We start from the raw sequence: 55514 nt of genomic DNA, 5'->3' as shown, positions 1-55514 counted from the left end.
CGCAGGTCGACGGCAGAAAATTCGTCATCACCAACGAAATAATTCCTGCATCCTGAAGATGTGATGTACTGAAATTTTTCTTACCAGGATGAAATATTTTTTCAGCCTGGTAAGAAGGGAGATGATATAGAAATTACCATTCAAAGGTCGGAACGTCTGCCAGCATTTCTCCCCATGAAGTAAAATGAACCATGCTGATGTCAGCCTTTATCATGGCAGTGTAAATCACTATTCTCGCCGCTTTTGAAATACCATGATGTTTCAGAATGAGAAGCGGATAACTGACGGCATCAACACGAATGATGTAACCCAGATCGGATTCATGGATCCATTCGCTTTCATACTCGGCGTGACATAGTTCGCTCAGAATCTCGCTATCCCTCCGCGTAATATGGCTCAGACTACATTCCAGAACAGAACGCAAAACTTTGTGATTAAGTTCAGTACGCTGTCCCCATCCGAGCGATGCAGTAACATCCTCCCATGTCCATTTAGGGTTATCAGGAACCTGAGCAGTAAGCTGTTTAAATGGCAAGCTAAGTGCCGTCGACAGGTTCAACCCTGATGCAATAATACGCGGATAAAGTTCACTGGCTGTACATGAGGAAATCAGTTCTCCATTCACAAAGAGAGCTTCATCACCGTTATCAAGACGGATACAGGTGACGCCATGAGGCGCACGGGATATGTAGTGTGGCATGTTCCATTCCTTCCAAAAATGTGCCGGATAATACTCCGGCACTGTGTTATTAAATTACCGCCCCGTTGCAGGGCGGTGGTTATCAGGCGTACGCGCGGGAAAGCTCAAGCGTACTCAGGACGTGATCCCATTCAGCCCCGTTAAGTGCTGGAATATGGATCGGTTTATGAATACGCCCGCAACGGACAAGTGATGTCCCCAGTTGTTTCAGATGTGGCGCGATAGCGTCTGGTTTCAACGTTTCGCGGATTTTCCGTGGATGACGGGTTTTAACCCGCTCCTTTACAAAGTATTCGCGACATGCGACGATGAACTGGTCTTTCATAGTGCCTCCTCAGAGTCATTGTGATAACGAGCTGTTACAGCAGCCCGTGTAAACAGGCAGGGCACCCGCCCTGCTTTTTTATTGCCAGTCTTCCGGCAATATCCTGCGCGTCTTACGACGCAAATCTTGCAGGCCATCCGGCCTTTTCTGCCGTCGTCCTTTTCCGTTTTCTTGCAATGAGGGAAATGCCTTCATTACGCTAATGCCCTGACAGGGTGACGATGGAAAGCAGGGGTGAAGGACAGATTATTTGGAGCCTGCGAGAAAAAATCTGGACGGAAAGCGTCAGCGTCCCTTGCTGAACAGAGGCGCTCTGTCAGAGTGCATAAGTAATGAAAGGCTTTCACGGCAGAAACGGACAGGAAGGCAGAAGGCGCCGGTTAATCCGGCGTTCCCTTGCGGCCGCCGTGGCGGTCAGTGGGAGCGGCGCTGCCGGAACGGCAGCTGCAAGCGGGATGGGTTCAGGTATCGCTTGCTATCCGTCAGGACGGAGACGCGTGCGGCTCCGCGTAGCGCGGTGGGCGTACGGCCACCACGCGAAGTGCAGGCGACGACCCGGCAGCGACGGGGAGCCGAAGGTACCCAGATGTCAGTCCTGACAACATGCTTTTCGTCGTCATTTAGCATCACATTAATCCACAAAAAAAAATCAATAAAAGTGCAGAATCTGCACTTTATTCATATATACTTTCCCACAAAAAAAACACTAAAATAAGTGCAGAATCTGCACTTATTTAGGTATCAGAAAATGACGGGTTACGAACTTCGTTTATGGCGAAAAGGTATGAACTGGAGCAGTGACAGGGCGGCCGAAGAGCTTGGAGTCAGCCTGCGAACATGGAAAGTTTACGAGAAGTCGGAAAAGGTATCGCGGGTAGTAGAGCTGGCAACCGTAACACTTTCTATCGCTGCTGCTGTTCCTTCCTTCGGACACCGGAAAAACACCAAAGAAAAGATAATTACCATGATCCAGACTCTAACCGGAGCAGCTGGACTCATCGGGAGGCGCTGAGCACCTCCCCTGCCCGTATCAGGCGGCTTTCGATAAATCGCACATAAAGTCCATCATGGCTTTAAGTCTGCGCTGAGTGTTCAGCTTCGCTTCAAAGTCGTTGAGATAGTAAACAGGCGTATACCGTACACGATTGAACTGCATCGTGAGCGTGTTCCCTGTCACCACCTCCGCCGCAATCCCCAAAAGAGACAACTGGATAAATGCCATATCGGCAGCAACCGGATCAATATCGATGCAACTGGCGAACAGGTGCGCGGACGGATTGATATCAGCCTCAAGTAGACATTCAGCATAGGCAATAATCATTCCTGCCGAACCGCAGGCCGGATCGCTTATCGTCGCGATACCCTCCCGCGTGACCGTCTCTTTGATGCCGGAAACCAGCATTCTGGCCATCATTGACTGGACAGAATAGGGGGTAAAATATTGCCCCATACCTCCCGACCCCAGCTCAAGCTCCATAAAAATTGAGCCGATGAAGTCATGGAATTTAGCCTCCAGCGCGCAAACCATCAGACGGAACAACTCATGAAAATTGCGGATATCGTCCGCATCGTATCGCGCGCAGATCTTCCGGCAGTTTTCCGCGCTCTCTGGCGTTCTCACCCGCGCAATATCCAGTTCGCTCGCGGCAAGTCTGACAAAATCGCTGAATACATCCCAGCGGTGAAGGTGGCGGGCAGTCTGGTTAAACAGACTGATAAACTGCTTACGCGCAGTGTCGATGCTGATAAGACGCGGGGGGACTTGCTCTGACTGGACAGCCGGAGCCGTCTGCACGACAGGGCGGGCGGCTCCGCGCCTTTTTGTCTCATTGAAGAAATCGGCAAAGCTAATCTGGGTCATGTTTTTTTCTCCTGTCGCCCCGTCAGGGGCGGCGTTGTTGTCAGTTACAGGCGCGGCTCAGTTCAAGCGTGCGCAGCACATGACCCCACTCGCTCCCGCGCATGGCGGGAATACGTACGGATCGCCCCTTTTTCCGGCAGTGCGCAATATGACGCCCCAGTGCCCGCATTTCCGGACTGAGGGCATTGCAGGCGATTTCACCGCGTTTGATACGCACCTGCTTTTTCACGGGCGCGTTTTGAGCCTCCTGCATCTGGACATAGAGGGCGGTTGGTGTAACAATCGAAACTTCACTGAATTGCATGGGTTTGTTCCTTTTAGTGAAAGCCGGATTTTTTCGTTGGAATCGCTCAAATCCGGCGTGGATGGAGCAGGTGTAAGCCTGCTTTTTTCATTTCTGGCTCTGGCTCTCAGGGCTGAATGCTGCTTTCACCTTCGCCACGATATCGGCGTGATTCAGGTTGCTGTAATCACGTACGCGGAAATAACGCTTTCCAATACGGACAAAAATGTCCGTCACGTTCATACAGATCATCTCTGCCAGCATGAAGGTTTCAGTGTCCTGCGCGGTGTCACAACGCCAGTTGATCATCGGTGGGTGCATTCCTGCCGCATCGTGGAATTTGTTCACATCGATTTCCACGGGGGCGATCAGTGCGGACTTTTCACGGCTCAGCCAGTAGGCCATTTCCGATTCGGCGCTGGCGCTGGAATCAAGAGAAGCGAAAGAATCAGTCGTGTGTAAATGCATGGTTTATCTCCTTTTATCAGTACATGCCGGATATCCGGCGTGGGGTTACAGCTGTACGTATTGCAGGTTGCGTTTCAGTTCAAAAAGAAAATCAGGTTGAAACGACCAGGCGCGCCAGTTAAGCGTTCCGTTGGTGCGGATCTCCACCTGCACATCGCCGTATCGGGACACATCGGACACGGTGACAGTGACGCCCTCTTTCAGCGCAGTGGCCTGAGCCACCCACTCCTTCGCGACAGAAACAGGGTTTTGTTCTTCCTCCATCTTCCTGGAAGATTCTTGAGCGGCGGTTTTGACGTTGACGTTTCGTGTGTGCATCCTGGTTTTCTCCTGTGGTGATGGTTGCCCATCTCCCTGGTGAGTTCTCTCGCGGCAAAGGGCAAAGGAGCGACGGCGGGGCGGCAGGAAAAGGGCGCAGACAAAAGTTTTTGCAGTCCCTTGCAAAAAGTTTTGGCGGCGTTCATTTAACCCTTTGGATGACGTCCTGACGGTGCTACGACCAGCCCTCCGCGTGAGGACACACGGGGGATGGACTCACGCGGGTGAACAGGAGTGCACACACCCGACACGTCGGAACGGCGTGTCGCCATTAGAGCGACGGCTTCGCCGGCGCGGTGAAGGCGTTCCGGACGGTACGGCCGGAGAAGCCGCAGTTGTTGACCTTTGCCATCAGACCCTAGCGATAGCCCGAAACCGCTTGCGGGTTCGGCGGAGACTGGCTGGTGCGTAAGCAGCTGCCTGGCGGAGTGGGGCTCGACGACTGGACCGCCACGCGGGCCAGGAGCCGAAGGTGGCCATTGCCCTGCCCGTCTTTCTGGCTCTGCCCATCACGGAACTGCAGCGAAGAGAACTAACCAGCAGGATATCGATCAAAACAGACAGGATGAGGCACTCGGAAAAGTCCTTTCTGAAGCACAGCTTCAGCAGACTAATCGCAACAGCGTGAATTAACAGCAGCCAGGAATTGATTGATTGAGCGAGGACAAACCAGAGGGAGCAGAGGGGCAGCGCCGGAGGCGCGCCCCGCTTCCCCCGAACCCCGCAGGGGTACGGTCCGTCCCGGAAGTTCAGGCGTGCGGTCGCGTCGGGATGGAAAAAGGGGCTACCGGCGAACCGGCAACCCCTTCATAAAGGCGCTTCAGGCATGTCAAACCAACTCAGCCCTGAAAAGGCGGGGTTTCCCCCGCCTCCAGGTTGCTACTTACCGTTGGATTCGTAAGCCAGAATTGCAGCGACCTCCCGTTGTCCGTCCCTCAGGCGAATTTCGCAAAGCGATTTTCGCGTCAGGTAAGTGAATATCAGCAGTGTGAGACACACTATGAGTACGCACCAGATAACGGTACTTCGCGGCAGTTTCATGGTTTACTCCTCCTTGCATTAAGCACGGTAAGAGGCCATACTGTTGTTGATCAGACATACAGGGGGCCTCGTGGGTTAATGAAAATTAACTACGGGGCTTTCTGCTTTCTGCCACACAACACGGCAACAAACCACCTTCACGTCATGAGGCAAAAAGCCTCAAGCGCCATCGCCATTATATCCCGACGAGCCGATTCTGCCCAGGAATAACAGTCTGATTACTGGATAAATCCTGACCTTTACCTGATTTACTCAGGATCACTTCTGCCTGTGGACCAGTTATGTATCTGTTCGTCGAGCGCTTCAAGATGCTGATCAATGCTTTCTGCGAGTCGCTCACTTTCAGTCTCCAGCCAGCCGCTTAATCCGTCCCACTCATAGCACATCTCTTTCAGCTTTTCCGACATAGTCCGAAGTTTATTGCGCTGGCTGCGGGCAACCTTCAGCTCCGTTTTCCACGGATTGTTTCTCACGGCCATATAGACCTCAGCGTGATTTTGTTCGGTACCATCCAGCGCTCCAGCTCTTTCTCCGCCGGTGTTGAGGATCCCGCCACATCATGTACATCGAGAACAATGTCTTGCGCACGGTCGTAGTAAGCCTTCACCAGATGAGACAACGAGGGGCTGCGTTCCGTCCACGCCCACAACATTCGCTGGATGTCATAGTCCCGTATATCCTGCTGGGACCAGAACTCATACCATGCACGCAGTGTCTCCGGTGTCTGAAATGCCAGGTCGATTTCAGCCTGCCCCACGCGGTTCTGGTACTTCTCTTCCTTTTCACGGTGTCGCCGTGATTCCTGACGGGAATAAAGATTATCCTCGCGCACTTCCCGCTGCGTGTGGCGCTCTCTGATGCTGAACGCCTGCTCCGGAAACAGGTTCTGCACCATGTTGGTACCGAGCGGAGGGTAACACAGGCGACCGCGGCTACTGATCAGTATGTCAAACGCCTCTTCATATCGGGCCAGAGAAATTTTATCGCCCTTCAGCCAGTACGCCCCGCGCACCTGGTTGATCGCCTTTCCACTAATTTTACTGCTACCAGTCAGGAACCGGAAAAATGCTCTGGAATAGGGATACGGCTGCGGGTGTCGGCTTCCGTACCGCCCGCCCCCCTCTTCTACGGCAATAATGGCTCGTAACGCTGCCTCACGCTCCGGCAGTTGCGTGACAAGAGAAAGGTGACGAGGGATCATCAGGCCACCTCCATGCGCAGCGTTGAGAGAATATCGAATATTGAGTATCCATCACTGTCCAGCCTGCTGGTCAGGCTCAGCACATGGTTTATCACAGCAGCGTCAGATTGTGGGCATGAGCGGATACAGGATACTTCCTGCCCTTTTCTCCAGACCAACAGCATGATCCAGTCCTGACTAAACTCACCAGGACTACACAGAACCACTTCAAATCGGCCATGAGTGGGCGAAAAACGGATCTGCACGGGAAATAAGCCCCCGAACTCGCTACGATACTCCCCGTTAACATCCCAGTTTTCAGGCGCACTCAGTGCCCCCATAACAGCGTGTGTCATCTCACGGCGGTAGGAGTAACCAGCGGCGCGGCAGGTTTCGAAATCTTCACCGATCATGGAGGAAAGCTTAAAGTTTGGCATATTCATCAGATATCTCCTTATTGCCGCCCCGTAGGGCGGCTATCCTTATCAGGCGGCAATTGCCGCGTTGTCAGTGTCGGTATCGGTGCTGTCTTTTGCATCAGGCTGCGGTGACTGTAACCATGCAGGAACCCAACGGTTCTGCTTCATAAAGAACTCCGCATGCACTGCCGCGTCGCCTTTCTTCATTTTTTCTGCGTCAGCAGCGGCACCAGTCAGACCTGCATCTTTAAGTGAAGTGACTATCTGTGAATGTTTCAGGCTACCGAAGTAGTTCTCTTTTGTAGGCTGCCACCAGTCGCGAAGGTGAAAACCTATCGCGGCCTCAACCGTATCGAGAGGGCTACGTGATGTGTGTCCATTATCACGCGTCTGTACACCATCTACGGAACAAGCCGCACAGAAGGCCAGCAATGACATCAGTACCTCTCCGTTCAGGGCGAAGAAGGTCGTGAAGTCCTTCTCCCATCCTGCTGGCAGCAGGGTTTTCAGGCGCTCTTTTTCGGTCATCAGGGCTTCAAACGCTGCGCCTTCTTTACCGGATGGGGCGTTCTCAGTGAGGCTGCTGTGAGAAACGGTCAGGTTGATACGGAACGGATGCGGCGTGGTCACACATCCAGCAAAAACGCAGGTACACATACGCCAGACCATAAGCGCCACAGCCTTTTCAGGTTGCTGCATTAGCGCGGCCTGTACCGCCAGAGTGCGCTCGGATGACATTTTGGTGAGCAGCGGGATGCTGATCCCTTCTGCTGCATCAGGTCGATGCATATGAGTCACGGCAGGAGACTGCGCGGAATCCTCTCCGTTACTGTCATGGTCAGGTAAATCAGACATGCGGCATATACCACGCTGAATACGAAGCGCACCGTGCATGTAGCTCACCACCACGCCTGATTTTGCTTTCAGATCTTCTGTCCACCCACGAAGCTCAGCGGCATGTTCAATGAGGGATATTTCGCTGCTAATGGCCTCGGCTTCATCACTGTCAGGATCCAGAGCGTTAAATTTGTCGGACAGTTCATCGATACGGCGGCTGTCATCTTCGCTGTAGATTGCATCTGGCTCCGGTAGAATGCGGTAGTCCTTTCCGTCAGGTCCGTAAAGGTTAATTGCAGCCAGACGTCCGGTACCCCACATCCAGCCCTCTTTTTGATGGATTTCCTGAGCGATCAATTCAAGTTTTTCCAGTACCAGACGTTCAACAAGCAGACTGTCTACTGTTCCGTCCCCTTCCTGCTCACTGAACAGATCTTCACGGACAATTCCGCCTGCGGCTTCATAAACTTCCCGCCCGATAAATGCGAAACGTGGATGCGAGACAGAAATTTCACTTTCCGTAATACGATTTTTAAGTGCGTTTACGGTAGTGCGTCCCCATTCCTCCTTTACGCTTTCGTAAACAGCAACCTGACGCTCAGGATCGCTTTCAAGACACAACACCTGACACTGTTCAACATCAAGCTGACCTTCTGCCAGAAGTGCAAGCAGTGACGGGGCAAGACTGGCAAGTTTGAGCATGCGCTGGACGTGGCGGGAACCGTACCCAAGCACCTCACCAATCTGCGCGGGAGTTTTTCCCTGCGCCGCCAGTGTACCAAACGCTGTGATCTGCTCGGCAGGGTGCATGGTTTCAAGCTCGTTGTTCTCGGCGTAAGAAGCCTCAACAGCAAGCTCGTCGCTGACACGTTTAACCGGAACCTGATAATCTGGTTTGATACGCCCCATTTCAGACATGAGCGTCAGCGCAGTCAGACGCCGACCACCTGCTGCCACACCGTATTTTCCCTCGGGCAGGGCATGGACAACCAGATTGTGAAGCAGTCCGAGGCTTTCAATGGAGTTAGCCAGTCGCTTAACGCTCTCGGTGGTGTAGGGCATCGTGCGTACGTTCAGCGGTGATTTAATGAGATCGGTCAGCGGAACATACTCAATGACTGCCGCATCGAGGGCTGTTTTCAGCGCCTCGTTTCCGGCAGTTTTATTCTTACTGGTTTTTTTTGGTGCTTTTGATTTAACATCTGCAACTGTCATGATTTAGTACCTCTCAGTATTAATGATTGTCTTGCCCTGCGGAGTGACAGCTCCGACAGGGCCCCTTCTTACTGCTGTTTTCTGGCTCTGTAACTGGCAAGAGCGCGGTTAAGCAATGCCCCCACGTCGTTCTCAAAGTTCCACGCGCACTTCGTCAAAAACCCTTCTTCACCCCGCACAACAAGCTGAAAATAAGTACCCTGATCGTTCTCAATACTGACGTTGGTGTACTGCGCCACCAGAGCGGTCGCCTCTTCACGGGTAAACGGCCCCTGAGGCAGCACCACGGGTGCAGTGACAGTACTGCCATTCAATAGAGCCGCCAGTTCGTTTTCTTCGGCGGTGGGTTCGCGCAGCAGCACTGGCTGATTCAGAAATTCCTGTAATGTTTTTCCCACTGAATACTTCCTTTAAAAAAGTGGCTGGTTTTAAAACCCATCACCCGTTGAGTTACGGGAGCCGCGGTTTTGACGTTTCGCGGGAACCTGCTGAACTTTCCCGGGGGATAAAACATCACCCGTTTGAGAACCTTCGCCGCAGGTGCGTAAACGACACCGGCCGAGGCAGATGTCCGGGGCGGACGCAAAAAGTTTTTGCCTGCAAAAAGTTTTGGTGGCCGTGCGTCAGCATTCACCCTGGACAGCCACGAGGACTGTGGCGGTCTCAGCACCCGGAGGAGGGACTCAAAGGGGTGTAAAAGGACCGGATGGAATGGGCAGGGACACGCCGCAATGACGGGAAGCCGCGCGCGGCGAAACGACATTGCCCCCTACATCACGACGGGGTATTTACGGCGTGATGCAGGGAGCGCAGGAAACGGCGCGACTGAGCGGCGCAGCCGGAACGGCTGCTGCAAGCGATGGGGGTTGCGTCATGGGATGGACACCCGCTGCCCCGCAGGGGCCGGGCAGAGACAGCTTTGCTGGCTCTGTGCGAAGCATGACAGCCCGCCCGGACGCCCACTGCAACAAAGGCAATGAGTTTGATTTACAGCATATCTTACTGAAAAAATTACTTTTTATTTGCCTCGGCCATTTCGGAATATTGTGGATCGCTGGCTTTCGGCAACTGCTGGCTAAGCTGGCGGTAATGGCGCAACCTTTCCAGAAAATATTCGCGAAGCTCTTCGGGCACCTCTCGTGCCACAATTTCCGGCACCACTGGCTGATTTAGCCGCTCTTTAAATGCCACACCTGACGCGGCCAGGTCTACGGCGATCCTGTCCTGATCCTCTTTTGAACGTACCGAAAGATTAAATTCGCTCATGTTTTTCCTCTCTTTCACGCGCCTGCAACGAGATCGTTGCTGACTTTTTCTGCCGGGGCGGTTTGTAACTGCGCCGCAGGCGCGGTAACAACCGCCGGCAGGCAAAGCCTGCCAGGGTTTTTCGCGCGGGCTAACAGGCGGATGATACCGCCTGCCAGGTTATCAGTTACCTTTTCCACCCTGCAAAATGAAATGACCGCCGATATACACCGCACGCTGGCAGGTCATGTAATAGCATATTTCGTCGATCACCTGCTCCGTTCTTAATTCCCGTTGACCATTTTCACGTCGACGGGCGTTAATAATATTTTTGTACTGACGCAGGATGTCACGGGTCTGTGGATCAAGTTTCATTTTTATTCTCCTTTGTGGCGGGGCCCTGCCCCGCCTCTGACATCAACCGTTGAACACGTAGCCATCCAGAAATACCAGACCATCCAGGAACAAATCCCGCGCCCAGGCTCCCATATCGAAATAGCAACGCAGCGATTCCGGAATGTCATTGAGAAGGCCGCACTCTTCTGCCATAGTCCAGGCGTAGTCCTCTTCGCTCTCAGCTTCTCCGCAATAAGCATCCTCGAAGGCGTCATAATCACACTCTCCGGAGTATTCCACCCAGGCAATAAATGCAGCATCCATACCGTCTTCTACTGCGCGCTTGTAGGCTTCAATGAAATTCCAGTCAACGGAAGATTCGGATGCAAATGCTGACGGGATCCCTTCCCAGTCCTGGAACATGAGTTCCGGGTCGGATTCATTGGCGTGCAGCTCGTTGCAGGCTTCCAGAAACTCTGCTTTATCATCAAAGTCGGTGAGGTCAAACCATTTACCGTAGAGGCTACCGCAGTTGTATTTGTGGTATGTACCTACATAAATCGCCGGGGTGGTAGTGTTCATAAAACTCCTCCAGTGTCTGTGTCGTCTGAGTTCCGGCTTACGCCGTGCCGACACGACAGCCCGACTTCGAGCGGAAGATGCAGGGGCGACACCGGAGGCCGCAGCGCAGATAAACAGCGATGACGGTCTGGACGGTTCTCCCGCGAATATTGAGCGGGAGAACGACGGGAAGAACGGCATCAGGCGTAAAAATCTGCGACCGGGCGAGGATGGCGGCGGAGCGAACCCTTGCATCTGAAGCGATCGGGCTAAAGTGAAGGCACGGCGTTAGCCGCAGACCGCACGGACGTTTTCACCTGCGTCCCCGTAACATCGTGGAGGGGGCGCCGGTAAAGCGGAGCGTGCGACATCCTTTTCGCAATAAGGCGGGGCGCATTGCCCCGCCCAAAATCAGGCGGCAATCCGGATGCCGGAGAAGGATTTCATCATCGCGTCAATCTCGGTTCGTGCGCTGCTGACCACATCCCGCAGCCAGTGTCTGTCAAACCAGTCGCGGGATGGGCTGTCAGGGTGACGAAGGGCATAAGGCACGTGGGTCTGCCCGACTGTACGGCCATTGCATTCCAGACGGATTTGCAGACGGCGAAAGGTTTCCTTCCCGTCGAGTACCGCTTTAAGACGCGCGTCGAGCGTCTCATTATCCCACTGCGCATCATCCTGCACCTGCTCCACTTCCGTTACTGTCAGGAGGAAATTACGGGTTCGGCGGGTAAATACCAGCGGTTCAGCGGCGGGGCGCAAGGCTTCCATCAGGCGGTATCCGGCGGATGCCACGCAGCTACAGACGTGGTTAATCTCGTCACGCAGGGCTTTCAGCAGACAGAGGATATGTTTCGTGGACATAGCCTCAGGGCAATTATCATATTCAAGCGAAATGGTTCCGGCATGAGCCTTACGATGCCCCAGCGAATTACGATAAAGGCGGACAATCAGTTCACTTCCTGCCAGTAATGACAGCAGCACCTTCATTGCCTGATCGGACATCAAACCACGCAGTGCAATCTCAGGTAACAGACGCTGCAACTGTAAAGCATCGAGCTGGCCATAGAACGCAACGCCTTCTCCTCTGGAGTAATTCAGGCTTGTATCGATATCCATGTTGGCTGGCCAGCCGCGGGCTACGAGCGTGTTTCGGGTATGACGGTGCATAAAGCGGTAAGCAATGGTCATGATATTCTCCTCTTCTGAATGCGGCGACGTCTTCGCCGTGCCGACACGACAGCCCGACATCGAGCGGAAAATGCAGGGGCGACACCGGAGGCCGCAGCGCAGATAAACAGCGATGACGGTCTGGACGGTTCTCCCGCGAATATTGAGCGGGAGAACGACGGGAAGAACGGCATGAAGCATTAAATCACTGCGACCGGGCGAGGATGGCGGCGGAGCGAACCCTTGCATTTGCAGCGTTCGGGCTAAAGTGAAGGCACGGCGCTCACATCCGCCGCGCCAGCGCGGCATAAAAAGCGGAGTTAACGACATCCTCTTTCGCTGTGAATTGTCACCGGTTGCCGGGGACGCTCCCCCGGCCGTTCTCAGGCTACCAGCGCGTCTTTCAGTGCGTAGACGTCATTCCTTGCTTCCTTTACGGAATCGGGTTCAGGCCGCCCGGCCTCCCAGGCCATTCCGGCGCGATGCTCCAGCTCACACTCATAGTCGCGCAGGACGCGTGCAAGTAAAGCTGCGGGTACACTCACCTGACGGTTTGCCGCTTCCCGCTGATGGGTCAGGAGATCGCTGACAGTCAGATTATTTACCCCCTCCTGGCGGTATTGCGTCATTTTCATTTCACCAAGCGCCTTCATCACCGCCCGGATTTCAGCCTCGTCCGGTTCTGGCTGGGTTTCACGGCAGGCCACGCTAATCCCCTCTTCCGTCCAGACCAGCAGGACCAGGGGTTCGTCAGACGTGAACATGGTTTCAAGCTGTACACAAAGTTCTTTGCGGGTTCCGTACATTTTTTTATCTCTTTCGTAAGTGGTTACAGGCCGGGCATCAGCCCGGCAGGGTCAGTCAGCCCTGAAAGGTTTCGTCCAGCACCAGGGCTTCGCGGTAGGCTTCCAGAAGCAGGGTGTTGATCCGGCGCAGGGTCTGGGCGGCCATACGTTCAGCCAGCGTTGCCGCGTCGTGCCGGTGCTGAGATTCGAGGCGGTTCAGCAGCATCCGCACGTCACACATGGCATTGCTGAGCTCGGCCACGTCCGCGCGCAGGGATTCAAGGCCCGGGTAGTTCATGCCGCCTCCGGATAATCAGGGTAAAACGTACCGTCATTGGCCGCCGGCATCCTTCTCGCCCGTTCAACCTGTGCCAGACGGCGAACGCCGGCGGCGTGGTACTGCTCAAGCATCTCGATCCCGATATAGCGGCGGCTGGCTTCGGCGGCGGCCACGCAGGTGGAGCCGCTACCGGCGAACGGGTCAAGGACAATGGCCCCCGGACGCGTGAGCGATTCAATCAGTGGCCGCAGGCTCTGCACCGGCTTCTCCGTCGGATGGTGTCTGTTGCCCGTGTATTTCCAGGGGATCACGTCCGGGATGGGGCGGTCCGGGGTTTGCGGTCGCCCCTTCGCGAGCAGGTAAGCGTTCTCATGGGTGTAGCCCACGAACGTTGATTTGGAGGCATAACTCTTCGCAAAAACGATATGGCCAACAACGCGGAACCCGGCCGATTTCCACGCATTGAGAAACAGATCTGCGCGGTTCCATGCGTAAAAGCTCACCATCAGACTGTCGTTTTTGAGTACGCGGTACATTTCGTGGCACGCTGGCTGAAGCCATTCCGACGAATTGTCCCCGGCCAGAGTGCGACCGGTACGGTCCTTAAAGCCAACCAGATACGGGGGATCGGTAAGAATAAAATCAACGGCACGTGCCGGAAAACGGGACATCACCTGCACGCAGTCACCCAGGATATAACGGGACATAGACACACTCCTCTCTGATATGCGGCACCCTGTTGCGCCGTGCCGCCACAAAAACCCGGCTCTGAGCGGAGGGCGCAGGGGCGACGCCGCAAGCCGCAGCGCAAGCCTTTCACGGGCTGAATGCACCGTGAAAGGTGCGAACGGGTGAGGACGGAGACAACGTGAACCCTTGCGACCGCAGCGGCCGGGTTAGCGTGAAGGCACGGCGTTGAACACGCCGCCGGCTGGCGGCAGAAAGGCGGAGGGCACCGACATCCTTTGGTACTGATTCTGGTAGCTGAAGTAGCCTCCCGTGTATGACAGAATGACCATAAGTGCGTGTCAGTACACCACTTTGTAGGATCATAAGCCTGGTATGTTTTGGGACGCCTCCGGTCGGTGGCGTCCTTTTTTCCGTTAGCCCCCCTTTACGTGGTCGATAGCGAACTGCAATGTGTCCCAGTTAAAACCGATGCAGGCATCATGGCTGTGGTAACAGACACGCATGGCTTCAGCAATCTCCCCCTCTGTCAGGCTGTCATTGAGGGACATAAAGTCATCAGCCAGCCAGAACGTTCCCATACACAGCGCATCCTGCGGATACTGCTGTAGCCGTGCGATGTGATCTGCCACGGTTACTCCCTCGCGGCAGGCAGATAGCGACGGCAGCACACGATCGGCAATGTCATTCCAGTTCCACTCTTCGTCCTCCGGAACTGCCTCTTGAATAGTGCCGGTTTCCACACCCGGCATCAGGGAAAGCTGCTCCAGCACCTCCCCCAGGTAAAGTCGTTCTCCGCAGGCATCCTCACTCCACAGATAATGGTTGTTGATATACACGGCAAACTCGCCGTTGTTGAGTTCAATACAGGTCAGTCTGAACATGGCTGTGTCCTAAGCATCCGGCACCCAGTTGCACCGTGCCGACACGACAGCCCGACTTCGAGCGGAAGATGCAGGGGCGACACCGGAGGCCGCAGCGCAGATAAACAGCGATGACGTTCTGGACGGTTCTCCCGCGAATATTGAGCGGGAGAACGACGGGAAGAATGGCATCAGGCGTAAAAATCTGCGACCGGGCGAGGATGGCGGCGGAGCGAACCCTTGCATCTGAAGCGATCGGGCTAAAGTAAAGGCACGGCGGGGAACTTCTTTAGGCAACATAGAGTTAAAAAATGGGCAAAGCAAAAACTTGAAAGTACACTCAATAAAGTAATAATACTGTATATAAATACAGTTCGGAGGTGCCTATGTTTGAATTATTGCGTGTCGATTGCGAGCCGGAAATTATCCCAATCCCTCTTTATAGCGAGGGATGCCCGGCGGGGTTCCCGTCCCCGGCGCAGGACTATGTCGAAGCCGAACTTGACCTCAACGATTACTGTATATCCCGACCCAGTTCGACATATTTTGTGCGAGCTATTGGTAATTCCATGACTGATATTGGGCTACATTCTGGCGATCTGATGATTGTTGATAAAGCCGAAAATGCACACCACGGCGATATCGTTATAGCTGAGATTGAAGGTGAATTTACTGTTAAGAGATTATTGTTGAAACCGAGACCAGGGTTACAGGCAATGAATCCAGCCTACCCTACTCTATGGCCAGAACCTGAGCAGCTACAAATTTTCGGTGTCGTAACTGCCTTTGTACATAAAACCCGGGGACATGACTGATGTTCGCCCTGGCAGATGTGAACAGCTTCTATGCGAGTTGTGAGAAGGTCTTTCGTCCTGACTTACGTGATAAACCGGTGGTCGTTCTTAGCAATAATGATGGTTGTGTAATAGCCAGATCGAAGGAAGCGAAACAGCTTGGGATCAAAATGGGGATTCCCTGGTTCCAGCTGAAGACAATGCAGTTCCCGGAGAAAGTGCTTACGTTTTCCAGCAATTATGAGCTTTACGCGAGTCTGAGCAACCGGGTCATGGCACATCTGGAAGAACTGGCGCCCCGCGTAGAGCAGTACAGCATCGACGAGATGTTCCTGGACATTCGCGGCATCGATGGCTGTACCGACTTTGAAGATTTCGGCCGGCAGCTGCGCGAGCACGTCCTAAGAGGAACCGGACTGACAATTGGCGTTGGGATGGGGCCAACAAAAACTTTAGCAAAATCAGCGCAATGGGCTTCAAAAGAGTGGCCGCAATTTGGGGGCGTGCTGGCCCTGACTACTGACAATCTTCGTAGGACGGAGAAACTGCTCTCACTGCAGCCAGTAGAGGAAATCTGGGGGGTTGGTCGCCGCATAGGCAAAAAGCTGAATACATACGGCGTGACGACTGCGCTACAGCTGGCGCGCATGAATCCTGCCTTTGTACGCAAAAACTTTACCGTAGTGCTGGAGCGAACCGTACGCGAGCTGAACGGTGAGGCCTGTATATCTCTTGAAGATGTACCGCCCGCGAAGCAGCAGATTGTCTGCAGCCGATCATTCGGGGAGCGCATCACCACTTACGAAGCGTTGCGGCAGGCTATCTGCCAGTATGCCGAACGCGCGGCTGAAAAACTGCGGGGAGAGCATCAGTTCTGCCGGCACATATCGGTCTTTATCAAAACCTCCCCTTTCGCAGTCAACGAAGCGTATTACAGCAACGTGGCCAGTGAAAAACTTCTTGTGCCTACCCGTGACACCCGGGACATCATTAACGCCTCAGTAAAGGCCCTGGATCGTATCTGGATCGACGGGCATAGATATGCAAAGGCTGGCGTAATGCTGAATGACTTCACCCCTACGGGAGTAGCACAGTTAAATCTTTTCGATGACGTTAAGCCGCAGGAACGAAGCGAGGAGCTTATGAAAGCCCTGGATGGCATAAACCATTCAGGGCTCGGGAGGGTATGGTTTGCTGGCCGCGGAATTGCACCAGAATGGCAAATGAAAAGAGAGATGCTTTCTCCGGCATACACGACCAGGTGGTCCGATATCCCCAAAGCCTCAATTTGAGTATCAGAAGAGGCCTTTCATTTTGACCCGGGCCTCTTCCAGTCGACGCTGCTCATCATCTTCAGCAATTTCAGGCTTGATTGCAGAATCAAAATTTCCTGCGCCCAGTTCTGCAAGCACATCACGGATATTGGCCTGGGATGGCTTCCATCCCGTTGTCTGACTGATTAAACCTACCAGGCTATCCGCCGTGAAACTCTTATCCAACAACAGCGCAAGTAAGCCAGGAAGCCGCGGGTCGAGGTGGTGAAGTGCTAAGCCGGAAATAAGCGCTCTCCTATATAAATCTCCTCTATCGTTCCGTGGGACAGAATCAATAATGTCTAAAGACACATTGTCCGCCACCTGGTCCGGATGAAGATAAACAGTAAACTTCTTCCGTTCCTCGCTCACAGTCCTATTCCCCTTTAAATGCAGCGATGGCTTCTACGAGTGATGTTTGCGGTGAATCCATCATGACAACCTTCGAGCCCAGATGTTGCCATGCTGCTTTAACAGCATCCTCGATCAGTGGCGCACCGCCACCAACAATATAAACGCGGTTAACGTCCCTAAACCCAGCCAAGTCATCGACAACCTGGGCACCCAGTGTAGCGATCGCGCTATCGATGGTATCCAACACCAGTGCCGTCTTGCTTTCGTCGTTGATAACCTGCCGGACGAAGTCAGCGTTTGTACGCTGTTTGATAAGTTCATCGGCGACCATAGCACTCGTGTTGCTGGAAGCCATTTTTAACGCCGTGAGTGCAGCGTTCGTTACCAGCGATACGCCGATATCAGAATTTCCGTGTATCGCGCTGACAGAGTCGAACTGGCCAACGATAACGCCAACGTCGAGAGTTGTACCTCCGAGGTCAATCACCAGAGACTTTTCGAACTGCCCTACATTGTCTTTCACCAGACGTTCAAATACGGCAGGCAAGGATTCTGGCATGACTTCGACGTGCTCGATGGTAAACACCTCGCCTTTGTTCAACTTGACTGGACGCATCAGGTTGTCGATTTTCCTCTGAATATTCAGCTCATTCTTCTGACAATCCCTTGTGTAGAACTCACTGATAGGCAAAGTAACAGTCAGTGAGACAGGCTGAGGTTTCAGCCCGCTGTTCAGAAGTGCATGGTGAACCGCCAGAACGTTTACATCGGTATATTGATACTCAATATGAGTAGTAAGAATGGATTCATTGCTGACTTCGTCATAGGTGTATTTTTTACCTTCAAGCTCATAGTTGAAGGTCTGACGTACGCCCATACCTTCCACCTTCCAACCCTGACGAAAAGAGTTAGATGACAATGACTTATAAAGTTTCTTATTGTGGAGCCATGCAAGTTTTACAGTTGTAGAACCATCATCACAATACACTTTCATCCTGAACCCCTTAATACTCAAATTGAGAAAAATGATTGAACTTAAGTGCCTAAGCACTCAGATTGAGTATTAAATCATAAGTATGAAATATTAAAACACAAGTAATATTTATGATTTATTAAAAAATAAATCATATCTCACACTTCATACTTCATATTTTTGATTACAGTTGTTGACTATAACTACGTATGTGACAAAATAAATCATACTTCACACATCATATTTATGAGGCAGAAATGATTACTGTCGTAGGTGGAAACAAAGGCGGTTCAGGTAAAACTACAACGGCATCAAACTTAGCAATAGCTCTAGCCCATGAGGGCCAAGACGTATGCCTGTTAAATGGAGACTTACAACGGACGGCCGCTAAGCACCATGCTGAGCGTGAAGCATCGGGGATAGAGCCAACTTTCACGCTCATCGAAAAATTCGATAATCTGACACAAACCCTTCGAGCATTAGACGAAAAGTATGATCATGTAATCGTGGATGTGGCAGGCAGAAACTCAAGAGAGTTCATTACTAGTGGAGTAGTCGCACATCAGATCATTGCACCATTACAATGCTCACAGCCCGACCTTGATACATTGACGGAACTTGCTCAGCAGATTGAAGCTATGCGTGATCTCAACCCTGAACTGAAGGTCTATTGCTTACAAAGCATGGCCACAACAAACCCAGTGCTAAGAGGAAATGAGCGGAAGGAGTTTCTGGAATACCTTGAAGAGTTTCCAACTATTGAAACGCTGCAAACAGTAATCTGTTTCCGCAAGGTCTATCGAGATTGCATGAGCAATGGAACGGGTGTCGTAGAAACGAATAATGAAGCGGCTAAAGCAGAAATTATGCAGCTAATGAAAGAGGTATTCGCATAATGGTTAAAAAGCCGAGCCAGCAAGCGACAAGCAGAACAGGTGTCACAGCAGAACAAGCTGAAGCCCTCGCGCAGCGCCTTGCCGATAAACCCTACGGAGCACCAGAAAAACCGGAACCTGAAAAACAGTGCCGCACGACAATCTCATTAGGGGAGTCTATGTTAGTGAAGGTCGAAGATATAGCACTGCGGAACAAGCGTAACGGGAAAGATCCTAAAAACGTCAGTGCAATAGTCAGAGAAGCCCTTGAACTTTACTTTCAGAAAACTGGCGAGTAAGAACGATATTACATCATAAGTATGATGTGTGAAGTATGACTTAGGCCGCATTAGCGGCCTTTCCAATATCATGCAGGTCCTCATAGCTTACAGAGAAGTTAAATGGTTCCTTTAAGTAATGACACAGCTTCAGTCTCCGGCATCTGGAACTGCACGCGGTGACGCGCCGCCACATCCAGCGCAAACACTTTCGTGTACACCTCCGTCGAGCTGATGCTCTTATGCCCCATTAAACTCTGAAGCACCTTGAGAGGAATACCGGCATACAGCATGTGCATGGCATAGCTGTGGCGGAATGTGTGCGGTGTCACCGGCACGGAGAACGTCACCCCGTCAGCCGCTGCTGCTTCAACCGCTTCGCTGAGCCAGGTGCGGACCGTCCGGTCGGTAATTTCCCAGATGCGCGCCTTCTCGGTTCTGCCGCTTCGCTTGTTACGTCGTTCAAGAGGTATTTTCAGCGTGGCCACCATCATTTCCAGCTGGCTGACATAGCTCGCATCGGAAAGCGGTACCAGCCGGTGAGCCTGACTGCCGGCGGGTGCCCGGCCTGCCGTTCTGGCGGCTTTTTCAGTCCTTTGTTTGAGTGTGGCCAGCTGCACGAAAGGGTAGGGTGGCACCAGGGAAAAATCACTCCGGGTCAGCGCCAGCGCCTCGTTAATACGGGCGCCGGTGTTCCAGAGGGTGGCCAGCAGCATCTTGCGGTGCAGATCAGGCACATAGTGGAGCAGGGCGCTCACTTCCGGCGCCAGCAGATATTTCGGCAGTTCGTCCTGAACGAGGGCCATCTGGCGCAGGGCCAGTGCGGCAGGGTAGTCGATGGCCACCGGCAGCTGCGCGGCCGAAAATGAGACACCCTGGCCGGGTATTGCCGGCATCATTGCTTGTTGTCCCTGCCGGACAGGTATTGCTCTGTAAGTCGTGCCAGTGCTTTCTGCGCGTAATCTTCGCCCGGGAGCAGACTGATTTCACCCCGGCGTTCCATCCCGGCGCCGATGGCGCTCAGCGTCGTCATCACCGGCAGCAGCCGGCGCAGCTGCTGGGCATGTCCGCACGCTGTACGGATACGATCGGCAAACGCATCCTCATCGCGGGAATATGTCCCGGGCGCAGGACGTTCCCTGCCGTCCTTTTCAGACTGCAATTGCTGACACAGTTTCAGCAGGGAAATAATGTCATTGGCGGCTTCGTTTGCGCATGGTCCGTTCATATATCTTGGTATCACCCTAATTTCCTTACAAATCATAGTCAGGAACCTCACGAGCTTGTCGTGCTCTGGACTTTCGTTGTTTTCGCCACTCAGCCCATAAGACGTTCTGTACTGACCAGGGGCTGTTATTATCAAGGTGTGATGAAGGCATGGCATTAAGTCGCCTCAGTCGCCTGGCCAGTATCATGGCACGCAGACCCAGACGTGAATACTGATAACGGCGTTCTTTAAAGGTCATCTGCCAGTCGGGAGGATTATCATAGTCACTGACAATACTGATATAACGGCTGGCTTCTGGGATCAGCACTGACAGTTCACGAATACGGTAAAGAATCCTGCTGGGTAGTACCCGCCAGTCACCGTCAATATCCTCTGTTGAGAATGGCTCAGCGCTAATACCAGTACGTGTGTACCCTTTATCATCTTCAAACCCTTCATCATTAACCACCTCCGCGCATCCCTGGGCAAATCGTTCGAGGCGAAATACCAGCTGAGTGGAAATAAAATAAAGCTCAGATTCTCGCTTTGTCGCTGCTGCTTCCTTCTCCCGCTGGGTTATCAGCCGCTGCCCGTACCACACACCACCGAATGCAGCACCTGCAGATGAAACCGCCGTAATGATCTGCGGCCACAGGCTGGCGCTGTCCTTCACCACCTTCACGCCTTCGGTCGCGATAAACCAGTCAGCCATATTTGCTCCCTTACTGAAAAATCCCGCCGGTCATACTGACGCAGCGTCTTCACGGAACGGCTCAAAGGCCAGCAGGGCGTCAGCCCTGGAGGCCAGCTCGGTACAGTCCCCGCGCTGCGGGTCGATCTCTTCATCTATGGCCTCGTTATACCGCATGCGCAGCCGCCATCCCGTCACGGGAGGTGCGTTCTGTATGGCCAGCACCATCCCTTCCGGCGACAGCAGTTCGCGGAGGGTGTAGCAGGCGCCGATCCGGGTCGAGTCCCGCAGCCACATCACGGGGTACTCGCTGACCAGCTGGTCATACACGCATTCCGGCGTATGGAAGTAATTCCCGTCCGCCCTGCATAAATCACACATAATCCTTCCTTAACTGAGAATTCCGCCTGCAAGCCTTGTGAAGCCATCACCAGAACAGTAAACCATTCGTTTTAAAAATCTTATCGATGAGGCAGGCTTTCCACGGCGGACAGCTGTGTTCATACTGCGGCAGATGGTAATCACCGGTGAGCACCCAGAAATCAGGCTGGCCTGATTGTTCTGCCACCATTCTGCCGTTTCGTTTGAGAATTTTTGGAGATCGCCATTCCTGACGCCGGCGGGCTGTCTCGACTGGGCAGTCCTCATTAAGGCCAGAGTAAAGCCACAGCTCTTGATGGCCATATACATCCTCAAGCTCCCGGACCACATCGTAAAATGATCTAAATGTTGGTTTCCCCATACCTCGCCTCAAAAATAGTATCTGGTTCAATAGTCACTCAGAGTAATGATGACGCGAAGGATAATCACCTGTGCAGTCACTCACCTGAATATTCCCCTGCTTATTTTTCCTGTCGTGAATATCACCAGAATAATAATAAGCAGCCATATAACCACTCCATTAAATTACCGGATGGCCGTTCCGGTCAGATCCGATTTTCTGGCTATCCGCAACTTACCGGAAGTGTAACACGGTCAGAGAATAAGCGAAGCGCTCTTTTCGGCCCCTTCTTATCGGGTACAGGTGAGGGGAGATAACACAATATATAGAAGAAAAAGCAGCTGACGGAGTGGCATATCTTGTATTTTCGTGCCGCTGCGCGCCGGGGCGTTTCCGTAAGATCCGGAACAACCTTTTTTCGGATCTCAGGAGTGGAAGAGAACGATTATTGCAGAATAAGCACAAAAAACAGTGAATTGTTGTTATGAGTAGATTATTGCTATAAGTATCGCAATTTGAATTAATTATTAACAACAAAGCAATTTAACAGCGACCCCATCCGGGGTCACCTTAATTTTGCTCAGCGATGTTCAAACCGGGCCACCAGTGGACCAGTGATTTCCATCTCCATTTCCCAGAGCGTTGTCATCACGCCTTCAAGTGGATTGTCACTACTGCTGTAGAAGGTGTTAAAAAGGGTTCCATCCGGGTACCTGAACAGCCTGAGTTCACCGAAGGATTCCGCGCTGACCATAACCGAAAATTCCTGTTCGGAATTGAGGACAAGGTAAATAAGACAGTTATTGATCCTGAAGGGCAGAGTGCGGCTACCTCTGGCTGAAACATCAACCTGTATGCTAAACGCGTCATGCCTTTCCGGCTGATAAACCAGTTCCCTCAGTTCTTCGCTAAAGCGGGAACCATAGCTCACCAGTATGTAATACTGCTGATCGGCGGACCGTTGCGCGACTTTCATTAACAGTGTTTCGAGGTTTTTGACCTTCATCGTTAATTTAGCCTGTGATTGCCACAGTAAATTATGCAGTCTGTGGTAAATATTTGTCCTAACATCTGATACAGACGGAAAATCTCCGTAGAAATTACTATTAAGTTCTCTGGCAACATAATCTTTGGGAACACTCACAGGAATGTATCTCACCAGCCAGTTGCGATCGCATTCTGAATTTTGAGAAAAAGTGAAGTAGTTAAGCAGAGTATCTTCAGACAATACCCCAGGAAGTTCTTTTGTCAGACGAGTGTCGGTATTCCTGAGACGTTCAAGATCTACTTCGGCAGCAACGATATCTGCCACTTTGCTGCGACTGAAGACCTCAATGTATTTATCCAGAACGTCATTAAAGAAAACCACGTTCGTTGCATAATCCGCGTCTGAAATGATATAGCCTTCATAAGGGACTGAAGGATCACGTTTCAGCCGTTCAAGAACAGAAATTATTCTCACTTTACTGAAATAGGAAAACAACCCTCCCGCAAGGGCGTCATTAGCACGCTGCGTAACCTGCTCAGCAGGTCTGGCGAGCTTTATAGCCAGCAAGGAAAATGCTCCGTAGAGGCTCCCTAAATCCTCATGTACTCCTGTATACGTACGCCCCGGAATGTAAGGCCTTTCATTATATGAGTTCATAACCTCAATGGTTTCTGATAGCCCGCTGTACCAGTTTGTATTCGCATGAAGATTACAGTGCTCAATTCTCAGTATCATATCAATGATATCGACAGAACGTCTGAACGCAGGTGTCAGCGTATCATGAGTGTCTCTTTCTTCATATAATTCAGACGTAATGATATGGTTAACAAGATCAGCTAAATCTATCTTTTCTTGGGGTTCAAAATGCGCAATGAGATAACCTGCCATTAACAGGCGTAAATCAGACAAGGCATTTGCAAACATAATGGATAAGGCCGCATCTTTTTTATATGGACGCCCCCTGAGTAACATTGCCCACTGCGAGTCTGTTTCATCCAGAGACAGATAATCCGGAGTCAGGAAGAAACTGTGCCAGTGGTACTCTTCCTCCCAGTGCCGTGGAAACCGGCTCTGGTTAAACCAGAGACAGAGAACGTCGTGAGCATATCGTACGGAAGAAGCATTATCTGCAACCACTGACGGAATAAGCAGCCTGGCGGTGTTATGCAGATGATACATCAGGCGCCCAGTAGAATCTTCGCTCCCTGGTTTGCCAATGATCGAGCTCATACTCCAGCCCTCCCACAGGCCAATAAAATGGCGTACAAGTTCTTGATGAGTTTGCTCCTGGCTGGCCGAGAGGGTGACACCCTGTCCTGCTTTCCACTCGTTTAACACATGCCATACTCTGAAAAGCGAGAGTAAAAATTGTCTGAAATCGGTAAAATGAGTGCTCTGTGTTTTTCTGTACACATGCAATGGAATGGCCATCGATTCACGGAAATATTCGCCTGAATATTCCGTTGATTTTACGGATTCACGAAAAAACTTTCTCAATTCATAATGGAATGAATCGCTGAAAGTATGGCTAAAACCTGATTCTTTTACTTCATCCAGATAATTTTTATCAACCCCGTAGTTATAACTTCTTTTGATAGAGGTATAGGTATCTGTTAATCGTTCAATCCCTGTTCTGAAGACGCTAATATTTTTATCGTTAAGCGCATCGTAAGCCTCACCAAAGAAATCAAAAGTAATATCATCCAGATCCCTTTTGTTCTTAGGGCGCCCTGTTACAATACAACGGCTAAATAACCACCGCCACAATCCTGAAACAGGCTTGACATTTCTCGATGACAATAAAGTTAGTTCACCAGAACGAACACCAAAGGAGGGCAAAATGATAATTTCCGCATCCTGCCCATCTACCGCCTCTAGCCTTCTTAGCAGAAATAAAAGTGGCCTTATATAAATATCTATAACAACATCACCTTTACTGATATTAGATTTGACATGAAGCATGTCGTCTTTCTCTGAGATTGAGTAAGGCAGTATTTTAATATTACCGAGGTAATCCTCACCTATATTTACCCCCGGATATCGGAGCCAAGCAAGAATATATGCTTTTTGAATATAGTCATCCACTATCTGAGACAAAAAAAACTTATTCATTAGTCGATCGCGCTTGCTCTCATCCAGGACATTCAGACTCGAGACGAAGAACCAGATAGACAGAGTAATATTGAAAAGCATCCACACAAAAGCTGTTACGGCGAAAGAAGTATTAAGATATCCGTCACCTATAGATAACGTCATACCGCCCAACACGATAAATGCAGCCAGTAAAAGACCACTCAGGCCCGCAAACATATATCCGGAATGAAGTTGATACGCGGACTGAATATGGATCCTTGCTGATTTCTTTTGAAACAAAACACTTATAAGCCCCACAACCAGCGGAAAAACAATACCGATTATAGTCAACTGGCTACCCAGTAAATTAGACATCCAGTCTGAAAGCTTGGTAATGCCCTTAAAATGCTGCACAGCGAAAGGTTGCAATACAGGGCGAAAATATTCGACCACGCCAACAGCCCCGAAGGCTGCGGACCATAGAATTAGCATAGCCCGGACGTAATGGGTGGAGCAGGAAACAAGTATTCTCTCCACCGGGTTCCAGCGTAGTTTTTTGTAATCCCGGTTCGACTTCAGGCTCCGTCGGAGTTCAGCTCTCACCTGCCATGAGAGACTTTTTAGAAGTTTTCCAAACATAGATATTCTGCGTGTTCCATAAGAAATTTTATGAATAATAAGCGGTAGTGACCTTTTTTTCTCTGGAAAATGTCACCCGATGCCCTTCGTGCAAAGTTCGTCTCCCTGTTATCCGATTTAGCCAGAAACCGGATCTGCGCGGCGGGAAACACGCAAAGGATATGATAATTGAATCACTCACATAAAATCATACTAAGTGTGATATTTATCATTATTCATGAAATCACTTCTGATATGATATTAACTTAATATCAAATGAATCATACGTGATATGATTTTATCGCAATCTGTTACTCATTATTCCAGGAGCGCAGCATGTCCAGTACCGGGCCGACACTGAATCTCACCTATGACGAATTGCTTGACGAAATCAAAAGCATCCTTCGCGTGCTCAGCCGGCACAGCAGTTCTTCCCGGGATGACTCTTCCACCACGGCTGCCTTTGACAGGGGGAGTTGCAGCGGCGCCATTGCGCTCTGGTATTCACTGGCATTATCAATGAGGGCGCCGGGGCGCGACTGTGAGGAGGATCGCAGACAGCTTCGGCTTCTGGCCGGACTGATCCTCGAAAACCAGGAGCCGCCTGCCGATGGCCGCTGAGAAACACCGCCGCCCATCGCCGCTACAGCGGCGGGTGCTGATTGTGCTGGCCGCCCTCGGTGCGAAACGTCCGGGACCGGTGGCCACGCGGGATATTGAGCGGGTGCTGGAGCAGGGCGGGGACGCCCCGGTGTACGGGCCGAATCTCCGCGCCTCCTGCCGGCGCATGGAAGCTGCGGGCTGGCTGCGCACCCTGCGAGCCCCGAACCTGCAGCTGGCCGTCGAGCTGACGGACGCCGGCCGTGCGCTGGCCGCCCCGCTTCTCGCTGACGAACAGGCGCGCGTCCTGGCGGAGCAGCGCGCGACAACGGTCCGGGTTCTGCCCCTGATCCCGCCCGGCCAGGCAGACGAGGCTCACGACCGGCCGGTGGAGCTGGACGGCATCTGGCACCTGGCGTGCCGGGGCGACTACGTCATCCGCCTCGACGGGACCACCTGTCTCCAGCTGTGGAACACGGCCGGGCAGGTGACGCGTATGACGGGCGATCCCCTTCAGGTGGCGCAGTGGCTCCAGGCCTGCCACGGGGCGGGTATTGCGGTCCGGATGCAGATCAATGAGAGCACCACGCCGGAGGCGGGCACGCTGATCGGTACCGAGCCGGAAGACCTGACCGGCACCTGGTACCGCCAGCTGGACGTCGCGCTTCAGGCACAGGGGATCACCGGTCTGACTGAGGATATTCGCCTTGCCGTGGTGAGCCCTGAGGAAGCCCTCCGGTCGCTGCCGGCACCGGCGCGGCTGCTGCACGTTCTGCGCGAAAGCCCGGAGGCGTTCCCGCTCACGGCTGCCGGGTATGAAGAAGATTCCGGCGCCGCTCTGGACACCCTGCTGGCCAGGGCCGGATTCACGTCGGGACAGGCACAGGAGCTGCGGCTGCACCGCATCCGCTGGGCTCAGATGAGTCAGGAAGACGCTGACCGGCGCGAACTGAACAGCCTGCTGGATGAGCTGGAACGGCGACAGCTGTACTGCAACCGCGAACAACTGACGGAGATTGTGTTTTCGCCGGTCCGTAAACCCGGCGAGCGCTGGACTGACCGTCTGCAGTGGCTCCTGATGACGGACGGATTCGGGTTCCGGAGTCCGCTCTCCCGTGACGCAGGCTCCAGGGCGCTGACGATCCTGGCCGGTTACACGGGGCAGGAGGTGGCGGACCATCTGGCCACGGTTATCGTCTGGAACGATGACAGCGCGGGGATGCCGTCATGAGCACAGGCAACGTCAATCTCATCGTCACCTGCACGCGCCGCAAAACCATAACAGCCGGTCAAACCGTCTTTCCATATGAACACGACGCCGGAAATGCTTATGAAGTCTGGCTGGAAAGGCTGGCCAGGGCGCGGAACGACGGCGCTGCCATAACAGCAGGTGAACTGTATACGGGCCAGCACTGGAGCAGGGCTGCTGCGGCTGCAAAACGTACCGGCGCAGAGCTGTGGGTGATTTCAGCGGGTCTGGGGCTGCTGCACGTATCAGACCCGGTGGTCCCTTATGAGGCAACGTTCTCCTCGATGCCGTTTAGTCACAGCAGACTATGGGAAAGCCTGACAGCTTGCCCGCCTGCTGAACGACGGTATGCTTCCCTGAGGACGCTGATGCAGTCGAGGCCTGACGATCGGTTTGTGGTGGCCGCCTCTCCGGTGTACCTGCGTGCCGTCGATTCAGATCTGTATGCAGGAAGGGAGGCGCTCTGTACCCCGGAACAGCTTGTTGTGGTGACGTCAAAAGGTTACCAGGGAATCCTGAAGGGCAGCGTCATTTATACCAGTGCAGACATGATAAATGCGCTCAACACGAATATGACTGGCCTCAATATCAGCTATGCCACTCAGTTACTTGTTAACGACGTATGTAAATAAGCATCCAGGCAAGACGTAAGACAAACACTCACGACTTATTTTTGGTATACGTAGCTGAGAAACGATATCATAAGATATCAGGGAAATATTGCGTGCTCTGCTTCCCGATAGACTGACCACAATCTTAATAACCATAAATATGTAAATGTAAGGTGCCATTATAAAATGGATTTAGTTTTAGATAATCATACTAAAAGCTATGCAGTACAAAATTACCGGCAAGACATAGACGGTCTCCGCGCTGCCGCTGTCCTGCTTGTTATATTATTCCATGCAGGATTATCGTACTTCCCTTCGGGCTTTATTGGTGTTGATATATTTTTCACCATATCAGGATTCCTGATTACCGGAAAAGTCATCAGTGAAATTGAAAGAGGAACATTCTCACTAACTAATTTTATAAAAGGCAGATTATGGCGATTGCAGCCTGCACTGCTGGTGACAATTCTCGGCGCCATCATTGTAGCGACATACTGCTACATTCCTGACGATTACACCGCATTCGCAAAAAGTGCCAAATACACCACTCTTTTCTTATCAAACCAGTATTTTGATAAGCTTAGTGCAGCATACGCATCTCCTGACTCTGATTACTTCCTGCTTTTGCATACATGGTCTTTAGCAATTGAATGGCAGTGGTATTTTTTCTTTGCGCTTTTCGCGACCATTTTGACACTGCTTGTCAGTAAATTTAAAAGAAAATTTGCGTATAAACCGTTCCTTTATGGCTGGTTGTTACTTACCTTAACTGCAACAATAATTGTTATTCTTATCAGCCTGTACTCGTCCAGTCAGCATTACTACTCATTAAATATGCGCGCTTTTGAGTTTCTGATTGGTGGAAGCGTAGCTTTATTAAAGGACAGAATTCAGATAACCAACAGATGGATAACTAATCCTCTGGCAGTAGTAGCTATCGCTGTACTTATCTGTACTTCAGGTTTAAGCATACCAGTTGAGGCATATCCAAATAGCTGGACACTGCTTGTTTGCCTTGCCTCAGCAATATTACTGATAAACCAGAACACATTCGTAAATCGAACTTTACAATTAGCACCGATAAACTACACAGGTAAAATTTCTTATTCTCTGTACCTCTGGCACTGGCCCATATTTGCAGCGTTCAATTATCTTGAGATCACTCTGTCCGGCAAGACACTGTGCATTGCGCTGGTGATAACTGCAGGACTGGCAGTGCTTACCTATCACGGTATTGAAGAGCGCTTCCGCCGGGTTAAGCTGTCATTTGCAAAGAGTATGATCCTGCTTGTATTGCTCCCCCTTACGGTCTGCACGGGCCTTTACACATTAACCGTGAAAACGAATGGTTTGCCACAGCGCTTCAGCGATGAATACAATCACTCGTTACAGCTGTTGAATTCCGCTTCCGAGAATGCCGCATCGAGGGATGGCTGCCTTAGTGGAAGCCAGGACCTTACGGACTGTCAGTTCGGCGACCATGAAGGTTCGAAGAAAGCCTTTCTGATTGGCGATTCAAATGCTAACCATTTCTGGGGTTTTTATGATGTCTTGGCTAAGAATGCTGGCATAAAAATGTACTCCCTCACCACGTCTTCGTGCCTGGCATTACCGGGAATTTATCAGTATGACTGGTGGAAATATAAAGGCGTCAAATATGAAGAATGTCATGATAACGCTGAGAAATATTATGATAATATAAAATCAAATCACTATGACTATGTTATTTTAGGGCATGTGTGGTCAAATTATTTTTCTGCCCAGTTAATCACTAAAGATGAGGATGAGCGAAGTGAGGCACTCTCAGCCAGTCGATACGAAATGGCGTTACGTACAGCCATACGTACTATCATAGATTCTGGTTCAAAGCCAATAATCATGTTCACCATTGCGAACATGCCACGCAACTATCAAAACTGTATAAATCAGCATGTTATTCATCGACGCCCATTTGACATCAATGAATGTGATATGCAAAACCCGGCAAATACCAACGGGGAAAAAGTCACGCAACTGATGAGTAAAATGAAGGCTGAGTTCCCAACGCTGACCTTTATTGATCCTAAATCAATACAGTGCATTAGTGGTAAATGCATTACAAATATTGATGGCGTAACTGTCTATCGTGACGTGGGACATCTTACCGACTATGCTTCCTATAAATTCGGTCAGCTGTACCTAAATGAATTTGGTAATCCATTAAAGTGAATATGGTGTACTTATAATATCTGATGGTAACTTAAAGGGCACATTGTGCCCTTTTTAACGCACCAGTCCTTCTCTATAAGACACATCCACTATTCACGTCATCGAGATATACTTTGCCGTCTCAAAATGAGACACTCAATATATAAAAAAACCAGAGATATAGACATGTTTCGGACACTGTACATAATTAGTTTGCTCATCGTGACTTATCCGGTAAGTGCGGATATTAACGGCAGGATTGTTCGTGTGCTCGACGGGGATACCGTTGAGATTCTTGGTGAGGGGAACCAGCTGAAGCGTGTTCGTCTTGCCGGTATCGATGCGCCTGAAAAGAACCAACCCTTTGGCCAGCGTTCCAGACAGGAACTCTCATCGATGGTGACACAGCGCATCGTTACCGTCACTGGCGAGGATGAGGATCGTTACGGCCGGCTGCTTGGCACGGTGTGGCTTGGCGCGAAGGATGTGAATGCCGAACAGATCCGTAAGGGACTGGCCTGGGCATATCGGTATCACGGAAAACCTGTCCGGAGCGACTACGCAACACTGGAAGACGAAGCCCGTCGTCAGGCTACAGGTCTCTGGTCAGTCCCTGGACAGACAGAACCCTGGCGCTGGCGAAGCAAGCATCACGAGAGAGGTTCAATTAGCGACGCCCCCTGATTCCGCACGTTGCCGACCGCAGGGGAAACTGGATGCCAGGTGAATGCCTCAGCAGGCACCGCCCCCTGTTTGGCCGTCCTGCCCGCCTCGTCACCACTGAGACTTTCGCGTAGCCATTCGCGCGCGGCATCCGGCGTCAGCACCAGAGGACGACGATCGTGGATATCGATAAGCCCCTTGTCCGCTGCTGCCGTGACAATAACAAAGCCTTCCCCGTCATCCCTCAGACCAAACGGTCGTGCGCCAATGGCAGCCATGAATACGGGCTGACCGTCCCTGCGGTAAATGAAATACGGCTGTTTTTTGTTCCTCTGACGTACCCATTCATACCACCCGTCAGCAAACACAACGGCGCGGCAGCGTTCCCACAGCGGACGAAACATACGTCCCTCAGCTGCGGTTTCAACACGGGCATTAATCAGGGGCGCTTTGTGCCACCACTCTGGGGAATACCCCCACAGAACAGGTTCGAGCTGCAGCTGATCATTGCTTTCACTGAGCAACAGTACCCGGGTCCCCGGCGCCACGTTGTAGCGTCCGATAGGCTCCGGTACTGCAGAAAACCCGGCATCAACCTCACCGGCCAGATAAGCCAGGTATTCAGCGCGGGTCTGTGACTGAGAAAAACGTCCACACATAAGCGTTTCCTGCCGTTAAAGGGTAAGTATAGGAAAAATGGGAAGCATGGATTGTTTAACGGCAACGGCACAACGATCCGGACAGGGAAGGCAAAAGCAGGAAGGAACGGGACGTCTAAATAGTGTATTCTTTTTATCAGGTTAAAGGAGACGTGAATGACAGAGAACAACCAGGAACTTATCGCGGCAGGATTTACCAGTAAGGAAATAGCGAGAATCAAACGTCACCAGGCGACGGGGGACTCGCTGGAAAAGGTGCTGAAGGATCTGGCCGGCTATTTCCTGTCGGTAGCCTGGATCTCCGGCGGGATGGTCATCATCACCCTGCTCACCGCGATTTTTGGCAGCGCCAGCCATGTTATCTCCTGCGTGGTTGCCGTCGTCTTTCTGCTGATTGTGTTGCTTCTGGTGATGCCGGTCAGACTTGGCTATAAATCATGGAAGCTGATGAGATCACATATCAGCGACTCCGGTCATCACGGGTAAGGAGTTCCAGTACCACCTTTGCACTGACCCCCCATCCCAGAACCTTCATCGTCAGTTTGCCCGGAGACATGGTTTCCACCTTGCGGTAATAGTCTCCGGGAAGATAACGGAAAAGACGCCAGGCCTCAGCTTTCCCGGTCAGACCAAACACACCATAAACGCTGGCTGCAAGCGTGGTTGCATTAAAAATCCCCAGCCCGACATCGCGGCTGAAACCCATAAACTCCGCTACGGACATGGCGCCGTCCGCCAGGATCCCCTCTGAAGCAGGTTCATTCAGGAGCTGACGGGCTGCTTCCCGTGATACCGTATTAAGGGCATCACCGACCAGAACGGCACCGGCAAGCATTCCAGCTGGTGTCATGGTGGCGATCATAACACCGCCAAACACAGCCTGTACGCCGGCCAGAACGACCTTAATGCCGGATATGAAGTATCCGACAATTTTATTCTGCTCTGTTACGTACTGTATTTCAGCGTAGATCCGGGCATAACCGGTTTTCAGCATACGCGACTGTTCAAGTAGAAACTCATTTTCAGCCCTGAGGTTCTTCAGGCAGGAAATGCACTCTTCATCATTTCTTGCTCTCCTTGCCGCGTCAAACTGTTGCATGACAACCTGTCTGATTTCATCCACAAATTTCAGACGGGTCAGTGAATCACTGAGGTGCATGGCCGCGACGGTATTTGCGGTATTAACAAGCTTTCGGGCTTCCAGATTGATCATTGTATCAGCCCACTGGCGCCGGCTCTGACCGGGAAAAAGCGCGATATCCATTACATATTCCTTATCTGTCGTCAGGACGAGAAGTCATTAGCCTGCCTGCCTCAAATATTGCAGCTGCACGCCAGGACTTCACGTCTTCAGTTTTCTTACCGTCAACATACCAGTAGAGCCCGTCGGTACTTATTCGCTCAAAAAGAAAAGACATATCCCACACGTGTTCAGGGATTAACGTTCCTTCACCCGCCAGAATACCGGCCGTGATGGAGTGATTACCTCCCCGAACAAAACCAATGCGCCAGGGCAGCCAGAGTTCAACATAATGGTTAGTACGATCCTGCTGCCATACTCTTCCTTTTGCCGTACCAATCCGGGACACATTATCGATATAACGGGAAAGACTCCACGGCCAGGGAAGAACCATATCGGAGGCCAGAGAAAGCGGGTAATCTTCTGGATTAACTTCTCCCGCCTTCATACTGCTATAGTCCTGAACCTCTGTGATGGCATTAAAGAAAAATTCCCCGGGTGTCAAATCCGGACGGGCATCGGTTCCTTCTTCTGCCACCGCGAGCAGGAAATCACTCTGCAAAGGGCGGACCATAGCGCGAATTAAATCCGGCAAAGCCTGGACCGGCAGAGAAGACGCAACCGACAGCAGATGTTCAAAATTATTCTTAGCCGTGGTGAGCCTGCTGTACTTTCTGTTCCCTTTCCAGAACACAATTCTTCTCCCGGTATTCACTCAGCCAGCTATGCCAGTCGTCAGATCCGTACTCGATTTTGTCAATAATAGCCACTGCACTGGTATCAAATATCACGGTAGTTGTACCGTGAAGATAGCTGTCCGTAAATATACCTTCCCAGTCATAAACGCCCTGGATACCACAATTCAGGTAAAGGCGGATCATTTCATCTGAATCTACATGCCTGTCACCCACATAAAGCATACTCCCTTTGTAAGTGCTGTATTGAGGCTCGCGCAGGGCATGCCAGTCCCAGCCTTTACTGAGTTGGCTACTGATGCTGACTGGAAGTCCATCTCTCAGACGTGCCGCGATATCGGGCTGCTCTGCGAGCGGCAACCGGTGATTAGCGATAATCGCCCCGGTGTTCAGTTCACACCGGCAAACCAGTGGCAGTCCGGGATTTCTGTTTTTGAATAACGCATGATTGCTGGCTCCTTTAAAATTATCCGTAAACCAGCAGGCAGCGATGTTTCCGGACTCACCAGTTCCTTTGTATGCCACATCAAACTTATCAAAACGCTGTCTGGTTCCGTGAAAAAGCTGCATTGCCGGCACCTTCAGTCAGACCTTATTGAGTAGGAGGATCACATTGTTCTTAAATGTAGGAGCAGTATGCCGCCTGGCTACATGGAGGCGCCAGCGAATGTTAACTATTAAAATGAAGGCCAGTGGCGCCGTCGCCCGGCAAAGCCGGTAACGCAGCTACCAGATTCTGGTGTGAAAATGCCGAGCAGCGCGCAGGCATTCAATAAGGAGAGCATGAAAAACCTCGGGGCAGCCATCGAATGATGCCATCTACAGGGGTTAAAATAACCACCATCATTTCATAACAATACCTGCTGACTATGAAGATCTACGTCATCAAAATAGCAGTTCATGGAGTCAGTCCGATGGTCTGGCGTCGGCTGAGAATTGCTGCCGACACGTCACTGGCCGCGCTTCACTTCATTTTCCAGATAGTGCAGGGCTGGGGGGACGACCATCTCCATCAATTTCACATTTATGGCAAAGATTACGGTATCTCCTACGAAGGAGGCATCGGTTTTGTCGATAATCCGTTCCGGGTCGTGATTGATGATTTTGCTTTTGATGCTGGCGATCGCTTTACCTATGAATACAATTTCTTTGAGCACTGGCTTCATGACATTCGTGTTGAGGCCATTTATGAAAACTCTACGCTGAAAGCGCCGTTTTGTATAAGCGGCCATGGTATGCCCGGAGCCACAGCTGCGGATGAGTTCGATAAAACCCTGGCGTTTCTTGAAGCTATCGTTAATGCGGATGATGAAACAACGGTCGGCGAGATCCGCCCTTTTGCTGACGACCTGGATGCTGTCAGGTTCAACCGCCACAAAATCAACCGGCAACTGAGCAGGCTCGACCTTGCATCTCCGGTACTGGAGCCTGAAGTTATCTGGCTGGGCCGTCGTCGCTGACTGATGTCTATAAAGGTATACGTTTTCAGCATGCCTCTCAGATCCCCGAAAAAATGTCTATAAACCTCCCTAAATCAGTGTTTATGGATTATTCTTTAAATCTCTATGATGTTTAAAGACCTTCCGGAGGTTTTGCGTGCAATATGCCTACATCAGGGTAAGCTCGGCCGATCAGAATACGGCCCGTCAGGAAGAGGCATTGTCAAAGGCGGGTTTTCAGCCTGATAAAATTTGTGTTGAGCATGCCAGCGCGAAGGACACAAACCGCCCGGGGTTACAGGAACTCCTGGGGCAATTACGCCCTGGTGATACGCTTCTGGTTCATTCCATCGATCGCCTTTGCCGGAATATGTCGGATATGTGCGCTGTCACCACCCGGCTTCGTGACCAGGGCGTTACCCTTATTTTTCTGAAAGAGCAGCTGACGTTCAGCGCCGGCACAAACAATCCGATGCAGGAACTGCAGCTGCACATGATGTCGGCATTCAGCCAGTTTGAACGAGCCTTACTGAAGGAAAGGCAGGCCGACGGCATCGCCGCGAAAAAAGCACGGGGTGAAAAAACAGGGCGCCCCGGCGCCGATATCAAAAAGATCCAGGAAATTGACGCACTCAGAAGCAGAGGGGTCAGGCTCAGGATCGCCTGCGACCATGCGGGCCTTGGCGTTTCCACATATTATAAGCTTCGTCACCAGATGAACAACCAGTAGCCGGGAGATAGTCATCCACCACAGCAGGAGGCAATGATGCAACTGACGCTCCAGATAGTCATCACCGATGAATCAGGCTCCAGTCGAACGGAGGAACTGATGACAATCCAGAAATCAGGGGAGACCCGGAACGACATCGGATTATCGGTGTCAGAATCCAAGCTGTTGCTGAATACGGTCCAGCAGTCGGTGGTCCAGCTGCAGGCAGACGAATATACTCAACACCATATCCGGTGCCCTCACTGCCTTGCTGCGCGCAGAATCAAAGGCAAACAGAAAATACGGTACCGGACGCTGTTTGGCGTTATTCCGGTATCCGGGCTTCGGGTGTACCGGTGCCGTTGTGAAGAGAGTGATACAAAGACAGTCAGTTTGCTCAGCGACTGGGCCGGCGATTATTCTCACCCGGCACTGAAATATATTGAAACCCGCTGGGCCTCGATGATCTCCTATGAAATGACGACTCGTCTGCTGAAAGATATTCTGCCGGTGGGCCACAGCCTGAATGCCTCAACGGTGAGGAATCATTTATGCCAGGTGGCGCAGCGTCTTGACGCTGAGGCTGAAGCTCATTCAGGTTTTCTTTCCGGCTGCCCCCGCGACTGGGGGAACCTGCCCAGGCCAGGAAAACCGCTTGTGGTGGGTATAGATGGTGGTTATGTTCGCGATCGGGATGACAAAAAGCGTAATTTTGAAATTATTGCCGGGAAGTCTTTTTCCGTTGGTGCGCCTGCTGACACCCGCCGCTTCGGTTTTGTTCAGAAGGATGACTGTCATCCGGAACGCAGGCTCATGACCCACCTTTCAGCGCAGGGAATGCAGGCCAACCAGCAGATATTTTTTCTGTCCGACGGCGCGGATAATCTCAGGGACCTCCAGTTCGGTATGTACCCTGAGTCAACGCATGTGCTGGACTGGTTTCATATCACCATGAGGCTGAAGGTGCTCATGCAATATGCCCGGGGACTGCTGGTATCAGATCCAGAGGCGGGGAGTAAAGTTCTGGCACTGCTGGAAAGCATTAAACGATATCTCTGGCATGGCAATGTTGTCGCTGCGCTGGAACATATTGATAATTGCGTTATGTATTGCGATGACCCTGAACTCAGCTATCCTAGCCTGAAATCCCTGCAAAAACATCTGGATGAAATGTATACCTACATCCGGAATAATAAGATGATGATCCCAAACTACGGCGAAATGCGTCGGTACGGAGAGCCGGTATCAACCGCGTTTGTGGAATCCACGATCAATGAAGTGATCGCCAGACGAATGGCCAAAAAGCAGCAGATGCAGTGGAGCAGAAAAGGGGCTCATTATTTGTTACAGACCCGGACCGCCGTTTTGAATAACGAACTGCAGGATAAATTTGTCTGCTGGTATCCGGGTTTTCAAAGTGACGGGAAGGGACCAGCGATGGCAGCATAGCTCACGCTGCCCCAATATTTTTTATGCTCTCGGTCGTATGGAAGCTGGACCGCCTCGGTCGTGATCTTCGTCATCTCATTAATACAGTGCACGACCTGACCGCGAGGGGGACCGGTCTGAAAGTGCTGACCGGTCACGGGGCGACTATCGACACAACAACGGCCGCTGGCAAGCTTGTCTTCGGTATCTTTGCCGCACTGGCGGAGTTTGAGCGCGAACTGATTGCTGAAAGAACGACTGCAGGTCTGGCATCAGCAAGAGCCCGTGGGCGGAACGGCGGCCGACCTTATAAAATGACGCCAGTCAAACTGCGACTGGCAATGGCATCAATGGGACAATCAGAAACAAAGGTCAGTACGCTATGCCAGGAACTTGGGATAACCCGGCAAACTTTGTACAGGCATATTTCCCCTGTTGGTCAACTGCGGGCGGACGGGATCAAGCTGCTCAACCGTGGATAATTTGAACGGACGGAAAAATCTGGGGTTCCGGCGTAGTACCCCTATCACCTCCACATTTTTGCAACAGTGCCTTATAAATGGCAGCCTTATGTTTACTTGCCAAGATGGGCTACCATATGATGTTTTATACTGAGCAATATTAATATTATCTTTAATGGAAAAATTAAGCCCACTAAGTGACCCACTGCTATATGGCTCTATTGTGAAGACGCCTGAGGGTAAAAATTTATACATGGTTGTCCCTATGTCTATTATTGCAAGGTTGACAATATTATTCGTTTTATAAATTTGAGCGTTTAAAATCACACATCAAAGCAATTAGTCAGGATAAACAACAATACCCAGTGCTTCGAGAATCAGTTCTTGCTGCCAGGCTGCAATTTTGATACCTGATGTATCGACTTTGCGGGGATCTAAACCGTCGAGTTCGGCGTGGCATAAATTGGCACCCTGTAGGCTAAATTGCCCCCAGACATCTTCGGAAAAAACACCTCGACTTAAGTCTGACTCTTTCAGTGATGCACCCGCTAGGTTCGTTCCTATCCAGCGATTTTCAAACAACTCACATTTTTCTAAACAAACCCTCTCCATATTGGCATAGGAAAGATTACATCCAGAAATAAATGCTGAGCAAAAGTACATACGATTACTCACTTGATGGGCAAAGTTTGTTCGGGAAAAGTTGGCACCTTTTAAATCACACGCACGGAACTCTATACCGTAGCAATTGGCATTACTGAAGTTTGCCATCGCAAGTTGGCATTGTTGGAAACTTGCATCACGAAGATCTGCGACATCAAAGTGGCAGCCTTCGATATCACCCTGTTCAATGAACTTGCAGTTGACGAATGTCGTATCACGCAAGTTAGCACGTCGAAAGTCGCTGCGAATGAATGTGCAAGCGGTGAAGGTGAGATCACTTAAGTCTTTATGTGAAAAGTTGTGGTGCCGATATGTATGATTGTAGGTTTCCATGAGTACTCCTTGTTGAAAGGAGGGCTAGACTACCATTATACATATGCCAAGACATTAAAATAAAAGCCTGTTACATCAACACATTACAACCCCTCAATTTACCTGTTTTAAGTGGTCAAATTGGCGCGTAGAGCGCCTATCGCTCTTGCATTGGCACGCGGCCCTGTTGAAAAAAGTTATTCGCTTTAGATAGGGTTAGGAGAGCCGTGCTTCGCCGGTAAAAAATCGGACTATCCGACGCAGGGCGGACTCATCGGCGGAGAAGCAAACTTTGACTATATCTCCCTACACTTGGAAGAGGGCTAGACTGGCCCCATAGATCACCAGACACTTCGACTCTCTTAAAATAAGAGGTAGTCTTGGAACTATGTTTAATACCAGTCAGAACGATAAGATGGTTGAAGTGTTATCAGGACCTGAGCGGCGTCGGCGTCGTACACCGCAGGAAAAAATTGCCATTATTCAGCAGACTATGGAGCCCGGTATGACCGTGTCTCATGTCGCGCGCCTGCATGGCATCAATGCAAACCAGATATTCAAATGGCGCAAGCAATATTAAGACGGTTCACTGACGGCTGTTGCATCGGGCGAGGAAGTGGTGCCGGCCTCCGAACTCGCTGCCGCCAATAAGCAAATTCGCGAACTCCAGCGCCTTCTGGGCAAAAAGACGATGGAAGCCGAGATACTCAAAGAGGCCGTGGAGTTCGGCCGGGCAAAAAAATGGATTGCGCATGCGCCCTCGTTGCCTGGGAACGACGAATAAGCGACGTTTGCAGAAGTCTTGGCGTGTCGCGTGCGCAGTTGAGCATTCGGGTTCACCGGCCATCTGACTGACAGGATCGCAGACGGCAGCCCCGTTCTGACGATACCACCGTATTGTCCCGGATAAACATGGCGGTGGCTGACCTGCCGACGTATGGTTATCGCCGTGTGTGGGCGCTGCTGCGACGGGAGTCGGAGCGGGACGGCCTGCCTGTGGTTAATGCAAAGCGGGTGTATCGCATTATGAGAACGCATAATCTGCTTCTTGAACGTAAACCCGCTGATCCTTGCCGTAAGCGGGCCCATAAGGGGCGCGTAGCAGTAGCGGAAAGTAACCGGCGCTGGTGCTCAGATGGCTTTGAGTTCCGCTGTGATAATGGCGAAAAGCTGCGGGTGACCTTCGCGCAGGACTGCTGCGACAGGGAGATCATTGACTGGGCAGCGAGCACCGGAGGCTATGACAAAGAAACGGTGCAGGATGTCATGCTGGGTGCGGTGGAAAAACGCTTCGGAAGGCAGTTGCCAACAGTGCCGGCGTTCGCCCGGTTGCTGGGACTGGAGCCTTGTACGACAGCAGTGCGAAGCCCGGAAAGCAATGGCATAGCAGAAAGCTTCGTGATGACGATAAAACGGGACTACATCAGCATCATGCCGAAACCGGACAGCGAGGCAGCGGTGATGAATCTGGCGGTGGCGTTCAGTCATTACAACGAACATCATCCGCATAGTGCACTGGGATATCGCTCACCACGGGAATATATACGCAGGAAGTTATCGCAACCGTAAGAGAGCAAAAACGTCTGGATATATAGGGTCAAATCCACTGTAAATATATTACCAGTTCTTAATTACTGAATCTCCGATCCCTGCAATATGCTCGTTGAGTTCATTCATAGATGAATGAGTATTTGTAATATACAGGACTACTATACGAGATGGCTTGCCTCCGGGGCCCAACAGTGCAACGATGCCCCGAGATCCGTGATCACCTGCTCCTGTTTTATCCGCTATCATCCAGCCAGCTGGCAGTACAGAGCGGAACAGAGGCCCGCCGACTTTATCTTCCTGCATCCAGCTTATTAATTTTTTTCGAGATTTTTCTGTAAGTACACTTTCGTTTAACAATTTTTGTAGCGTTTGAGCCATCGCTGCCGGAGTGGTGGTATCACGCTCATCGCCAGGCTTCGCCTCATTAAGGCTGGGTTCGTGTCGATCAAGCCTTGTATAACTATCACCAGTGCTACGCAGAAAATGAGTTAATCCCTCCGGCCCGCCAATAGTTGATAGCAATAAATTTGCAGCAGTGTTATCACTGGTGGTAATGGCAGCATTGCATAACTCAGAAACCGTCATTCCATCTGCAATGTGCTGACTGGTTAGTGGAGAATAGTCGTCCAGGTCATGCTTATTATAGGTAATTCGGCGTTCAAGTTGTTCAAGCCCTTTATCAACACGTACTAATATTGCTCCACATAACAAAACTTTGAATGTGCTCATCATAGGAAAACGTTCTTCACGGCGATGACTACTCAGAACCTTCCCGGATAAAAAGTCTATTTCAGTAAAACCAACCCGACCTTTGATATGGTCTTCTGTGCTTTGTATTGTATCAGTAACATTGACTGGTGTAGATAATGCTGGAGTACACATTCCAGCCAGTAAAGAGATTATAATAAGGCGGATCTTTTTCATATTAATATCCTTTTTAAAATTAAGTTAAGTAATAATAGATAAATAATGAGTAAACAGGCTCTGTTCAGCCGGACTGTCGGTGTACCACCGGAGCACGTAAAGCATCCGGTGCAATCTTCAGCCGGGTAAGCACCGGACCGATAATCTGGCCGAAGACAGGCGCCGCCACTGAGCCACCAAAATGCTGTCCCGCTTTGGGATTGTTAATAACCACAACCAGTGCCACTTCAGGACGGCTCGCCGGCGCGACGCCTGCCGTATAGGTAATATGCCCCCCGTCATATTTTCCACCGGCACCTAACTTCTCTGCGGTTCCGGTTTTTATTGCCAGACGGTAGCCCGGTACAGCTGCCCTTACGCCACTTCCGCCGGGTAACACATCACTTTCCATCATTCTGATTACAGCATCGGCAAGCTTCGGGTCCGCCACCTGCTCACCGTACACCGGCGCGGATAACCGTGTAACGGATAACGGATGATAAACGCCACAGGCCCCGAGAGTGGCATAGGCTCTGGCTAACTGGAGCGGGGTTACCCGGAGGCCGTAGCCAAAAGCGAAGGTGGCGCGCTCAATATCAGCCCATCGATGGCGACTGAACGGAAAGTAACCAGTACTTTCACCGGGAAGGCCCAGCCCTGTCGGTTTTCCCAGCCCGAAGGATGAATACGTTTTTACCAGCGCATCCGAAGGCATCGCCAGGGCAATATGTGAAACTCCGGTATCACTGGATTTCTGAAGTATGCCGGTCGGCGTCAGCGCCGGCCAGTATCCCACGTCCCGGATAAGATGGCCGTCAACCCTGAACGGCCTTGTGTCAAGAAGCGTGCTGCTGCTGATAATATGGCGGCGCAGGCCTTCAAGAATGACGAAGGGTTTAACCGTTGAACCCGGCTCAAAGCTGTCATTAATCGCCACGTTACGCATTTCAGCGGAAGTGGCACCGGAAAAACGGTTGGGATTAAACGACGGATAGGATGCCATAGCCAGAATTTCGCCGGTGTTTACGCTGACAAGCACCGCAGCGCCTGACTGGGCGTGATGTTGCTCGACCCCCTCCCTTAACCGGCTGTAAACAATATACTGAAGCACACTGTCAATACTCAGCCTGATCGCCGGTGCAGTTTCCGGAGCGTCATACTGGATCACGCTGATGACGCCCCCCCTGGCGTTTTTGCGTATTTTTTTCACCCCGAAGTCCTTTCTCAGAACGGTGTTAAAGCTCTGCTCAATACCACTCAGCCCTCTATTTTCGGCACCGGTCACACCAATGAGCGAGGCTGATGCCTCACCCAGCGGATAGTAGCGATTTTCATTGTATTTCTGACTTATGCCCGGCAGATGCAGCTGTGACACGGCCCTGGACAATGACAGGGGCGACTTTTTCTTCAGAAACAGGAATTCCTTGTCCGAATTATCTTGAATAGTTCTGCGAAGTTCCTCAGGCGTGATATCCAGCAAGTCGGCCAGAAAAGCCCATCTGGCTTCCGCGAAGTCCGGATGAGCGGCAGCGATGCGTTTTGGATCAGCAATGATGTCACGTGCCGGCACGCTCATGGCGAGAACAACGCCGTAACGATCGGTCAGGGTTCCGCGCTGTGCTGGCAGTGCAAGTGTCCGTACGGATCGACGGTCAGCCGCATTTTCCAGGACAGCGTGGTCAAAAAGCTGAAGTCCGGTGAGCCTGGCAACCAGCACGATAAAGATTAATGCGATACCGGCAAGAAGAATATTATATCTGACGTTGCTGAATCCCTTCTCAGGTGATGACGGGCGAATACTTTGTTTATTTTTCATCGCGGAGTTTTTTATCATTTTCGCTGGAGTCTGCTCCCCTTGCAGCAGGCTGCCTTACAGAGCCTCATGCTGCAGGGGAGCAGAAAAAATCGACGCCAGAAGCGGTATATTCAGTGCAGGTGTAATTCTGCGTGGAACCGGGTTCTGGCGAAAACCGGCCATATTTCCGCTCACAGCGCCCGGTCTTTTGCTGAGTCAGATGCTGCCAGCCGACCCGTTATGAAGCCGGACTGACGCGTTCCCCGTGAGCTGCTTTTAACAGGAGCGGGATAAGGCTGTTCGTTTCACGCGTTAAGGTTGAGAACATATCCAGATCCACTTTTGTCACAGAGACAAAGATCCCCGTTTTCTCGCCGGGCACCAGAACCATATAACTCATAAAACCGCCGCCGCCGCCGGTTTTTTGGATCATTACCGGGGAGTCAACCGAAGGCCGGATAAAGACCCAGCCCATTCCCAGCCCCTGCGCTTTCCCGGCTAAATCCAGACCCGTAATGGATTTAAGTTGCTGTCTCTGTACATACATGGCCTGCTGAACGGCCCTGAGCGCTGGCTTATCAGAATGACGGATATTCAACAGATGCTGCATCCAGCTCGCCATGTCCCTTGCGGTGGAATACATCCCGCCGTTGCCGGCGGCTGCCGTCGTGTCCGTGCAGGGACCGGCAGGATCGATGCCAGAGCCTTCCATGAGCCGCTGACACTGAGCCCCGTCAGGCTGGGTGGTGGTGTCTTTCATACCCAGCGGGCCCGTCACATTTTCCCGCATAAGCTGCAGGTAGGGTTTTTTACCGGCAGCTTCCATAGCATCGGCCAGCAGATCGTATCCGACATTAGAGTACTGCGCCTGTTCCCACGGCGCGGTCAGGGTCGGCTTCTGATTCAGCCAGCGCCAGCGGGCAGGCCTGTCCGGCCAAGTGAACGGAGCTGCGCCGGCAGGAGCCTGGCCCGGGATAAGCCGCGGCAGCCCGCTGGTATGTGTGGCAAGCGAAAGCAGGGTAACGGGATTTCCATGGCTCACCTCAGGGACCGTCATCCCCGGGGGAGCATATTTCTGAAGCGGGTCGGTCAGCCCGAGCGCTCCCTTATCGGCAAGCTTAACCAGCAGCTCTGAGGCCAGAATTTTTGACATAGAGCCGACCCTAAGCAGCGAGTCGGGCGTAGGGCTGGTATGGTTGCCTTTAGCCGTTTCACCATAGGCGTGATACGTCACCTGACCATTCTGAATAATGGCCATGACCATAGCCGGAGGATTAGTGTCATGAAATATCTGTGCAGACTTCTCAGCAATTTGCTGCTCGGTGGTCAGCTGGCCAGCATTGACATAACTGGCGGCCAGCAGAGTGGCCACGGCCAGAAACAGTGATTTTCTCTTCATCCGGAATTACCTTAAAGATGTTTTTTAGCGAGCTGAGTACCGAAAGACTATTGAATGCTTTTGGATGTATTCAAAATGTTGTTTCGCAGGCAAACGCGAATGATACTCAGACAGAAATAAAAAGTTAAAATACGGTTTAATTAATATTCAGTGGCGCAATAAATTAATAACAAATATGGCTCACCGGTCAGGTGAGCGGGATTATGTTGATAATCCGGAATGCTGGCAAACAATAAGAATTTGTATTAATTTAAAGAAAATCTAAAGGATGTGCTATGCGAAAAAACCCTCCCCTGAAAGCCCTCAAATCTTTTGAAGCTGCCGCCAGGCACCTCAGCTTTACCCGGGCCGCGAAAGAGCTGTTCGTTACCCCAGCCGCCGTCAGCCAGCAAATAAGAATTCTTGAGGAGCGTCTGGGTATCACGCTTTTCAGACGACAGTCCCGCAGCCTGGAGCTCACAGAGGAAGCCGCGATCCTCTATGACGGACTGCACGAAGCGTTCCGGACTATAGAAAATATTTATCATCAGTTTGAAGGCGGGGAATATAAGGAAGTCCTGACGCTGGGCTGTGTAGGCACGTTTGCCCTTGGCTGGCTTGAGGCCAGGCTGGGGCGTTTCCAGACGCTTCACCCCCATGTGGATGTCCGTCTGCGTATTAACAATAATATCGTCAATATTGCTGCAGAGGGGCTCGATCTGGCTATCAGGTTTGGTACCGGGATATGGCCCTCAACCAATAATGAAAAAATATTCGACGCGCCGTTTGGCGTGCTGTGCGACCCAGAAATGGCCGGACGGCTTCGTGCACCCCGGGATTTGCTGAACGAAAGGCTGCTTCGTTCTTACCGGATGAATGAATGGGAAGACTGGTTTCGTGAGGCCGGGGAGGACGTCGCCGGCATCAGCGGTACGGTCTATGACTCGTCAGGACTGATGATCCAGACCGTCATACATACCGGCGGCGCGGCGCTGGTTCCCCTGAATATGTTTACACGGGAGCTCACATCCGGGCAGGTTGTGCAGCCCTTCGAAACGGTTGTCAATGCCGGCAGCTACTGGCTGACATATTCAAAATCCAGAATCATACGCCCCGTAGTCAGAACCTTCAGGGCCTGGCTTCTCAACGAAGCTCATAGTGATTAAACTATCGGTCAGACAAGTCTTTTATTGTACCACGGGAGAAAAATCCTTAACGTGCCTCCCCAGAATACACCATCAAACAGTCCGGTGAGCCCACCCATCAGCATGCAAAAACTCGCTGACGCCGCAAGACCGGGCTGCAGGAAGATGGCTGAAGTAAGAATGAATTTTGTACAAAAAGTAATAACAATCATTCCCAGCGTCAGCGGCGTCCCGGCCCTGATAACCCTGCCCGGGTTGCCTGAATCCTGCAGGGGAGGTTGTGATCCCCACATCCAGTAGCCGAGTGCTCCTCCCGCGAGTAATCCTGCGATCATCATGGTGAGACTTACCCCTGCCCTTTCTGTTTCAGTCATAATTCCGTAGCCTCCCCAGACAAGAAACACTACCGGGAGCAAAAAAAGCCGTCCGGTTTTCATTTCCCTGTCATAAAGGGCGGTAAAACCACGACGAAGTAAAAAAGCCAGCAGGAGCCAGACCCAGATCGGTACATGACTGAAAAATTCAGACAGGTTCATGGTTTTTCCTTTCCGTTTATTGATGATTACATTTAGCCGTAGAGAATTGCTCCAGCGTTTTACTTGATTGACCCCAGGTTATTTTCCTTTTTTTGTGCCCGGACGGAGGAGATTATTCAACCTGCGCTGTTGCCATGACTTAAGCCGATCGTGAATAACAAACACCCTCAGCCCCCTGAACATAACAAGGCTGCCCCATATGGCGGTCACAACGAGGGACCAGTAGCTTTCCGGAGTCAGCAGATAGTTGATAACCATCATTGCGGTACATGTCAGAAGAGCCGTTGCGAGTATCCGCCAGAACGTCATTTCCCGGGCAACCTGGGCTCTGGCATCACTGATACGTTCATCCAGCGCGTTGACGGCATCCCCGTCCTCTTCCGAGAGCTCAGATACGCTGACGTCAAAGGCAGAGGCAAGCGCACTCAACGTTTCAAGACCAGGTTTCTGCCCTTTTTCAGTGCGCTGAACCGTTCTGACAGAAAGCGAGGCGACTTCTGCCAGCTGCTCCTGAGACCAGGCCTTCTTCAGGCGAAGGGCTTTCACTTTCTCTGCGACGGTCATCGATAACCTCATGTATGTTTGTAGCGGCTAAGATATTCGCATTTCCTGCCCGCACCGTAAACGACACGGGCCTGACAGAAAGACGACACAAGGGCGACAGACGCTGCCTGAATGACGGGATAAGCCTGTATCACAGACTTACTCTTCAAAAATAACGGTATCTCCGCACGCTACAGGATGCGTATTCCTGAGCCACAGTTTTCCCCATCTTCCGGTGCAGTGGCAGCCCAGAACATGCTCAGGTGCGAGCTCACGCAAAAATGCTTTCAGCCTTATCAGCCTGAGCGGTGACGCTGCCCGCAGATGAAATCCCCCGATAAGGGCGTAGACGCGGTTTTCTCCCGTAATGTTCACGCAGTGGCGAACGGTGTTCTCCAGCCCACGGTGGCCACACCCGGTCATAATGACCAGCCCGCGGGACGAGCGCCAGATAAGTGCGCCTTCGTCAGACACATAATCAGGCGTGGCGTTCCTGTAATCGGTATAACCCCAGGGCTCCGGGCTTTCCACGGGGATTTCACCACTCCAGACAAAACGTCCCGCCACGACGCGCGGGGTTTTGCTGTACTCCACGTCAAGACCGCAAAAACGCTCCACGACCGAAAGTTTCTTAAGAGGAATGACCTTTCCCGGCAGCCTGACAGCGGCATACCTTTCCCGTAATACTCCGGGATGACAGATAATCCTCGTCCCTGGGTCAAGAGACGTTATTCCGCCGCTGTGATCGTAATGCCCGTGTGATAATACAACCGCGTTCAGATCTGTCAGCGGCTCGTTGATTAGCCTGGCGTTGTGAGCAACGGTTTCATCCGGGCCGGAGTCAAACAGTATCCGGCTCTCTCCGTCGTCCAGGAGGATGGAGAGGCCTGCACGGGACTGCATTCCTGCAGCCGCGTGAGGCGACAGATGGTTTTCGACCAGAATGGTCATTTTGAGTGCCACAGGTCAGTTCTCCCTTAGCGGTTAATTACCCCATTGTCCCGACAGCAGCGCTGTTACGTGTTTCAGGGCGGCATTTTTCTCACTGCAGCAGATAAAGAGTTATCAGCATGCCAGCCCGCCACATCATGCTCCCCGATAGCAGCCAGATTTCAGCAGTGACAACGAAAATGAGTGATGCTGTCAGAACGATATCAACCCGGTTAAAAAAATAATTAACCTCTTTAAAATCTGCGCTTATATTCATTACAGAGTACATCCCGCTGCGTGCACCTGCTTAAATAACCCTGAAACGTAAAGGGATTAATGATTATCACGTCACTAAACAGTGATAGTGTATTCATGGAAAGACCCCAAAGGACGAATAATGAAATTACGAAAAAGGGCGCTGGCTGCCGGAATTATCGTACCCGCAATCCTGGCTACACTGCTGTCGTCAGGGATGGCCTGGCGCCAGCTGAGCAGGGACACGTCCGTGACGGCAGACATACTGATGAGCCAGGTCGACCACATCACGTCCATTGCCCGCCATGCAAGCCTGGTAACCGCCAGGCTCGCCACTCAGCCCTGTGAAAGCGTCCTGCAGCAGATGACGGAGAACGGCGCCCTCACGCCCTACATCCGCAGCACCGGGCTTATACGGGATGGTAAAGTAATCTGCTCCTCCGTGACCGGAGCCAGACAGCAAAGTGCCGATGAGATTTTTGGTGTTGCCGTTTCAGTACCCACAGGGAAGATAAACGTTATCGCCACGGAGGGGACCAGCAGCGTGCCCGGGCACGTGGCTGTTATCTACGCTTATGGCGCCGGCAACCGGACGACGGCATTCAGCGTGGTGGATGCCCGATACGTTACGGACCTGATGGACTCCCTGGATGATGAGAATCATTCGGTTCAGCAGCTCAGGTTCAGTGATGGCCCCGTCATTTCCGGGCAGGAGAAAATCTCCCCACGTGTGAAAGTGTTCACAGCTGAGTTCCACTCTGCCGCGAGTCAGGCGCAGCTTCAGGTTCTTACACCGACGCTGTCGCTTCGCCATTACATCCTGCGTAATCTGCTTTTCCTCGGTCCCCTGTCCCTGCTACTGACCCTGGCCATGCTGTACATGTGGCATCGCTGGGATTCTAGAAAGATGTCTCTGGCGGAAGAAATCAGGAAAGGGATGGCAGACGGCGAATTCAGCGTGCATTACCAGCCGGTCTGTGACACCGCGACTGGTGCCTGCTCCGGCGCCGAAGCCCTGATGCGCTGGCAGCGTACTGACGGTAGAAGCATTTCACCGGTGGTGTTTATCCGGGCCGCTGAAGAGGAAGGTCTGATTGTCAGCCTGACGCAGCATCTCTTCAGCCTGATAGAAGACGATGTCAGGGCATGGCAGGTGACTGACCCCTTCCATCTGGGCGTGAATATCGCAGCCCCTCACCTGACGGACCGGTCGTTTACCGCTGACGTACTGAGACTGTGGGTTTCTCTCGATCCCGCTTTTCGACTGGTGCTGGAAATTACCGAGCGCAGCCTGGTTGAGGACACTGAAGCGGCATCAGCGAAACTTCATGAGCTACGCCAGAAAGGCTGTCAGGTGGCCGTGGATGATTTTGGTACGGGCTACTGCTCGCTGAGCCTGCTTCAGAGCCTGCCGGTGGATTACCTGAAAATTGACAAAATATTCATCGACAGCCTGACGTCGGCCGGTGCGGACACGCCGGTACTGGACACCATTTTGGGCCTCAGCAGACGGCTGGGGCTGACCACCATTGCCGAGGGCGTAATGGCCGCACATCAGGCTGAATGGCTGATAAAAAATCAGGTACCTTACGTTCAGGGTTATTATTATGCCAGACCCATGCCGGCTGCCGCGTTTTATCAGTGGTACCGGGAGCAGGGCGTGAGACTGAAAGACGACGTTATTGCGTAAGATCAATATTAACCGGATTTTCGCCTGTTTATGTCATGGCGTTGATGTTACATGTATCTCCTTCTTTATATTTTGAATGAGTGATGTCACACCATTTTCTAACTTCAGCCGAGGTCAGCATGATTATTTCCAGCCTGATAGCGATTGCCACCGTTCTGACAATGGGGGTTATCAGCCCGGGTCCCAGTTTTATCTATGTCGCGCGGAATGCGGTCGTCCACTCCCGACGCCACGGGCTTGTGACCGCTCTCGGTACCGGCGTGGGCGCTGCCATTTTTTCGCTGGCCGCCATGCTCGGCCTGCAGAAGCTGCTGCTCATGGTTCCGGAGCTGTTCATGGTGCTGAAAGTTGCGGGCGGGGCCTATCTGTTATGGCTTGCTGTTAAAATGTTCAGGGACGCAACCCGGCCTCTGTATCTGGCGCTTGACGGCGATAAAAATGACGGCAGGACGCTGATGATGACGTTCCGGGATGGCTTACTGACGCAGCTCAGTAACCCTAAAACAGCAATCATTTTTGCATCGATCTTCAGCGCCCTGCTGCCTGAAAATATCCCGGCCCTTTTTTATGTCGCGATCCCGCTGATGAGTTTCCTGATTGATTTTGGCTGGTACGCGATCGTTTCGCTCTGCCTGTCCTCCGAAAGACCGCGCAGGGCTTATCTTCGTCTGAAAACCTCAGTCGATCGGGCATCATCCGCGGTTCTGGCAGCACTGGGTATGCGGCTGATTTATTCCTCCTTTGTTAAATAACAGGACCAGACTGCTTTACCTGTCAGCAGGGTAAAAAGGCTCATAACTGATGAAAAATTTCACAATGCAGAAAGAATGAACTGCAACCTGTGAGATATTTGCCCTGCTTTCCTCAGATTGTCAGGGCTTTTTTTGCGCGATTTAATCAGATTAAAAAGTATCTGTAAGGAATTGATGTCATGATGAAAAATATTTTAGCTGCATTAACTGTTTTCATATCGTTTTCGGCAATGGCTGAGAAAAGGAATATACACAATGAGTGCTCCTTTAGAGCCGCTACGCTTTCGGATATGGTGGCGCTGTATAAAGAGAGGCAATGCAGCAAAAATCAGGCTAAGCAGTTCATCCATGAGGTGGCGACCGGTGAAACTCAAACTCTCAACAGCTGTATCCCAAAAAGCAGATACAAAAACCCAGACTTCATTGATGGCAATAACTTTGAAAAGTGGTCTGATTCTTTAATTGAGAAAATATGGTCCAATACAATGAAAGGCCCTGACAACTACGGTACTTTTATGGATGCGTGCATGAAAAATCCTGACAAGTATATCGGCGGTCAGTGGCTCTACAAATGACATGTGCAGGTTCAATTCATCGCTGAGGGCACATCGGCTAAACCAGCACCGTATATGGTGTCAGTAACCATTGCTGGCGTAGATAAGGCTGGATGACACAATCCAGTCAGTAAGGGGATGATCATGAGAGGATTTTTTAACAGATTAATAGCAACCTTTTAAAGTTAAGTTTGTGTGATAACAAATAAATTCTGAACAAAAAGGATCTGTTCAGCCGGACGGTCCGGTACAACCTTCATCCGGATAAGTACCGGACCGATAATCCGGTCGAAGACTGGCGCCGCCACTTGAGCCACCAAAATACTGTCGCGCTTTCGGATAGTTATAGCCATAACCAGCACCACCTCAGGAGGGCTCGCCGTGGTGATGCCTGTCGTACAGGCTGGATAAAATAATTTCAGCCCGCTCTTCCGGCCCGCAAAGCGGTAACCTGATGAGGTTATAGCCGCATCTGCCGTAGGCCTCAGCCATTGCATGGTACGTCTGAACCGCTTCCCCGAATGACTGCTTACGCTCCGTATCCTGTACGTAGATGTCTTCCCATGGCGGCGCGATGAACACGGTATGAGCATACCGGAACAGTTCAGTCGCTCTCTTCATATGGGGCGGCACCGGCAGATTACAGAGCGTAAGATAGCCAACTATATCCGGCAGCCCACGGTCAAAGAAAAATGGCGTTTCGCTTTGAGCAGCTTCATGCCACGAGCGTAACTCCCAGTTCAGCATCAGCCCGGCGAAAGCTTCCCTGTCCTTCCAGGGCAGCGCATTTCCGCCGATCGCCACCTGGTTCCGTATGATTGCGCGTCCGGCCTCAGCTGCCGTCGGATAACCTTTTGCGCGCAGGGAATTCAGCAGCGTGCTTTTACCTGACCCCGGTCCGCCGGTAATAATAATTCTTTGGTTTTCAGAATACATAAAAGCGTTCCTTTTCGGAAAAAACAACACACTGATGTTGGATACTTCATAATGAAAAGATGAAGACATCATTATACCGGTGCCCTACAGATAGCCTGCAAGCAACATTTTGCACCACTGATTTCCGTTCCCTGCAGATAAAACGTGTCGTCGTGTCTCACTTAATATATCCACGACGCCCGGGCTTTGCATTACAGGCGCTTCCGCCTGTCGGTTCACCCACGTAACACACTGCACAAAAGAGACATAGCAGCACAGATTGTCAGAACCAGTCCCAGTTGCTGCACCATGCCGGCGAGCCCCAGCATCATTCCCAGTAATAAGTAATAGCTCAAGCCGAATAATGCTCCCGCAGCTCCGGTCTGTTCGCGATAACGGTGCAGCGCCTGGCTCAACACGTTGGGTATCGCTATGCCATAGGCAATTACAGTTCCGGCTACCGGTATAAGTATCCACGCCGAGTGCTGCAACCACCAGGCAGCAACACCGGAAAGCAGAGCCAGTGTACATGCATGACGTACCAGCTGTTCCGGTGTTATACCGGTTGTTAACAGTCTCCGGTTCAGGAGGCTGCCCGAGAGTGAAGCAAGTGCCAGTAATATCCCCGTCCATCCGAATGCCCTGGAGCTCCACCCCAGCAGCCTGAAAAGAAACGGAGCCAGGCTGTAATAACTGAACAACATTGTATTCAGCAGGGCTACGAGTATTGCATTTTTCCAGAGCATACCGTCCCGGATCATGCGGGACGCCAGACCGCTCCCCCGGATTCTGAGCGTGTTCTCTGGCCGCGTTTCCGGCAGTAAAACTGCTGCCAGTATTAGCAATATTATCGCCAGTGATGCCAGAGCAATAAATACGCCGGTATGGCCGTACAGACTTACCAGCCAGCCTCCACTTACCAGACCGAAAACCGGACTCAGTGCAAGCGCCGCTCCCATGACGGAAAAGACGCGGGCCAGTGAGGTTGATTCATAACTGTCCCTCAGCATGGTCTGCACTACAACAGACCCGGCGGCAGCACCCGTGGCTGCCACCATACGGGCCAGCAGTAATACGCTAAAATCGGTGGACACAATTGCCATTACAGATCCCGCTCCGTAACAGATGAGTCCAGCCATGATGGCCGGACGTCGTCCGAACCAGTCACTCAGCCAGCCCCACAATGCCACTCCGGCAGCAAAGGAGAAAAAATAGACTGAAAGCGTCTGAGCAGCACGCTCGCTGCTTACCTGAAAAGATCTGGCGATATCTGGCAACGCAGGGCTGTATATAGTTTCTACCAGTTGTGGAAACATAATAAGCAGCGTCAGCAGCCACAGGGGAGGGCGAATAATACTATTCATAACAATATCCAGAGAAACAGAAAACTGGAGGGCATTATTGCTGAGACGATAATGTCTTATTATAATAATAAGGACTTTAAATACTAAATATCAGACATTTTATGAAAATTAGCCCCGACGATAGTTTCGATCCGGATAGTTTTAGTGAGCCGGTAATCGGAATTGCGTCCGATTTAGGTGTACACGATTCAGGACAACACAGTCACCTTCGTCATCAGCTGCTCTTTTCAGCGTCGGGGAGCATCACAATTGAACTTGAACAAACCCTGTGCCAGCTTCCCCCCCGCCGAGCAGCCTGGATCCCTGCAGGAACAATTCATCGCGCCATGATGCGTGGTGTGCTGGCCTATCGTTCCCTCTACTTTTCAACCACGCTTCCGTTATCTCTACTGCCACTGCAAATAGTCGAGGTTAATCCCCTGTTTTTTGAAGTCATAGAACGAATGGCATTCTGGCCATGGGGAATGCTGGCAGAGCAACAGGCCAGTCTCATTAACGTTTTCTGTGAAGAAATACAGACTGCACGCACAGAAAACTGGACATTACAGCTCCCCTCAGACGCTCGCCTGAACTTATGGCTGGATGGAGTACGTACGGGCGAATTACCCCCACGCCTTGGCCAGTTGTCCCAACAGATTGGTGCATCTGAGCGCACGATAAGCCGGGTCTTTATCAGAGATACCGGAATGAATTATCAGAACTGGCGGCAGCAGTGGAGGCTGCTAAAGGCAATGGAAATGCTGTGTGACGGATGGCAGTTAAGCTATGTGGCGCAACAGCTGGAATTTGTCAGCGACAGTGCATTCATCACGTTTTTTCGACAGCATACAGGTACGACTCCAGCACGTTATTCACTTAAGAATATTGCTGAAAAAAGTCCCCGCTGACGGTGATAAATCAATAAAAAAACAATATCCTAAGTTTTTGTATTTTCTATTAAGGTCGATTTTTGACCTCAACGTACAATAATTTTCGATATCCAAACTGGCCCCAATAAATGCGCCGAAGGCGCATGAAGGCGCCCTCTGTCGCTGAATACTGCACCTCCGTAAATGGCGCCGTAGCCCGGCGCAGCCGGTATCAGTTTTGATAGGTTCCACCAATCCATCACTTCGCCCTGCTAAGCCATAACCCGCAGACAGGCGGCACAGGAAATGATGTGCGCCGTCGGAGTGGTCACGACAAGGCTTCGCCGCAGTCGGGGCGTATCTCCGCGTTAGCGGGCCGTTAGGACCGCTTACGGGCGTGTTGCACAGGGTCTGCCGGAGGTGTGAATTAAAGCGGCTCGGGTTCTAGTTACAACATCCATCATTAAAAGCGATGTTGTTCCGGGCCTTCGGCCCGGGCGGCGGCGCTTTTCAGTGGTGGGTTTTTTGTGGGGAGCTGAGGATCCTAGGAGTAAGTGGTCGACTGTTGCTGTTGTAACGTTCTGAACCCTGCCCGCCATTTTTGGCGGGTGCTAACTCTAGGCGCAAAGCGCCTGAACCGAACCGGCGCGGACTTTGTCCGCTGCAAGGGCGGGCGTTATACACATGTCCACAGGACAGGTGGCGAATAGGTTTTATTTTTAAATGTAAGTAATGACTGAAGTTTAAAAGATAGGAGATCAGAAGTTTAAAAGGATCATCGCGGTTTGTAGAAATTCCTTATTGTGGTTTAAAAAGCATCCATCCAGTAGCTTATCACTTTAGCCTCTTGTGGTTTATGTGGATAACTGGATGAAAACCTAAAAGCGGTGAAATATTGGGCGTTCGGTCACAGAAATATGCGGGCAACAAAAGAAGAATTTTGGTTAAGTTTAGAAAACCCGGCATCAGCAGGACATGTTTGTCATTCAGGTCCCCGACGGGGGCCTGAAACAGGGGCTGAAGAAGGTTAACACGGCAATAAAAGCCGAAAAGTGGGCAGGCGTAAACCGATGCCAGGGCACCAGATTCAAAAAGGCAGCGTATTAGCTGGCGTTAGGTTGTGACCAGCAATGCATCACCAAGTCGTGCGTAATGGCCACGCGAAAGCTTCATTCGCTCCGAGACACGGCGTTCTATCTCTGCCCGAACCGCATCAAGATTACCGAAGAAGCGGCCTTTCCTGATTTCTTTTTGGATTTGCTGGCGAACCAGCAGCTCGATCTCTTTGCGCGTTCGCGGAGCGTCCTTACGCGCCCTGTGACGTTTCATGCCGTGTTCATAGCGTGACTTGTGGTACTGACGGAAGCGTTCACGAACGAATGACCAGGCCGCACTGATAAGTTCATCAGCACCGGCGCGAGGAAGCCCTTTCTTCTCACGCTGCTTATTTTCCCACTCAATACGGCTGCGGCGCGCAGCAGCAACGGCTTCTTCAGACACCCCAAGCACCTGCCACATCAACGGTGTGAAAGTGATGTCTGTGGGGATATTACAGCCAATTTCTTTATCGTATTCGGTGTTATAGGTAATGAGGTTCAGCTGAGCGAGAAACTTCAGGGCACCCGTCAGACGGGTGATCGACAGACGTTTTTTTTCTGTGGCCAGTCCGCAGCGAATGCTCATGGTAGTGAGCGATGAACCAACGCGATTAGCAAGGGGATTAAAATAGTGACACATTGCCTGTACGGATGCTTCCAGTGCCCGTATGCGTAACACTGGCGGGCGCTTTTTGCGCTCACCACGGGCGATCAGCATAGCAACCAGTGCCTGGAACTCTGCACGCTCAGTGAAGCCAACAGCTTTCTCGCGAATTTTTTCACAGAACGGAAGGGTTTTCTTTCCCTTTTCAGGAATGAAAACTGGATTCGGATTTTTTACCTGACGGTAAAGTGTAGTGGTTTCGGAATTCTGCTTACTCAC

General features: G+C 51.5%; 64 protein-coding genes and 3 pseudogenes (1 of these 67 running past the window's edge). 22 read left to right on the top strand and 45 right to left on the bottom strand.

The features are described from left to right. Positions 1-42, top strand: partial view of a hypothetical protein gene (locus FY206_RS24990; RefSeq protein ID WP_022650010.1) — the 3' end only. The gene continues 267 nt to the left of window position 1, outside the view; 42 of the gene's 309 nt are visible here — the last part of the coding sequence; its start codon lies beyond the left edge, outside the window; the stop codon is at positions 40-42. Positions 43-133: 91 nt separating this feature from the next. On the opposite strand, the gene FY206_RS24985 is transcribed toward FY206_RS24990, so the two are convergent. Both FY206_RS24985 and FY206_RS24980 read right to left on the bottom strand, forming a co-directional pair. Further along, positions 134-700: a DUF5983 family protein gene (locus tag FY206_RS24985; protein ID WP_022650011.1), complete on the bottom strand. Its 567-nt coding sequence runs from the start codon at positions 698-700 to the stop codon at positions 134-136. 82 nt (positions 701-782) lie between these two features. Further along, positions 783-1025 carry a hypothetical protein gene (locus tag FY206_RS24980; protein ID WP_022650012.1) on the bottom strand — a complete coding sequence of 81 codons (243 nt, stop codon included), beginning with the start codon at positions 1023-1025 and terminating at the stop codon, positions 783-785. A 784-nt stretch (positions 1026-1809) separates the two neighbouring features. Here FY206_RS24980 and FY206_RS24975 point away from each other — a divergent pair. Further along, positions 1810-2037: an XRE family transcriptional regulator gene (locus FY206_RS24975; RefSeq protein WP_369798832.1), complete on the top strand. Its 228-nt coding sequence runs from the start codon at positions 1810-1812 to the stop codon at positions 2035-2037. 18 nt (positions 2038-2055) lie between these two features. Here the strand turns inward: FY206_RS24975 and FY206_RS24970 are convergent, their stop codons facing one another. The 20 genes and pseudogenes from FY206_RS24970 to FY206_RS24875 form a co-directional block, all read right to left on the bottom strand. Further along, positions 2056-2886 (bottom strand): N-6 DNA methylase, encoded by an 831-nt coding sequence (locus tag FY206_RS24970; RefSeq protein ID WP_022650014.1) that lies wholly within the window; start codon positions 2884-2886, stop codon positions 2056-2058. Between the two features lie 40 nt (positions 2887-2926). Then, positions 2927-3190 (bottom strand): hypothetical protein, encoded by a 264-nt coding sequence (locus FY206_RS24965; protein WP_022650015.1) that lies wholly within the window; start codon positions 3188-3190, stop codon positions 2927-2929. 87 nt (positions 3191-3277) lie between these two features. Beyond that, on the bottom strand, positions 3278-3637 hold the full coding sequence (locus FY206_RS24960; RefSeq protein ID WP_022650016.1) for a hypothetical protein: 360 nt from the start codon (positions 3635-3637) through the stop codon (positions 3278-3280). A 45-nt stretch (positions 3638-3682) separates the two neighbouring features. Continuing rightward, positions 3683-3955 carry a hypothetical protein gene (locus FY206_RS24955; protein WP_022650017.1) on the bottom strand — a complete coding sequence of 91 codons (273 nt, stop codon included), beginning with the start codon at positions 3953-3955 and terminating at the stop codon, positions 3683-3685. A gap of 879 nt (positions 3956-4834) precedes the next feature. Then, a complete protein-coding gene (locus FY206_RS24950; protein ID WP_176483648.1) occupies positions 4835-4957 on the bottom strand; it encodes a type I toxin-antitoxin system Hok family toxin in 123 nt (40 codons plus the stop codon). After that, positions 4905-5015: pseudogene (locus FY206_RS25690) on the bottom strand (DUF5431 family protein); the annotation flags it as partial. The gene FY206_RS24950 and the pseudogene FY206_RS25690, both read right to left, overlap by 53 nt. A gap of 229 nt (positions 5016-5244) precedes the next feature. Next, positions 5245-5475 carry a hypothetical protein gene (locus FY206_RS24945; RefSeq protein WP_022650019.1) on the bottom strand — a complete coding sequence of 77 codons (231 nt, stop codon included), beginning with the start codon at positions 5473-5475 and terminating at the stop codon, positions 5245-5247. Further along, positions 5466-6197 carry a plasmid SOS inhibition protein A gene (locus FY206_RS24940; protein ID WP_022650020.1) on the bottom strand — a complete coding sequence of 244 codons (732 nt, stop codon included), beginning with the start codon at positions 6195-6197 and terminating at the stop codon, positions 5466-5468. The genes FY206_RS24945 and FY206_RS24940 overlap by 10 nt, the downstream gene beginning before the upstream one ends. Continuing rightward, positions 6197-6619 carry a conjugation system SOS inhibitor PsiB gene (gene psiB / locus FY206_RS24935; protein WP_096149266.1) on the bottom strand — a complete coding sequence of 141 codons (423 nt, stop codon included), beginning with the start codon at positions 6617-6619 and terminating at the stop codon, positions 6197-6199. The genes FY206_RS24940 and psiB overlap by 1 nt, the downstream gene beginning before the upstream one ends. Before the next feature lie 42 nt (positions 6620-6661). Then, positions 6662-8647: a ParB/RepB/Spo0J family partition protein gene (locus tag FY206_RS24930; RefSeq protein WP_022650022.1), complete on the bottom strand. Its 1986-nt coding sequence runs from the start codon at positions 8645-8647 to the stop codon at positions 6662-6664. Positions 8648-8715: 68 nt separating this feature from the next. Continuing rightward, positions 8716-8961 carry a DUF905 family protein gene (locus FY206_RS24925; RefSeq protein ID WP_032623592.1) on the bottom strand — a complete coding sequence of 82 codons (246 nt, stop codon included), beginning with the start codon at positions 8959-8961 and terminating at the stop codon, positions 8716-8718. Between the two features lie 697 nt (positions 8962-9658). Beyond that, entirely contained in the window at positions 9659-9913 is a 255-nt protein-coding gene (locus tag FY206_RS24920) for a DNA polymerase III subunit theta (protein WP_022650024.1), read from the bottom strand. A 14-nt stretch (positions 9914-9927) separates the two neighbouring features. Then, entirely contained in the window at positions 9928-10092 is a 165-nt protein-coding gene (locus tag FY206_RS25410; RefSeq protein ID WP_154590114.1) for a hypothetical protein, read from the bottom strand. Continuing rightward, positions 10076-10267 carry a hypothetical protein gene (locus FY206_RS24915; protein WP_022650025.1) on the bottom strand — a complete coding sequence of 64 codons (192 nt, stop codon included), beginning with the start codon at positions 10265-10267 and terminating at the stop codon, positions 10076-10078. Before FY206_RS24915 ends, FY206_RS25410 begins: the two co-directional genes overlap by 17 nt. A gap of 42 nt (positions 10268-10309) precedes the next feature. Beyond that, complete coding sequence (locus tag FY206_RS24910; RefSeq protein WP_022650026.1) at positions 10310-10810, bottom strand: antirestriction protein ArdA; 501 nt, start codon at positions 10808-10810, stop codon at positions 10310-10312. Positions 10811-11200: 390 nt separating this feature from the next. After that, positions 11201-11980 (bottom strand): hypothetical protein, encoded by a 780-nt coding sequence (locus FY206_RS24900; RefSeq protein WP_022650027.1) that lies wholly within the window; start codon positions 11978-11980, stop codon positions 11201-11203. Between the two features lie 362 nt (positions 11981-12342). After that, positions 12343-12765: a DUF1380 family protein gene (locus FY206_RS24895; RefSeq protein ID WP_022650028.1), complete on the bottom strand. Its 423-nt coding sequence runs from the start codon at positions 12763-12765 to the stop codon at positions 12343-12345. Between the two features lie 55 nt (positions 12766-12820). Then, a complete protein-coding gene (locus FY206_RS24890; RefSeq protein WP_022650029.1) occupies positions 12821-13042 on the bottom strand; it encodes a hypothetical protein in 222 nt (73 codons plus the stop codon). Next, on the bottom strand, positions 13039-13731 hold the full coding sequence (locus tag FY206_RS24885; RefSeq protein ID WP_022650030.1) for a DNA methylase: 693 nt from the start codon (positions 13729-13731) through the stop codon (positions 13039-13041). Before FY206_RS24885 ends, FY206_RS24890 begins: the two co-directional genes overlap by 4 nt. 396 nt (positions 13732-14127) lie before the next feature. Continuing rightward, a complete protein-coding gene (locus FY206_RS24875) occupies positions 14128-14595 on the bottom strand; it encodes a hypothetical protein (protein WP_022650031.1) in 468 nt (155 codons plus the stop codon). A gap of 365 nt (positions 14596-14960) precedes the next feature. Here FY206_RS24875 and umuD point away from each other — a divergent pair, with 365 nt between their 5' ends. Both umuD and FY206_RS24860 read left to right on the top strand, forming a co-directional pair. After that, the gene (gene umuD, locus FY206_RS24865) at positions 14961-15389 is read left to right on the top strand and encodes a translesion error-prone DNA polymerase V autoproteolytic subunit (protein ID WP_022650032.1); all 429 of its coding nucleotides are present in this window, start codon (positions 14961-14963) and stop codon (positions 15387-15389) included. Then, a complete protein-coding gene (locus tag FY206_RS24860) occupies positions 15389-16660 on the top strand; it encodes a Y-family DNA polymerase (RefSeq protein WP_022650033.1) in 1272 nt (423 codons plus the stop codon). Before umuD ends, FY206_RS24860 begins: the two co-directional genes overlap by 1 nt. Before the next feature lie 3 nt (positions 16661-16663). On the opposite strand, the gene FY206_RS24855 is transcribed toward FY206_RS24860, so the two are convergent. Together FY206_RS24855 and parM are read right to left on the bottom strand one after the other, a co-directional pair. Continuing rightward, on the bottom strand, positions 16664-17053 hold the full coding sequence (locus tag FY206_RS24855; RefSeq protein ID WP_022650034.1) for a plasmid partitioning/stability family protein: 390 nt from the start codon (positions 17051-17053) through the stop codon (positions 16664-16666). A 4-nt stretch (positions 17054-17057) separates the two neighbouring features. After that, positions 17058-18029, bottom strand: a complete 972-nt coding sequence (parM, locus tag FY206_RS24850; RefSeq protein WP_022650035.1) for a plasmid segregation protein ParM domain-containing protein — start codon at positions 18027-18029, stop codon at positions 17058-17060. 236 nt (positions 18030-18265) lie between these two features. Between parM and FY206_RS24845 the strand changes: the two genes are divergently transcribed. Then, entirely contained in the window at positions 18266-18904 is a 639-nt protein-coding gene (locus FY206_RS24845; RefSeq protein ID WP_022650036.1) for an AAA family ATPase, read from the top strand. Continuing rightward, positions 18904-19182, top strand: coding sequence for a ribbon-helix-helix domain-containing protein (locus tag FY206_RS24840; protein ID WP_022650037.1), 279 nt, complete (start codon positions 18904-18906; stop codon positions 19180-19182). Before FY206_RS24845 ends, FY206_RS24840 begins: the two co-directional genes overlap by 1 nt. Before the next feature lie 98 nt (positions 19183-19280). On the opposite strand, the gene FY206_RS24835 is transcribed toward FY206_RS24840, so the two are convergent. From FY206_RS24835 to FY206_RS24805, 6 genes are all read right to left on the bottom strand, one after another. Beyond that, entirely contained in the window at positions 19281-20060 is a 780-nt protein-coding gene (locus FY206_RS24835; RefSeq protein ID WP_022650038.1) for a site-specific integrase, read from the bottom strand. Further along, positions 20057-20389: a hypothetical protein gene (locus FY206_RS24830; RefSeq protein ID WP_032623564.1), complete on the bottom strand. Its 333-nt coding sequence runs from the start codon at positions 20387-20389 to the stop codon at positions 20057-20059. The genes FY206_RS24835 and FY206_RS24830 overlap by 4 nt, the downstream gene beginning before the upstream one ends. Positions 20390-20414: 25 nt before the next feature. Further along, positions 20415-21080, bottom strand: a complete 666-nt coding sequence (locus FY206_RS24825; protein ID WP_022650040.1) for a hypothetical protein — start codon at positions 21078-21080, stop codon at positions 20415-20417. Between the two features lie 30 nt (positions 21081-21110). Then, entirely contained in the window at positions 21111-21440 is a 330-nt protein-coding gene (locus tag FY206_RS24820; RefSeq protein ID WP_022650041.1) for a hypothetical protein, read from the bottom strand. 46 nt (positions 21441-21486) lie between these two features. Beyond that, positions 21487-21801 (bottom strand): hypothetical protein, encoded by a 315-nt coding sequence (locus FY206_RS24815; protein ID WP_022650042.1) that lies wholly within the window; start codon positions 21799-21801, stop codon positions 21487-21489. A 559-nt stretch (positions 21802-22360) separates the two neighbouring features. Then, positions 22361-25480, bottom strand: coding sequence for a hypothetical protein (locus FY206_RS24805; protein WP_012477567.1), 3120 nt, complete (start codon positions 25478-25480; stop codon positions 22361-22363). 315 nt (positions 25481-25795) lie between these two features. On the opposite strand from FY206_RS24805, the gene FY206_RS24800 reads away from it, so the two are divergent. From FY206_RS24800 to FY206_RS24780, 5 genes are all read left to right on the top strand, one after another. Further along, the gene (locus tag FY206_RS24800) at positions 25796-26080 is read left to right on the top strand and encodes a hypothetical protein (RefSeq protein ID WP_022650043.1); all 285 of its coding nucleotides are present in this window, start codon (positions 25796-25798) and stop codon (positions 26078-26080) included. Between the two features lie 475 nt (positions 26081-26555). Continuing rightward, positions 26556-27290: a hypothetical protein gene (locus FY206_RS25685; protein WP_229233309.1), complete on the top strand. Its 735-nt coding sequence runs from the start codon at positions 26556-26558 to the stop codon at positions 27288-27290. Beyond that, on the top strand, positions 27287-27940 hold the full coding sequence (locus FY206_RS24790) for a DUF6884 domain-containing protein (protein ID WP_032635083.1): 654 nt from the start codon (positions 27287-27289) through the stop codon (positions 27938-27940). Before FY206_RS25685 ends, FY206_RS24790 begins: the two co-directional genes overlap by 4 nt. Before the next feature lie 165 nt (positions 27941-28105). Beyond that, a complete protein-coding gene (locus FY206_RS24785; RefSeq protein WP_012477570.1) occupies positions 28106-30127 on the top strand; it encodes an acyltransferase family protein in 2022 nt (673 codons plus the stop codon). A gap of 165 nt (positions 30128-30292) precedes the next feature. Then, entirely contained in the window at positions 30293-30790 is a 498-nt protein-coding gene (locus FY206_RS24780) for a thermonuclease family protein (protein WP_022650044.1), read from the top strand. Here FY206_RS24780 and FY206_RS24775 read toward each other — a convergent pair. Then, the gene (locus tag FY206_RS24775; RefSeq protein WP_012477572.1) at positions 30757-31428 is read right to left on the bottom strand and encodes an SOS response-associated peptidase; all 672 of its coding nucleotides are present in this window, start codon (positions 31426-31428) and stop codon (positions 30757-30759) included. The two genes, FY206_RS24780 and FY206_RS24775, sit on opposite strands and share 34 nt — an antisense overlap. Positions 31429-31584: 156 nt before the next feature. On the opposite strand from FY206_RS24775, the gene FY206_RS24770 reads away from it, so the two are divergent. Beyond that, entirely contained in the window at positions 31585-31914 is a 330-nt protein-coding gene (locus FY206_RS24770; protein ID WP_012477573.1) for a hypothetical protein, read from the top strand. On the opposite strand, the gene FY206_RS24765 is transcribed toward FY206_RS24770, so the two are convergent. Genes FY206_RS24765 through FY206_RS24755 form a run of 3 tightly spaced genes read right to left on the bottom strand, consistent with a single transcriptional unit; the run spans position 31889 to position 33933 of the window. Continuing rightward, positions 31889-32692 carry a DUF4225 domain-containing protein gene (locus tag FY206_RS24765; RefSeq protein WP_022650045.1) on the bottom strand — a complete coding sequence of 268 codons (804 nt, stop codon included), beginning with the start codon at positions 32690-32692 and terminating at the stop codon, positions 31889-31891. The genes FY206_RS24770 and FY206_RS24765 overlap by 26 nt on opposite strands. Positions 32693-32702: 10 nt before the next feature. Next, positions 32703-33365: a DUF6710 family protein gene (locus FY206_RS24760; protein WP_032623594.1), complete on the bottom strand. Its 663-nt coding sequence runs from the start codon at positions 33363-33365 to the stop codon at positions 32703-32705. Then, positions 33316-33933 (bottom strand): hypothetical protein, encoded by a 618-nt coding sequence (locus FY206_RS24755; protein ID WP_022650047.1) that lies wholly within the window; start codon positions 33931-33933, stop codon positions 33316-33318. The genes FY206_RS24760 and FY206_RS24755 overlap by 50 nt, the downstream gene beginning before the upstream one ends. Before the next feature lie 299 nt (positions 33934-34232). Between FY206_RS24755 and FY206_RS24750 the strand changes: the two genes are divergently transcribed. The 4 genes and pseudogenes from FY206_RS24750 to FY206_RS24735 all read left to right on the top strand — a co-directional run. Next, positions 34233-34823 (top strand): plasmid pRiA4b ORF-3 family protein, encoded by a 591-nt coding sequence (locus FY206_RS24750; RefSeq protein ID WP_012477564.1) that lies wholly within the window; start codon positions 34233-34235, stop codon positions 34821-34823. Positions 34824-34959: 136 nt separating this feature from the next. Further along, the gene (locus FY206_RS24745) at positions 34960-35532 is read left to right on the top strand and encodes a recombinase family protein (protein ID WP_001493762.1); all 573 of its coding nucleotides are present in this window, start codon (positions 34960-34962) and stop codon (positions 35530-35532) included. 36 nt (positions 35533-35568) lie between these two features. Next, on the top strand, positions 35569-36960 hold the full coding sequence (locus FY206_RS24740; protein ID WP_001493761.1) for an ISKra4-like element ISKpn19 family transposase: 1392 nt from the start codon (positions 35569-35571) through the stop codon (positions 36958-36960). A gap of 32 nt (positions 36961-36992) precedes the next feature. Beyond that, a pseudogene (locus FY206_RS24735) lies at positions 36993-37421 on the top strand (recombinase family protein); the annotation flags it as partial. 318 nt (positions 37422-37739) lie between these two features. On the opposite strand, the gene FY206_RS24730 reads toward FY206_RS24735, so the two are convergent. Next, the gene (locus FY206_RS24730) at positions 37740-38396 is read right to left on the bottom strand and encodes a quinolone resistance pentapeptide repeat protein QnrS1 (RefSeq protein ID WP_001516695.1); all 657 of its coding nucleotides are present in this window, start codon (positions 38394-38396) and stop codon (positions 37740-37742) included. 394 nt (positions 38397-38790) lie between these two features. On the opposite strand from FY206_RS24730, the pseudogene FY206_RS24725 reads away from it, so the two are divergent. After that, positions 38791-39944: pseudogene (locus tag FY206_RS24725) on the top strand (IS3 family transposase). A 48-nt stretch (positions 39945-39992) separates the two neighbouring features. Here FY206_RS24725 and FY206_RS24720 read toward each other — a convergent pair. From FY206_RS24720 to ampH, 3 genes are all read right to left on the bottom strand, one after another. Continuing rightward, complete coding sequence (locus FY206_RS24720) at positions 39993-40850, bottom strand: class A beta-lactamase LAP-2 (protein WP_012477595.1); 858 nt, start codon at positions 40848-40850, stop codon at positions 39993-39995. Between the two features lie 64 nt (positions 40851-40914). Then, entirely contained in the window at positions 40915-42645 is a 1731-nt protein-coding gene (locus FY206_RS24715; protein WP_032623598.1) for a penicillin-binding transpeptidase domain-containing protein, read from the bottom strand. 217 nt (positions 42646-42862) lie between these two features. Next, complete coding sequence (ampH, locus tag FY206_RS24710) at positions 42863-44023, bottom strand: D-alanyl-D-alanine-carboxypeptidase/endopeptidase AmpH (RefSeq protein WP_032635084.1); 1161 nt, start codon at positions 44021-44023, stop codon at positions 42863-42865. 275 nt (positions 44024-44298) lie between these two features. On the opposite strand from ampH, the gene FY206_RS24705 reads away from it, so the two are divergent. Next, the gene (locus tag FY206_RS24705) at positions 44299-45168 is read left to right on the top strand and encodes a LysR family transcriptional regulator (protein WP_022650051.1); all 870 of its coding nucleotides are present in this window, start codon (positions 44299-44301) and stop codon (positions 45166-45168) included. An 8-nt stretch (positions 45169-45176) separates the two neighbouring features. Here the strand turns inward: FY206_RS24705 and FY206_RS24700 are convergent, their stop codons facing one another. The 3 genes from FY206_RS24700 to FY206_RS24690 form a co-directional block, all read right to left on the bottom strand. Beyond that, entirely contained in the window at positions 45177-45683 is a 507-nt protein-coding gene (locus FY206_RS24700; protein ID WP_022650052.1) for a DUF6622 family protein, read from the bottom strand. Between the two features lie 78 nt (positions 45684-45761). Beyond that, positions 45762-46247, bottom strand: a complete 486-nt coding sequence (locus FY206_RS24695) for a helix-turn-helix domain-containing protein (protein WP_022650053.1) — start codon at positions 46245-46247, stop codon at positions 45762-45764. 138 nt (positions 46248-46385) lie between these two features. Beyond that, positions 46386-47189, bottom strand: a complete 804-nt coding sequence (locus tag FY206_RS24690) for an MBL fold metallo-hydrolase (protein WP_022650054.1) — start codon at positions 47187-47189, stop codon at positions 46386-46388. Between the two features lie 364 nt (positions 47190-47553). On the opposite strand from FY206_RS24690, the gene FY206_RS24685 reads away from it, so the two are divergent. From FY206_RS24685 to FY206_RS24675, 3 genes are all read left to right on the top strand, one after another. Continuing rightward, entirely contained in the window at positions 47554-49101 is a 1548-nt protein-coding gene (locus FY206_RS24685; RefSeq protein ID WP_022650055.1) for an EAL domain-containing protein, read from the top strand. Between the two features lie 119 nt (positions 49102-49220). Further along, entirely contained in the window at positions 49221-49853 is a 633-nt protein-coding gene (locus FY206_RS24680; protein WP_022650056.1) for a LysE family translocator, read from the top strand. A gap of 179 nt (positions 49854-50032) precedes the next feature. After that, complete coding sequence (locus FY206_RS24675) at positions 50033-50428, top strand: hypothetical protein (RefSeq protein ID WP_022650057.1); 396 nt, start codon at positions 50033-50035, stop codon at positions 50426-50428. 164 nt (positions 50429-50592) lie between these two features. On the opposite strand, the gene FY206_RS25405 is transcribed toward FY206_RS24675, so the two are convergent. The 3 genes from FY206_RS25405 to FY206_RS24665 form a co-directional block, all read right to left on the bottom strand. Next, a complete protein-coding gene (locus FY206_RS25405; RefSeq protein WP_154591405.1) occupies positions 50593-50760 on the bottom strand; it encodes a hypothetical protein in 168 nt (55 codons plus the stop codon). A 13-nt stretch (positions 50761-50773) separates the two neighbouring features. Beyond that, entirely contained in the window at positions 50774-51343 is a 570-nt protein-coding gene (locus FY206_RS24670) for an AAA family ATPase (protein ID WP_022650058.1), read from the bottom strand. A 215-nt stretch (positions 51344-51558) separates the two neighbouring features. After that, entirely contained in the window at positions 51559-52686 is a 1128-nt protein-coding gene (locus tag FY206_RS24665) for a multidrug effflux MFS transporter (protein ID WP_077064355.1), read from the bottom strand. A gap of 101 nt (positions 52687-52787) precedes the next feature. On the opposite strand from FY206_RS24665, the gene FY206_RS24660 reads away from it, so the two are divergent. After that, positions 52788-53573 (top strand): AraC family transcriptional regulator, encoded by a 786-nt coding sequence (locus FY206_RS24660; RefSeq protein WP_022650060.1) that lies wholly within the window; start codon positions 52788-52790, stop codon positions 53571-53573. A 1074-nt stretch (positions 53574-54647) separates the two neighbouring features. Here the strand turns inward: FY206_RS24660 and repA are convergent. Further along, positions 54648-55514, bottom strand: coding sequence for a plasmid replication initiator RepA (gene repA / locus FY206_RS24650; protein WP_022650061.1), 867 nt, complete (start codon positions 55512-55514; stop codon positions 54648-54650).

This window comes from Enterobacter chengduensis, assembly GCF_001984825.2.
GTDB lineage: Bacteria > Pseudomonadota > Gammaproteobacteria > Enterobacterales > Enterobacteriaceae > Enterobacter > Enterobacter chengduensis.
Note: the sequence above shows the minus strand (reverse complement) of the source record. Positions and strands in the feature narration are given on the sequence as shown.

Bases quoted from the DNA above. Each gene is read 5' to 3' on its own strand.
- FY206_RS24970 (WP_022650014.1), bottom strand. From the start codon at position 2,886: ATGACCCAGATTAGCTTTGCCGATTTCTTCAATGAGACAAAAAGGCGC.
- FY206_RS24965 (WP_022650015.1), bottom strand. From the start codon at position 3,190: ATGCAATTCAGTGAAGTTTCGATTGTTACACCAACCGCCCTCTATGTC.
- FY206_RS24675 (WP_022650057.1), top strand. From the start codon at position 50,033: ATGATGAAAAATATTTTAGCTGCATTAACTGTTTTCATATCGTTTTCG.
- FY206_RS24840 (WP_022650037.1), top strand. From the start codon at position 18,904: ATGGTTAAAAAGCCGAGCCAGCAAGCGACAAGCAGAACAGGTGTCACA.
- FY206_RS24930 (WP_022650022.1), bottom strand. From the start codon at position 8,647: ATGACAGTTGCAGATGTTAAATCAAAAGCACCAAAAAAAACCAGTAAG.
- FY206_RS24985 (WP_022650011.1), bottom strand. From the start codon at position 700: ATGCCACACTACATATCCCGTGCGCCTCATGGCGTCACCTGTATCCGT.
- FY206_RS24960 (WP_022650016.1), bottom strand. From the start codon at position 3,637: ATGCATTTACACACGACTGATTCTTTCGCTTCTCTTGATTCCAGCGCC.
- FY206_RS24785 (WP_012477570.1), top strand. From the start codon at position 28,106: ATGGATTTAGTTTTAGATAATCATACTAAAAGCTATGCAGTACAAAAT.
- FY206_RS24825 (WP_022650040.1), bottom strand. From the start codon at position 21,080: ATGGCTGACTGGTTTATCGCGACCGAAGGCGTGAAGGTGGTGAAGGAC.
- FY206_RS24715 (WP_032623598.1), bottom strand. From the start codon at position 42,645: ATGAAAAATAAACAAAGTATTCGCCCGTCATCACCTGAGAAGGGATTC.
- FY206_RS24680 (WP_022650056.1), top strand. From the start codon at position 49,221: ATGATTATTTCCAGCCTGATAGCGATTGCCACCGTTCTGACAATGGGG.
- FY206_RS24800 (WP_022650043.1), top strand. From the start codon at position 25,796: ATGTCCAGTACCGGGCCGACACTGAATCTCACCTATGACGAATTGCTT.
- psiB (WP_096149266.1), bottom strand. From the start codon at position 6,619: ATGAATATGCCAAACTTTAAGCTTTCCTCCATGATCGGTGAAGATTTC.
- FY206_RS24695 (WP_022650053.1), bottom strand. From the start codon at position 46,247: ATGACCGTCGCAGAGAAAGTGAAAGCCCTTCGCCTGAAGAAGGCCTGG.
- FY206_RS24895 (WP_022650028.1), bottom strand. From the start codon at position 12,765: ATGTACGGAACCCGCAAAGAACTTTGTGTACAGCTTGAAACCATGTTC.
- FY206_RS24885 (WP_022650030.1), bottom strand. From the start codon at position 13,731: ATGTCCCGTTATATCCTGGGTGACTGCGTGCAGGTGATGTCCCGTTTT.
- FY206_RS24890 (WP_022650029.1), bottom strand. From the start codon at position 13,042: ATGAACTACCCGGGCCTTGAATCCCTGCGCGCGGACGTGGCCGAGCTC.
- FY206_RS24820 (WP_022650041.1), bottom strand. From the start codon at position 21,440: ATGTGTGATTTATGCAGGGCGGACGGGAATTACTTCCATACGCCGGAA.
- FY206_RS24980 (WP_022650012.1), bottom strand. From the start codon at position 1,025: ATGAAAGACCAGTTCATCGTCGCATGTCGCGAATACTTTGTAAAGGAG.
- FY206_RS24975 (WP_369798832.1), top strand. From the start codon at position 1,810: ATGAACTGGAGCAGTGACAGGGCGGCCGAAGAGCTTGGAGTCAGCCTG.
- FY206_RS24740 (WP_001493761.1), top strand. From the start codon at position 35,569: ATGCAACTGACGCTCCAGATAGTCATCACCGATGAATCAGGCTCCAGT.
- FY206_RS25405 (WP_154591405.1), bottom strand. From the start codon at position 50,760: ATGGCTATAACTATCCGAAAGCGCGACAGTATTTTGGTGGCTCAAGTG.
- FY206_RS24775 (WP_012477572.1), bottom strand. From the start codon at position 31,428: ATGTGTGGACGTTTTTCTCAGTCACAGACCCGCGCTGAATACCTGGCT.
- ampH (WP_032635084.1), bottom strand. From the start codon at position 44,023: ATGAAGAGAAAATCACTGTTTCTGGCCGTGGCCACTCTGCTGGCCGCC.
- FY206_RS24790 (WP_032635083.1), top strand. From the start codon at position 27,287: ATGAGCACAGGCAACGTCAATCTCATCGTCACCTGCACGCGCCGCAAA.
- FY206_RS24750 (WP_012477564.1), top strand. From the start codon at position 34,233: ATGAAGATCTACGTCATCAAAATAGCAGTTCATGGAGTCAGTCCGATG.
- FY206_RS24845 (WP_022650036.1), top strand. From the start codon at position 18,266: ATGATTACTGTCGTAGGTGGAAACAAAGGCGGTTCAGGTAAAACTACA.
- FY206_RS24660 (WP_022650060.1), top strand. From the start codon at position 52,788: ATGAAAATTAGCCCCGACGATAGTTTCGATCCGGATAGTTTTAGTGAG.
- FY206_RS24920 (WP_022650024.1), bottom strand. From the start codon at position 9,913: ATGAGCGAATTTAATCTTTCGGTACGTTCAAAAGAGGATCAGGACAGG.
- FY206_RS24900 (WP_022650027.1), bottom strand. From the start codon at position 11,980: ATGACCATTGCTTACCGCTTTATGCACCGTCATACCCGAAACACGCTC.
- FY206_RS24915 (WP_022650025.1), bottom strand. From the start codon at position 10,267: ATGAAACTTGATCCACAGACCCGTGACATCCTGCGTCAGTACAAAAAT.
- FY206_RS24700 (WP_022650052.1), bottom strand. From the start codon at position 45,683: ATGAACCTGTCTGAATTTTTCAGTCATGTACCGATCTGGGTCTGGCTC.
- FY206_RS24835 (WP_022650038.1), bottom strand. From the start codon at position 20,060: ATGATGCCGGCAATACCCGGCCAGGGTGTCTCATTTTCGGCCGCGCAG.
- FY206_RS24685 (WP_022650055.1), top strand. From the start codon at position 47,554: ATGAAATTACGAAAAAGGGCGCTGGCTGCCGGAATTATCGTACCCGCA.
- FY206_RS24780 (WP_022650044.1), top strand. From the start codon at position 30,293: ATGTTTCGGACACTGTACATAATTAGTTTGCTCATCGTGACTTATCCG.
- parM (WP_022650035.1), bottom strand. From the start codon at position 18,029: ATGAAAGTGTATTGTGATGATGGTTCTACAACTGTAAAACTTGCATGG.
- FY206_RS24730 (WP_001516695.1), bottom strand. From the start codon at position 38,396: ATGGAAACCTACAATCATACATATCGGCACCACAACTTTTCACATAAA.
- FY206_RS24815 (WP_022650042.1), bottom strand. From the start codon at position 21,801: ATGGGGAAACCAACATTTAGATCATTTTACGATGTGGTCCGGGAGCTT.
- FY206_RS24910 (WP_022650026.1), bottom strand. From the start codon at position 10,810: ATGAACACTACCACCCCGGCGATTTATGTAGGTACATACCACAAATAC.
- FY206_RS24770 (WP_012477573.1), top strand. From the start codon at position 31,585: ATGACAGAGAACAACCAGGAACTTATCGCGGCAGGATTTACCAGTAAG.
- FY206_RS24670 (WP_022650058.1), bottom strand. From the start codon at position 51,343: ATGTATTCTGAAAACCAAAGAATTATTATTACCGGCGGACCGGGGTCA.
- FY206_RS24940 (WP_022650020.1), bottom strand. From the start codon at position 6,197: ATGATCCCTCGTCACCTTTCTCTTGTCACGCAACTGCCGGAGCGTGAG.
- FY206_RS24875 (WP_022650031.1), bottom strand. From the start codon at position 14,595: ATGTTCAGACTGACCTGTATTGAACTCAACAACGGCGAGTTTGCCGTG.
- FY206_RS25685 (WP_229233309.1), top strand. From the start codon at position 26,556: ATGACGGGCGATCCCCTTCAGGTGGCGCAGTGGCTCCAGGCCTGCCAC.
- FY206_RS24665 (WP_077064355.1), bottom strand. From the start codon at position 52,686: ATGAATAGTATTATTCGCCCTCCCCTGTGGCTGCTGACGCTGCTTATT.
- FY206_RS24945 (WP_022650019.1), bottom strand. From the start codon at position 5,475: ATGGCCGTGAGAAACAATCCGTGGAAAACGGAGCTGAAGGTTGCCCGC.
- FY206_RS24830 (WP_032623564.1), bottom strand. From the start codon at position 20,389: ATGAACGGACCATGCGCAAACGAAGCCGCCAATGACATTATTTCCCTG.
- FY206_RS24805 (WP_012477567.1), bottom strand. From the start codon at position 25,480: ATGTTTGGAAAACTTCTAAAAAGTCTCTCATGGCAGGTGAGAGCTGAA.
- FY206_RS24860 (WP_022650033.1), top strand. From the start codon at position 15,389: ATGTTCGCCCTGGCAGATGTGAACAGCTTCTATGCGAGTTGTGAGAAG.
- FY206_RS24765 (WP_022650045.1), bottom strand. From the start codon at position 32,692: ATGGATATCGCGCTTTTTCCCGGTCAGAGCCGGCGCCAGTGGGCTGAT.
- FY206_RS24755 (WP_022650047.1), bottom strand. From the start codon at position 33,933: ATGCAGCTTTTTCACGGAACCAGACAGCGTTTTGATAAGTTTGATGTG.
- FY206_RS24705 (WP_022650051.1), top strand. From the start codon at position 44,299: ATGCGAAAAAACCCTCCCCTGAAAGCCCTCAAATCTTTTGAAGCTGCC.
- FY206_RS24720 (WP_012477595.1), bottom strand. From the start codon at position 40,850: ATGAAAAAGATCCGCCTTATTATAATCTCTTTACTGGCTGGAATGTGT.
- FY206_RS24955 (WP_022650017.1), bottom strand. From the start codon at position 3,955: ATGCACACACGAAACGTCAACGTCAAAACCGCCGCTCAAGAATCTTCC.
- umuD (WP_022650032.1), top strand. From the start codon at position 14,961: ATGTTTGAATTATTGCGTGTCGATTGCGAGCCGGAAATTATCCCAATC.